The following is a 45,483-nucleotide window of genomic DNA, read 5'->3' on the forward strand; positions in this document are numbered from 1 at the left end:
CACTCCTAGTAAATTGTTAAGGTTATTATACTTTATAAACTCCCAATTCTCTGTGTCCATTATTTAGACTAACATCAGTTTTAGAACCTTTTATCTTACTCCGAGAATAGAATTATTATGTAATTGACTTGATAATTTTTAAATAATCTTTTTGATTGTCCATCTCATATAAAGTATTTTGTTTTAATTGAGAAATAGTGATATTTAAATTTTCAATTAAATCCAAAGGTATGTTATCCCAGTATAAGGAAGGTTTTTTAAGATTTTGGGATTGCAAGTAATTTGAAAAGTGTTGTTTTATTATTTTACAGTCTTTCATTTCCCAAAAGGAAACCCCAGATAAAGATGGGAGTTGTTCATCAGTGATTTTTATATCTATTACTTTTTGATTGATGTCTAGTATTGGACACCATTCATTTTCTTGATTGATTCGAATAATTGTAAAATATGTACTTTGTATAGGTTTAAGGTTTAAAAAGATATTTTCAAGAAAGACCGTATCTGCATCGATGATAAATGAATCCTCAAAATAAGGCAGGGCTAATTTGAAGCTATAAATACTATTGTATTCTTTATACATCTTATTGAAGATTAATTTTACTCCTGGAAATTTTTTTGTCAGATATTCAAATTGATTAGCTAAATGTCCAGTAACAATGTAAATCTCATTGATTTTTGCTTCAATTAAAAATTGAATAGTTCTTTCTAAATTAGGTACTTTATTTATTGGCAAAAGTGCTTTATGTTTTGTTTTTGTCCATTCTTCGAAACGAGATCCGAGTCCCGCTGCAAGTATAATTGCGTTCATATTTTCAAACCTCTTTTGAAAGATATAATTGTAAAAAATTCTTTTGGATTATTTGTTGTCAAGATAGACCCTGTAATAATAACCAAGGCTAATAAAAATTCTTTTACTCCTGCTTCAAATCCTAATAATAGACCGAATAAAACAGCCCACGCAGAGTAACTAATATTTAATCCCATAGCTTTAATAGGGCCAACTCGATTGATTGATGTATAGTAGAATAAATATGAAGCTGTGCCTATTAATGCAGTTAATGCAAATAAAACTATTGTAAAGTCTTGTAATACTAATTTTACTAAAGAAATACCCCCAATAATCGGGACTATTAACACGCCGTAAACTATTGCAGAAACTGTTTGTCTGATCTGTAAAGCAATAGAAGGTAACACGTCATTTTTCATACCATATGCAGAGATGACAGATTCAGATCCCCATCCTATAACGCATAATAATGCGAAAGTTAAACCGAAAATTAAATTTTGTGGTTCTTCTTGTGAAATTAATCCTAAAAAGATTGTTGCTATTATGGATAGAGAAAGTCCTATAATATTTTTATGAGTCACTTTTTCTTTTAAAAATAAAAAGCTAAAAAAAGATCCTATTGCTGGATACATAGAAGATATAATAGCCGTATAGGAAGGACCGATAAAATAAATGGACAACATAAATCCAGACATTCCTATAGGCCCCCCTAAAAGTGCAGCAATCATTACTACTTTCCCATCCCTACTTTTTAATGATTGTTTGAGCTGATGTGTTCGCTTAAAAAGCAAAGTATGCAACATCATCCATATACTAGAAAATGCATCGTGTAAAAAAGTTGAGATTAAAGGGGCTACTAAGAGATAATCTGCAAAAATCGAGCGAGATAGTATAACTCCTATGATTACAGTATTGATACCCCATAGAATTCCTCCCAAAAGACCAATCCATAATCCCCTTATCTCGTATGGTGTAATTTTCAACTGTAGTCCAACCCCTTTAATAGATTAGAACCTCTTTCATATCTGTTGTAACCATAATTTCCAAAAGAATCACCATGTAACTCCTTTATGATTGTCCAGAGACTCCAAAGGATATCTTGCACGGATTTGTAAAAGTTTAATTGGAAATATTCCTCTTCTAAAAGAGGACGCTGAAAATAGAATTTTAAAAATTTTTGTTCATCATCGCTTGTCAGTTCACTTTCTAAAATAAAAGCAGCCAAATCCCAAAAAGGATTATTATATCCAGAATATTCCCAGTCAATTAAAAAAATTTTTCCATCGCTCGATTTAATGAAATTTTCTGGAACTAGATCATTGTGGCAAGGACATAAGGAAAATGATTTTAGTTGCTGAATTTTATCATTTAATAATTCTATTTTTTCTTTTTTGTTGGAAAAATTAGGGTATTTTTTATCTATGTAATATTTATTTGTTTTCGTGATAATAACAGATTCATAATCTTGGATTATACTTATAAATGAAAAAGCATTATTCATTTTAATATCAGAAGAGTGTAATTTCTTTAAAATAGTAGCTATATTCTCAATATTATTTGTAATTCCAGCTGTTTGTTTCGACAAAGTCTGTGCATCTTTTACATATTTCGCAATTTTGACACCGTCATGAGCATTAAAGTAAAAAGTAGGTACATTAATTTCTAGAGCTTCTATCGCTTTAGAGTTGATTATTTCATTATGTCGATTTACTAGACTATTTGTTCCAGCTCCAGGTATTCTAATTTGCAATTCATTACCATCTATTAAAGTAATTTTATAATTTTTATTGGTCATACCTCCAGAGAATTCAATTTTCTTAATTTCTTCAGGTTGAGTTCCAATCGATTGACGTAAATAATTTGTAATAAACTGAATTGTTTTTTCGCTGACTTTTCGATAGATATTAGAATATATACCTTCGACCGCTTTATTATATTGTTCATTAGAATTTATATTAATCCATATTTTATTATCTACATTAATACAGGATATGGGCAAATTTTCACTACACTTTAAAATGAAATATCTATAGTTCGACCAATTGTAATTAGCGGATTCATATAATACCAACATTTCTCTGAACAAATTGATAGATATTTTAGAAATTCCAACCGCCACACTAGATGTTGATAAAGGGTTCTCTTCAGTACATTCAATAATAGTTTTCTCAATAGACCCATTTAAAGCAGTATAAGTAATACAATTTGGATTAGTTGAATCCAGAAGTGTTATAAGAATATTTTCATCAAAAAATAAATTACCTTCTATTAGAAGGAAATCTTTATTTAGATATTTTTTTAGTAGACTTAATGATTTCATCGTGCCAGTGGATGTATATATAGAATTGATTATAAAATTTACATTTTCATTTTCTAACTCTTCTATAATTAAATCCTTTTTATAACCCACAATGATAAAAATCTCATGAATATTTCTGTCTTTTAAAATATTTACTGTTCTTTTTATTAAGGTTTGATGGTCAACTTTTAATAAGCAAGGTGGTATGTCGAAAGCATTGGAATATCCTGAAGCTAAAATAACAGCAGTATTTATATTATTTATCATTTCTTAGAAAACCTTTCATTCAATATTAAAACTTGGTAAAATGTGTTTATGTATTAAAGAGATTATACTATATAAAAACTTTAAATACATGAGTTTATAGTAGGAGGAAAAAGTATTGTCAAGTAAAAATATAATTGAGATTGTAAAAAATTTGCACAATCGAATTGAAGATAGTATGAGGAAAGAAGAAAGAGCAGAAGTAAAAAATGCTTTAGATGAGTTATCAAAAATTGCAAAAACCGAGACTTATTACATCGTTAGCACAACATTATTATTCGAATCTGGGGACATTGAAGAAGCAGCTTTGAAAGTCAGAGAAGGATTACAGCAATTTTCATATTCCTATTCACTGCATTTTAATGCTGCTTTAATTCACTTCACTTTACAAAAATTCGATAATAGCTTTTATCATTTTGGAAGATGTTTAAGATTATCAGAGAATAAAGAAGAGATCGAGGCTGTACAAAATAATCTCAATGAAATGGTATATACATTAAAAAAACAACAAATTTATTCATCAGAACAATTACAAAAGTCCCTAAATAATATAGTTCAACTTTCTAAAGAGATTGATGAACGGGTCTATCCTTTAAATAAATTTGGAGAAAGCATAATTCGTCAGGTTCAAAATCGTGGTACTGAAAATGAAAATATGACGAATTTGTACAAATCATTATTTCTTGAAAATATTGATGATTTACATAGATGTTTCACAAAGACAGAATATTTTCAAGGAAATGAAGCAAAGCATTATCAATTTACTTTTATTAAGAAAACAACTTTACCTTTTTCTTTTTTAGAAAAAGATACTGAGTTAACAATTAAAATAAATAATACTACATATGATTTTACTAATTCTCTTTTAAAGTTTAATCAATATAACTACTTAACATTTGACCCAGGAGAAATTGAAATAACTGCTAATAAGCCTATATTTATTGGTAATCCGATTGCATTGAATGATGAGCCAAAAAAATATAAATTAGTAGCTCATGTTTTTATCGATGGTTTATCTGGTAAGTACTTAGAAGAAAACGATAAAGAAATGTTAATTCCAAATATTTTAAATACATTTAATAGTAAATATGAAAATACAAATTGCTATGCCTCCGCTGATTGGACTTTTCCAAGTAACGCAGGGCTTGTTACTGCAATGGATACTATTGCACATGGCCAATACCACTCAACATTTGGACATGATTTTTCAGAGAAGCAAGAATCACTAATTGAAAAGATTCGTAAATCAGGATATTTTACTGCTTCCTTTACTGGTGATTGGCGCGGCACACCACCCCACGGCTATGGAAAGAGTTTTGATCGAATTGTATTTAAAAACTCTATGGGTGGTTTTGGTGCAGGAGAAATCATGGAAGAGGTTATCGACCATTTAGAAACATTCAAAGAAAAAAATAACTATATTTGGTTAGTTCTACCTGATTTACATGATGTCGCAGATGAAATCTTTTTATCCATTAATAGTCAAGTAAATACTAATGTACTAAATAGATTATTTTCTAAGAAGGGAGATACCTCCGTACTTACAGATTATGACAAAAACAAAATTCTCCGTTATGGAGAAGAGTTGAAAAGAATCGATTTACATTTATCAGTTCTTTTCAATTATATCAAACATAACTATGATGAAGATGACGTTCTTCTAATTATTCACTCTGATCATGGGCAAGGATATTTTGAGCAAGAACCAAAGCATTTCCTAAACTACGGGAGAACCAAAGTACCATTTATGTTGTTAGGAGGGGGAATACAAGGAACTAGTGATAAATTAATGAGCAATCTTGATATCTACCCTACAATATTGGATTTATTAAATATCGAATATGATAAAGAAAAATTGCATGGTAAAACATTAGAGGATTTCGGTGGCAAACAACGTAAAGAAGTCATGACAGAATCTTATCATCCGAATCAAACTTATAAAGCCGTAATTTATACGAGGGATTTTCAATTTTATTTTGAAACAGAGGATAGTGTTGATAATTATGGAAGAGTCGATTTAGAACACTTTAAGACAGATTTAATTAAATTAAATGATAATTTAAATGATACTAATGTAGAAGAAATAATAGACTACTATACAAATTGGATTTTAAAGAAGAGAGCAATTCTTCAGAAATAGAAAATAGTATAAACTTCAATAGAATAAAACCGGAAGCTTAAATTTTTAATCACACGAAATAACATAATTGATTACTAATCCTAATCCTTCTATCAAAAAATAGGAATTCGTTATATCTCATTAGCATATACTAAAATTCATCTCTTTAAATAAAGGTTCTAAGTTTAATGTTTGGGTTCCCTAATCTTTATCGCCAAGTAAAAGAATGGGCACGTACGGGTTTAATCACCAATGATAAAAATCTTTCGAATTGGGTGATTCGTATTGCAGAAGAGTGGCTATTACCAATTTATGAAGAGATGAAAAATGTCCTTTCGGTCAAAACGCTGCTTCATATTGATGAAACTGTTGCCCAAGTATTGAATCGTTCTGACGGAAAGCGAGCGAAGTCGAACGGTGTTGGAGGAATATTTGGCCAATTTTGAGGGCACCATTATTTGTGATGGCTATTCTGCCTATGATAAGTTACCCAACATCACATTCGCCAACTGTTGGGCGCACGTTCGACGTTATTGGTTAAAAGTCGATAACAAGAACGGACGTATTGGTTTGGCCTACTGTAATCAGCTCTACGCTTTAGAGCAAAAATTCAAAAGGCTGCCGCCGAAGCAACGTCGAAAAATGAGTTGGCGCTACGCAAGACGGGTCATTCGGAAGTTCTTTAACTGGCTCGAAAAGTCTCAATTCTTTGGCAAAAACGCATTAACCACAGCAACAGAGTATACGTTGAACAGAAGAAATGAATTAAAAGCATTTTTGTATAATGGGCAAATCGAAATCGATAATAATCCAGCCGAAAATGCGATCCGTCCAACCGTGATTGGAAGGAAGAACCGGCTCTTTTCTGTCAGTGAGGCGGGTGCAAAAGCCAATGCAATCTACTTAAGTCTAGCGGAAACAGCAAAAGCGAATGGTGTAGATTTCTATAAATACCTCGTCAAGCTTTTGACGGATTTACCCAATCTCGCAATTCATCAACAACCAGAATTATTACAAGAATACATGCCTTGGTCCGAGTCGATTCAAGCTACATGTGCATAATAAAGCCAGCTATCTGAAAAAATCATCAGAAAGCTGGCCATTTGTCGTACGTGCCGTGAGGTGCGCATATTTTTTTGAATTCGGGCTTAAAATGTAATTTTGTTGCTAAATTTACTCAACAAAAAAAGAACTCAAATAAAAAGTCGAGCTGTGTTTGCCAGCTCAACTTTTTAAGTACAAATTTAATATTTCAAAAAATCTACTAATGATTAAATTTGATTTTGATTTCCATATTGTTGTTGACGTGTAATTTTAATTACTTCCTTCCAGGTATCACGGAATTCTGTCACTAAACCTTCTACTTCTTCAACAATTGTAGCATCATTTTTAATATTTGCCTCAGTTAATCGACGTAATATATATTCATATAATGGTAGCATTTGTTTTGATATATCGATATCCATATTTAAAGTAGACATTAATTCTGAAATTATTGCTTGTGAACGTTGAATGTTGTAATTTCGCTGCTCAATTTTTTTATTATTAATTGCTGATTTTGCTTTCGTTAAAAACTTTAAACAGCCATTATATAACATTAACGTAAGCTCTCCTGGTGAAGCCGTCGTCACACTATTTTGTTTGTAGATATCGTATGCTGTATTTGGTGTTGCCATGGAAACACTCCTTTATAAAAATAACTATTACTATTTTTTTCCGTCATAATAACGACCTTCTACAATTCGCAAACTTTCATATGGATCAATATATTGCAGTTCATGTTTTTTAGTATTTTGTAAGTCTTTTATATCTTCTTTGACAGCTTCCATAACCATTGATAATCGTTCCTGAATACCTTGATCTAATTCAAATAATGTTTGATGTGTTTTATTTTTTTCATCATATTGGAAGTTTAGTTGTTTTATTTGATCAACCAGTTTTCCACGTTCATCTAAATACTCATTGATTTTACTAATATATTGTGTACGCTCTTCGCCATTAGGAATATTAGTTAAATACTTAAAAAGCTGAGCAGACGTCTGCAAATAAATGTTTAAAATAGTATCCATAAATTATCCTTGCATAAACATGCTAGATTGTGAGTTCGCTTTCTGAATAGCAGTCTCCATTGCAGAAAATTGCTTGAAATAGCGCTCCTCAATTTTTTTCAGCTTTTCTTTCCAAGAATTAATACTATTTTCTACAGATTGGATTGTTTTACCTAATGAATAAGTACTGGCTCCCGCGCCTGCTTTACCTGCTTTTCCAGCAATTGAATCAATTCCTGTTGTCGCAATAGATCGTAACTGTGATACAAGCCCACCTTTATCAGCTGAACCATTTGTTCCAGCTGAGCGTGTGAATAAATCACAGACTACCTCTGGATTTGATTCAATTGCTTTAAGAAGCTTCTCTTCGTCAATTACTAGTTTACCACCGTCCGAATATGTTTGAGATGTAGTAATACCAATATTAAATAAAGTATTATATTTCTCATCTTTATTAGTTCTAATAGAATAAATTGCAGTACGCATATTTGAAATAACTGAGCTAATTGCACTATCACTTCGTAAAATACCTTGCTTCGCCTTTTCTTCCCACTTCTTTATCTCATCTTCTGACATTCCTGCTTTTTGAGCATCTGTTAAAGGCTGATAGTTATAATCTTTTTTCGCGGTGATTTGAGAATTCATACTCTCGATTAGACCATTATATAATTCTACAAATGATTTTACTTGATTTAAAACTGCATCCGGATCTGTAGATGATGAAATAGATACTGGTCCATCATTAAATGTTTTATTTAAAGTAATTGAATAACCTGATTCACTAAATGAATTAAATTGTGATGTTTTAGTAACACCGTTTACAGTGTATTCAGCATTTTGACCATTTGCAATTTCTCCTGTTGAGCTAGCAGAAAAGTGTATTGATGATAGTAACGCATTACCTGTATCAGATAACACCTGTAGTGATCCACCAACTGCTTTACCAGTTGATGCTGTACTTAGTGACAATTGACCATCGCTAAAAACAGCTGTTATACCTGCACCTGTAGCATTAATTCGTTTCACAAATTGATCAACTGAATCTGTTTCTTTATATTCAATAGTAGTTGCTTTCATAGAGCCATCTTTTTGAAGTACATTGAATGTTAAATTGCCTGAACCATTTAAATTAAGCCCTAAAGCTTTTAAAGTAGATTCATTATTAGCAGTGTAGCCACTAGTAGGAATAGCTGTTTGAGAAATAGCTGTACTTGCTAAAGTATCACCGACATTAGCATTAAAACCAATCTTTTGCAAAAAATCAACATTATCAGATGTTACTTCTACATCTTGGCCTAAAGAAAACGAACCATTTACATTTACTCCATTACTCTCATCATAAAAGCCATTCACAAACGTAGCATTTTCAATACCAACCGACTTTAATTTTGAAACAACCGAATTAATTGAATCACTCGGATTAAACACAAATGATTTGTCTTCACCGTTAATTTCAAATTTCACTGTATCACTTGAAGAAATCCCTAAGTCAGATAGTTTATGACTATTGTTTAAAGTATAAACTTTATTTAGACTCCCAGTTTTAGTTGCGCCTTTAGCTAATTGTGATACAGATGATATTTCTAATGACCCAACTGCTGAAGCACTTGCTGTAACTGACAGCTTACTTGAATCAGATACTGAAGCTGACTTTGATAAAAATGTAGTAGGCTTATATTTATCATATCCCTCTGTTCGAAATGCCTCTAATTTGGTATTAATACTACGATAGGAATCCCGTTGCCATACATATTTTTGCTTTTGTTGCTGCAACTTCTCCATTTTTGCACTTTCAGCTTTCATTAACTTTTCAACAATAGAATCAATATCCATTCCTGAAGCTAAACCTGTGAAGCGATTACCTGAAGTTGTTAAATAAGAAAATGAATTTGATTTAATAGATGCCATAATATTTACCTCCTATAATTAAATTTTCTCGTCTACAATCATACCTAGCAGCTTTTGCATTTCATAAAAAGCATCTAGTAGCTTTTTTGGTGGGATTTCCTTTATTACTTCATTTGTATCTTCATTGATTACTGTTACATAATAACGTTCCAAACCTTCATGATACATAAATTTTGAAGCGCTATGTGTTACTTCAAGCATTTCGTTCATTTTATCAACTACATCTCGAACTTTTGCTTTTGTTTCTTCACTATTATCAAGTTGCTGCTCTGGTTCAACAGTAGCTATAGATATTTTTCCACTATGATTGCTTTCTTCCTTCGCTATTTTGGGTACGCTAGTATCGCTTATAAGGGCTGAATCTATATCAATATTACCTGAAATACGCATATTTCCATCCTCCTTGAATTTAATACAAACACTGTTACTTTTAATATCGGATAAAAAAAAAGGAATTTCAGTTTTTCCATAAATCATCCACAAAAAAACGAAATTCCCAAATGTAAAATGTACTTTGAAAATTGATGTTATCAAACTTTATTTACTATTAAAAAACTACTACTTTTCAAATGTCGGTCTCTGATATCAGATTTTCGTCTAAAATATTCTACTACAAACAGTTTGAATTTAACTTAATTAATTTCTCCTTTTTGTACCACCTGATATGTAAATTTCAATTAATCACCTAATTAAAAAGTCACATATCTCAAAATCGAACATAGTATCAATATCAAAAGAATTCTCTTTTTTCATGACATATGCTTTTGTTTCTTTTGTTATAAAGGACTTTTCCTCTTTTAAGAACTTTATTTGTCCGACATAGATTGCTCCGTTCAAAGCATATACAATCGGTAAATCTTGACGTCTTGTAGCGGTTTGTTCATTATTAATTATTGGTTGCATTTTGCCATCTATTAAATTGTACATCCAGTATGGAGACTTATCCGGCTCTGTTACTGAAACGCAGAATTTCGCTTGTTGATGTAACATAAACTCTATACACCCATCGATATCCTCTACAGTTCTTAGTGGTGAAGTTGGTTGCAATAACATAACATAATCATAACCTGGGCATTGTTCAATAGCATGTAATATAGGGTCAATACCAGGCGTGTTATCCTGTGCTAATTCGATTGGGCGAACAAACGGTACATCGCACTCATACTCCTTAGCTACTTCAATTATTTCATCATCCTCTGAGGACAAAATTGTTCGAGTAATATACTTAGATTTTTTTGCCTCTTCTATTGTCCAGGCTATTAATGGCTTTCCATTGAGTTCTCGAATATTTTTACGTGGTACTCCCTTTGATCCCCCACGAGCAGGAATGACAGCTAAAATCTTAGGTTTCATATTAAGAGCTCCTTAAACTCATTATTAGCTTTGTTAAAATCCTCCATTCGACCGATATCTAACCAATATTCATGGATAGGGAATACAGATGTTTTCTTTTCTTTTTCGATTAATTGCTCAAAAAGTGTCGGCATATCATAAAATTCATCTGTCGGTATATAATCAAAAACATCTGGACTTAGCACATAAATACCCGCGTTAACAAAACTACGTTGAATGGGCTTCTCTTTAATCGTCACTAAATCTGTACCATCAGTTTCAATAACACCATATGGAATTTGATATTCATATTCCCTCACACACATTGTTGCAATTGATTCATGTTCCAAATGAAAATCCATTAGCTGATCAAAATTAATTTGTGTAAGTAAATCACCATTCATGACGAAAAACGGTTGTGTTGGCCGATTTTTTATTAATGAGAGAGCCCCTGCTGTACCCATTCGTTTATCTTCTTCAACATACTCAATCGTTACATCAAAAGCCTCACCATTTTGGAAATAATTTTGAATCACTTCTTTTTTGTAGTTTACTGAAAAGATGAAGTTCGTATATCCGTATTGCTTAAAACCATCAATAATTATTTCTAGAATCGTTCTATTTCCTACTCGTAACATAGGTTTTGGTGTATCGTTTGTAAGAGGACGAAGCCTTGTACCTAATCCACCAAGCATTAAAATAACTGTATTTTTATTCAATATTGATTCTAGCTTATCCATAAATAAAATATCGATAATTTTATTCGAATCATCTATTATTGGCAGTTGCTTTAGCATTTTCAATTTCATAAATCGCTTATAAATATACGGCTTTTGTCCACTTTTCGCGATAATTGGATTCGGATTCATAATTAAAGAAATTGGTACCTCAAGCCCTTCGCCCCGTAAGATACCACGGCGAATATCCCCATCCGTAACGGTACCAAGCAAACGTTGATTTTCATCGACAACCACTGCAAATTGTAAAGAGGAATCATCAATTATTTTCATCGTTTCAAGTAACGTTTGATTCTTTGTAACAATAATTTTTTGCCATTGCTTCATGGAATTACACTTCCTTTGCAGGTACGCCAAATGCCTTTACATTGTCTTCTATATTTTTTACTACTACTGCCCCTGCACCTATTAAACAGTTTGTTCCTATATTAATTCCTTGTATAATTGTTGTACCTGTTCCTATATGTGTCCCTTTTTGGATTTGAACATTACCTGATATTTTAGTACCCGGTGCAATATGTATTTGGGAACCTATTTGACAATCATGATCAATAATCGTACCCGTATTTATAATAGTATTATCGGCAATAATTGTATTGGTTTGAATAATTGCACCAGCCATTATTTGAATTCCATGTCCTAATTTTACTGAAGGAGCAAGAGTAGCTGAAGGGTGTACAATTGATTTAAAATGATAACCTTTATCACAAAAATCTTGAAATATCTTTTCACGTAATGGTGACGGTCGTGTCATTCCTACACCAAGAACTAACTCAACATCTGACGTTGAATAATTAAATATCACTTCATCTTTTCCTAAATAAGGTATTGAATTATTTTTCTCTATTGTAGGAGCAGTAAAGCCTAATATTTTCTCTTTTTGAGCTACTAACATTTCTGTTAATACTGATGCATGTCCACCGTTCCCAATGATTATAATTGGCTTACTCATCTATAAGTTCATCCTCATCATATGATTTTGAAGCAACTTTCCCTATGTAAGACCAATACTTTGAAGGCACAACACCATTTCCAGGTCTTTTTACAGTTAAATTGCTAGATGAAAACACTTCACCAAGACGAATTGTTTTTTTAGCAACTAAGCTTTTTCGTACTGGAATACGATTTTGTAGCTCTGTAAATGTTGGTTTTTTAATACCATCTCCCAGTGCTTGCTCTATTTCTCTTATGCCTGTAATCATTGCTTTTAGCTCATCAGGATTTAATGAGGCAATATGATCCGGTCCTTCTAATGTCTTATCCAAAGTAAAATGCTTTTCTATCACTGTTGCTCCCATACTAACGGCCGCAATCGGGATATGAATTCCCTCAGAGTGATCAGATAAACCCATCGGTAATCGGAAAATTTTATTCATTTCATTCATTGCACTTATATTGATTGAAGCGGCTGGAGCTGGGTATTGTGTTGTACAATGTAGAAGTGTTACGTATTGTTGTAATACCTGCTTTGCCTCTTCTGTACAGTAAAATTCTTGAACAGATTCTATTGTAACGGTTTCTAAGGGCTTTGCTAGACCATATGCGATAAATGCTAATGCCTCGTGAATTTCCTCAATCGTTGCCATACCTGTTGATAAAATAATCGGTTTACCCTTTGTAGCCATATAATGAATAAAAGGTGCATTAGTTAGCTCGCCAGAGGGGATTTTTACCGTTTCAATACTTAGTTTGTCTATTAAAAAATCGACACTTTCAAAATCGAAAGGCGTCGATAAAAATTCAATTTGCTCTGTTTGACAAAATATTTGTAACTCTACAAACTCCTCATATGTTAACTCTAGTTTTTTTAGCATTGCCAATTGAGAAGTAGCTTCACCTAAATTTTCGACTTGGTAATCTGCCTGCTTTGCTTGTTTTGTGACTAAGTTTTCTGCCTTAAAGGTTTGAAACTTGACTGCATTAGCCCCCGCCTCTTTCGCAACCTTTACAAGCTCCTTCGCCATTTTAAGTGAACCATTGTGATTAACTCCCGCTTCTGCGATGATATAGGAATTTTTCATAGGTCATAGAACTCCTTTTTTATAGAAAATGACGTTAACCCGTGTAAAAGGGTAATGATTTTTTCTGATACTTGACCATCTCCAAAAATACGGTCATATTCCTGGTTAAACTTTTTAGCTTTTTCAATAGTACGATAAATTTTTTCTGTATCAAGCACTGTATTAAACACAGAGTTTGGTTGTTCACGCCCCTCTTGTCTCATTCCACAATTAACTGTCGGTGTTGCTAAATAAGGAACTTCAATTAATCCACTTGATGAATTACCTATTACAACCTCTGCATGTTTTACTGCACTTAAATATTTTAACTGTCCTAATGAATCATATAATTTTGCATTGCGATATTGTAATGTGAATTGTTGGATTGCTTCATTAATCCCACGTCCACCATTATCCGCATTTGACTTCGTAAAAAGCAGGTTAACATTTGAATAATTTTCTAAAGCTTCCAATAATTCAAAAACGCCATCTGTTTCACCATTTGTTTCGGGATGATATGTAATTAAAAACATTGGCAATTGATTATCTAGTTGGAGTTGCTCAAATAATTTATCCTTCGTCATCAACTTCATATTCATAATATTTTCTATCCCGATAGCACCGACATTAAATACACGCCCTGGAGATTCGCCTAATTGTATAACACGTTTACGATGTGATTCAGTACTAGTAAAATGCCATGTAGCCATTTTAGTAATAGAGTGGCGAATTGCATCATCGTATGCACCAAAAGTGCATTCACCACCATGAATATGAGCGATTGGAATTTGCATAATAAGTGCAGCTTGAGCAGCAGCTAACATTTCAAAACGATCGCCTAAAAGAATAATTAAATCTGGCTGCAAACGGGAAAGTGCATCAGCAAAACCAATGGTAGCAAGCCCCATGGATTTTACTACGCCTGTAGCTGTGTCTGCTGATAATAATATCTCTACTTTTTCATTAATTGTAAATCCATCATACTCAATTTGTTTATAGGTACTACCGAACTCTGGTGATAAATGCATACCTGTTGTAAGTATCTGCAACTGAAATAACTCATCTTGTTGAATTTTTTTTAAAAGAGGAAATAACAACCCATACTCTGCCCGTGTTCCTGTAATAACACAAATCTTCCGTTTCACTCTTTATCCCTCGCTTATAGGTGTACTAGGAATATTAATAACATTTTTATTTAACAGTTCAGTTACTGATAAGTCCATCTTTGGACATTGTTGAAACATCACAAGTTCATGCATTGGTGTCCAAATAGGGCGACTCATAACACCCTGATTATTTAAAAAATCTAATACTTCATTACGATCATAACTCTCGTCTAAAATAATTGTTTGTAACCAGTAATTACTTCGTGTATTTACAGGCTCTTTAAATAACTGTACACCATCAATATTTGTTACTATATTTTCATAATATCCTGCTAAATTACGCTTTTGCTCAATAAATTCAGGCATTTTTTCGAGCTGAGCACATCCTAAAGCAGCGTTAATATTCGGCATACGATAATTAAAGCCAATTTCATCATGTATAAATTCCCAACGGTGAGGAACTTTCGCTGTAGTCGTTAAATGTTTTGCATAGTCAGCAAGTGCCTCATCATCTGTTAAAATAGCACCACCACCACCCGTAGTGATAATTTTATTACCATTAAAGCTTATTGCACTAACTTTCCCAAACGTTCCAGTATGCTTACCTTTGTAATAACTCCCTAATGACTCCGCTGCATCTTCCACAAGTACTAGCTTGTATTTTTCACATATGGCATCAAGCTCATCCATCAAGCAAGGATGACCAAATGTGTGCATTGGTACTAATGCTTTAATACGGCGATTCGTCTGCTTATTGTATAATTCACCTTGTCGCAGTTCTGCTACTTCTTCCAAATACGTTTCAAGTTTCGCTGGATTAACGCCTAATGTTTCTATATTTACATCCACGAAATGTGGGATTGCTTGTATATAAGAAATAGCATTTGCTGTAGCAATAAAAGTCAACGACGGCATAAGTACCTCGTCATTCGCTTCTACCCCTGCAACCTTTAAAGCAATATGGAGGGCAGCTGTGCCATTAACGACCGCCACAGCACGCTTCACACCAATAAATTTTGCTAAATCCTCTTCAAAGCGTGTAACATATGAGCCAACTGAAGATACCCAACCAGTTTTTACACAATCGGTTACATACTCCACTTCTTTTTCATTAAACGTTGGTTCATGTAAGGCTATGAAATCTTTGCCATATAACCGCTTAATACTTTCTACAAATTCCATCCATTGTTTATTCATATATTATAAACATCTGCCTTATATTGAGATAAATTATCAGGATTTGTGAACCATTCGATTGTTTCTTCTAATCCTTTTCGGAAACCATCTTTTCCGCCATAACGCGGCTCCCAACCAAGTAGCTCTTTTGCTTTTCTATTCTCTGCCCATAAACGCTCTACTTCACTTTTCTCCGGACGTAGGCGTTGCTCATCTGTTTCAATTGTTAAATTAGCGCCCATAATATCCGCAATCATTTCAGCCGTTTCACCAATTGACACCTCATAATTTGAGCCAATATTAATCACTTCACCAATTGACTTTTCTGAATTCATAACGGAAATAAAACCTTGTACAGTATCTTTTACATAGTTAAAGTCACGAGTTGGACTAACGGCACCTAGCTTAATCGTCGTTTGACCACTTGCAAGCTGACTAATAATTGTAGGAATGACTGCTCGAGCTGATTGTCGTGGTCCATAGGTATTAAACGGACGGATAATCGACACAGGCGTATCAAATGAACGATAAAATGATAATGCCATTTGATCTGCTCCTATTTTAGATGCGGAATAAGGTGACTGTCCCTGTAATGGATGATCTTCATCAATTGGTACATATAAAGCCGTACCATATACTTCACTTGTCGATGTATGTACTACTTTTTCTACTGCTAATTCTTTTGCAGCCTGCACAATATTCAATGTTCCAGTAACATTTGTATCTACATATGTTGCTGGTGAATGGTATGAATATGGGATTGCAATAAGTGCTGCTAAATTTAATACATGTGTACAGCCTTTCATTGCTTCTCTTACACCATGTGGATCACGAATATCTCCTGAAAAAACATCTAGTTGTGATTTAATCTCTGAAGTAGATTGGTCAAGCCATCCCCACGAATTAAATGAATTATAGTATACAAAAGCACGAACATTATAGCCTTGTCGAATAAGTTCTTCAGTTAGATGAGAACCGATAAAACCATCCGCACCAGTTACTAATATTTTTTTTTCCATAATTATTAATCAGCCCTTACATAATTAATTATCTTCTAGAATTTCATATGGTGTACAATTTTCAAAAAATGGTTTAATTTCATATTCAAAAATGTCCGAAACAACAATAAAATCTCTTTTTTCTAAACCGGTATTGATTTCCTCTAAAAAACCTTGAATTAAATCAAAATCTATATTACTATTATATTCATTTTTAATTAACAATAATTGAACTTCTTTCAACCATTCAAAACCTTCACTAAAATCTACAATTAGATTCAGTGCAACTTCATAATCTTCCTGTTGTAAATTCATCGCAATAGAATCACAACCAGCGGGAATTTTACTAATGTAATCATTAAAACTATTCATCACGTCTATTATTAATTCATTCATTTTTTTCACCTTCCACTTTTAAGTTTTCAATTAATATCTTCGAATAAGATATTGCGGTATCTGTAGCAGCCAACATCTTTTTATACATTTCTATATTTTGATTCTTCACTCTGTCATAAGCTTCTCCCTGTGTTTCATTTTTTTCAGGTTTATAATTTTTTAGAACATTCAGATTTATAGGATCTATACTTAAGCTTAATGCAGTTTCCTCAACTAATTTTTTATATTGACTGTCATTCATATCAAGCCTTTTCAAAATACTTTGAGCAAAATAAGTATTAGATTTATTCTTTCTAATTAAATAGAGATTCTCAGAAAGTATTTTTTTAATTTTATTGTATATTAAAATTTCTTCCAACATATTTTTAATGAGTTTTTCTTTTCTTTCTTCATAATTCTCATCTACCATTTGTTGATTAGTTTTTATAAAAATATCTTTCACGTTTTTTATCTGCTCACAAAATACTTTAAATGGAATATTATTATAACCTTTAATATTCACTCCACCTTCAGTACAGTTATATACCTCTTCATAAGAAAGCTTTTTAGTTAGTTGTTCAAATACCTCTTTCATATGATAAAAAGAATAATCAGTTATAACTTCCTCACCATAATAACCTTCAGTATAAAAAGCACCATTTCTAAGTAAATCTTTCGGATTAACTTTTTCATCTCTTATATTATTATCTGCATGCGTTTTATTATTTGTGTAAGCTAAGTCTTGACCTATAAGACAAATTGGTCCATTAGTGATATAGAGAGCTAAAGAAAATGCATAATGCGCAACAGAACCTCCTCCATCTAAAAAGACAACATCTTTGCCTATAACTTTTCTAAAATGGTCTTCTAATTTACTTTCAGCACTGCTAAAGGCGAAATACGCATCACCTAAAAAATGTTCCCTTATTGATGCATGGCTAGGCATTACATAAACAAATGCGGTATTCTTTAAATGCAGATGTTTATAATGATTATAATTTAGATCTGTACCGTCTATCGATATAGCAAAATCAGGACAAATTCCTTCTTTTAATAACGAATTTATTGTTGAACCTGATGAAATTAAAATAAATTTATTTCTATTTTGTTTTAATAAAGGTATTTGTTTAGAAAGTGATGGCCCTCCAGATGCCACAACAACCGGGAGGTTATGTATTTTGTTCAATTTACTTAACGAGCTATCCCTTAAGGTATGATGTAAATTCAAAATATAGTTTTTTTGCCAAAGTTCCGAAAATGCCATTACCGTATTTTCGTTAACTTTTGAAATTGCTACATGTTCTTTTATTTTTTCTAGAAAATCTTTATATTCTTCTGGACATATATAATCATAATTAGGTGAACATATAATATTTATTTTATCGGAAATTTCCACTTTTTCGTTTATAATTCTTTTAAATGATTCTAAATCATAACAAATTATCATTTTACTCAATTCTTTAATATCATTATTTAAGATGGGTTCATATACAATTAGTGTTTCATCATCATCTAACATCTCTATTAAACTCTTCACATTGTAACCTAAACCATATCCAAAAATAATATTTTGATATTCTGGTTTGAAATTTTTATCTGAAAAAGTACTTGCCTCTTTTAAAGGATTATATTTACTATGCAGTAGATATCCATTTACCTCCAATGTAGGAAGTCCAATTTTAGATAATACTTCTTTTATCGTAATATTATTATTCATTTTTGAATCTCACCTCCATATATATATCGACCCATTTTAAAATATCTAAAGAAAAACTCCGTTTACGTTGAGAGATTCTTTGAACTTGCCTTAAATTTTTTCTTTAATCTCTATACTTTCGGTGTAGGGGATGTTCTAAAGAGAACTTAACGATGACGTAACGAAAAGAAATGCTATTTTGGGCAACTATACATCGTTTCATTCACTTGTTTAAATTGCATACGCTTACAGTCGGATGTTCTTTCAAATTTTACGTTTATTGAGCCTAGGAAATAAAAAGCTTCGCACAGGCTTCATTATACTAGCCGACTCCAAAACAATCTCTTTCGCTTATGAATAAAATAAACCATATAGCGCATCACTTGTAATTGCAAAAGTTGATGACCTGGCACAGTGCACGATCATCAGCTCTGTCGCTAGAGTGTTATACTCGCAATAAATCCTTCTCCAGGAATAAACCAAATCTGTTCTTCAAAACGTGTTGCTAAAAATCACTCCGTTGGGTCATTTGATAACATCGGCATGCCAATCAATTTGTCCTTCTAATGCCAATAATAGATGACTTTTATCCTACATGTGTAAATAAAATTGACCTTTTTATTCTCTTGGCAAGATAACATATAGAGTAAAAAAATCCTCCGTTTCATTTACATGTTTTGAAGAGATTGTATGTATAAGTTCACTTTTTTCTATTGACTAGATAGTTTTTAACCGACATAAAAACTCGTCCTTCATTAAAGAAGAACGAGTTTTTCTTTTTAGTATAAGTTCAAACTATTATCGTAATAATTGAAGAACACCTTGTGGTTGTTGGTTAGCTTGAGCTAGCATAGACTGTGCAGCTTGCATTAAGATATTGTTCTTTGTGAAGTCCATCATCTCTTTAGCCATATCTGTATCACGGATACGAGATTCAGCAGCAGATAAGTTTTCAGAAGCTGCGCCTAAGTTGTTAATTGTGTGCTCTAAACGGTTTTGAACTGCTCCTAATTTAGAACGCTGTTTTGAAACTTTTTCAATTGCATCATCAACAGATTTAATATATTTGCTTGCTCCTGATTGAGTAGAAATACTTCCTGCATTTAAGCTAGTTGATAGTGAAGCTGTTGTCATATTACCAATAGATAAAGACATTGTTTGACCTTGGTTTGCACCAATTTGAAGTACTAAAGTTTTATTTGCACCTGATAAATTACCATTTAACAATTTTTTATTGTTAAACTCAGTAGTATCAGCAATACGTTTGATCTCTTCTTTTAATTGAGTAACTTCATCATTTAAGAATCCACGGTCTAAATCTTCGTTTGTACCGTTACGTGATTGTACTGATAATTCACGCATACGTTGTAAAATTGCGTGTGTTTCGTTCAATGCACCTTCAGCAGTTTGAATTAAAGAGATACCATCTTGAGAGTTTTTAGTCGCCATGTCAAGACCTTTGATTTGTGAGCGCATTTTTTCAGAAATCGCTAAACCAGCAGCGTCATCACCAGCACGGTTGATTTTGTAACCTGAAGATAATTTCTCAAGGTTTTTAGAAGCTTGAGCATTGTTGAAAGTAAGGTTACGGTGTGTGTTTAAAGCTGAAATGTTGTGTTGAATTCTCATTTGGAATTCCTCCTTGAATGTATGTTATTGTCATTCCACATCCGTGTGGAATATCGGATTAGGTAGTATGTATGTACTTCCTGCCCCTTACACTCTATATATCGTAATTAGTTGGAAATGTTTAATAGTTTTTTTAAAAATTTTTTATTTTTTATTTTTTATTTTTTATTTTTTATTTTTTGGCGAATTGTAGAATCAAGTTGAACACTTTAGAAAAATAAAAACATCGTACGCGAAATCGTGTATTATTGAGGCTCCAACACCAATCAATAAGAAGGGATTTCGAATACGATGCCAGAACAGCATAACATAAAAACACCGAATAAGAAACCGCGCCTTACACAGTTTCAACGTGGAGAACTTCAAGGCTACTTGAACGCTGGAATTACAAATAAGAGCGAGCTTGCTCGAAAACTCAAGGTTTCGCGTGGGACAATCTACAATGAACTTGCTCGTGGCACGACCACTCAAGTAAAGAAAATTAACGGAAAACATATCTACATGACGCAATATCTTGCGGAAACAGGTCAAGCTGTAACAGATCGAAACGTGGCTCGTTCTCGCAAACCGTTGAAGTTTGAGCGTGTGAAGGCATTCTTGGTGTTCGTTGATGGACTGTTATTGGATCGCACAAAGACCATGTCTCTAGATGCGATTGTTGGTCTTGCGAAGCTCAGAGGGTTGTTTTCCCCGGAGGAAATGGTCTCAACAAAGACGCTCTATCACTATATCGAGCTTGGTCTTCTAAAAACTCGAAACAGTGACCTTCTCTTAAAGGTACGTCGAAATACCAAGAGAACTAAGAAAACGCACCGCCCGAATAAGACGGTTCTCGGTAAAAGTATTGAAGAACGTCCGGATAGTGTTGAATCCCGTGAAGAATTCGGTCATTTTGAAATTGACTCCGTCGTAGGGCACAAGGATAAAGAAGATGATGTGCTATTAACCTTGATTGAACGTAAAACCCGTCGTGAATTCATCGTAAAAATGGACGGGAAAGACGCCGATTCAGTTAACTATGCACTCTCTTCAGTCCTCAAAGAATTTGGTGAATATGCATCTACTGTCTTCAAATCAATCACGGCAGATAATGGTTCTGAATTCGCTGGATTGTCAGAAATGTTTGGTGATAGGATAGATATCTATTTCACTCATCCATATTCTTCATGGGAGCGTGGAACGAATGAGAACCACAACGGAATCATCCGTCGTTTCATTCCTAAAGGACATGCGATTGAGGATTATAGCCGGACGCAGATTCATATGGTTGAGGAAGCTATGAACAACCAAGAAAAATGTTTGACTACAAGACACCAAATGAACTGTTTGAAGAGGAACTCCAGAAACTGGTCGCTTAAAGATTGCGGGGACACCCCGCACCCCTTGAGCCTCCCTCGAAACAGAAAAGTCTCCTGTTCATCAGTCAGCTGCAAATCCTAACCTGTGTTGGCTAGATCCGCAAGGGAAAGCTCCTTGCAGATCTAGCCAACACTGGTTGAACGGACTACGCCGACCGACGAACAGAAGACAAAGGAATCTCTGGGATGTTTTAAAAAAAGTGTTCAACTTGATATTGCAATTTACGTTTTTTATTTTTTATGTAATAGATTACTAGTTTAAAATTATAGCTAAAACTCATAGTCTTTATTTTTTCTTTAACCGTTCTAAGAAGCTTGTTGATGCTGATAAAGCTTCCTTATTTTGTGCTTGGATGGCTTCAAAAACTTCGGAGCGATGTACTTTTACTGTTTTTGGTGCGACAATACCAATTTTAATTTGCTCGCCTTCCACTGCTAATATTTTAATTTCTATTTGGTCACCTATCATAATAGATTCATCTTTTTTTCGTGAGAGCACTAGCATTATTTCGCACTTCCTTCCAATGTTTGCATTGGGTAGCGTAGTGGATATGACTTATTATCTTGGAGGACAATTTGTTTGCCTAATTTTTTATCTATATTAATAATTATAGGAGCTAGCAAATTAATAGTAGAATCCTGCAATGTTTCTTTCATTGTAACAATAGTATATGTAAGAACTTCTTCCTCTTTTTCAATTTGTAGTTGCTCACGATCCTCATTACTAATATCAAAGCTATAATCTTTTTTGAAAGCAAATGGATACGCTATCACAAAGCCAATTTCCATTTGATCAACTGATTGAAGTAATACTAATGGAAGGTTTGCGTCTATAGGTAGTAACACAAATTTTTTGTAATCTTCCATACCTAATAAGCCTTGCTCAAATGTTAGAATATCTTGTTTTTCAATTTCGATTTCACCTAAAAATTTAGTAGCTATTTTCATTCTTTCATACGCTCCTTTAAATGATGACGTCGATGTTAACATCTGGTCTTTGTACCATTGTACTAGTTACTTTACCAGGTGTGTAGTCGTGAATAGGTTTGTTCACCTTTACGTCAATAATTGGGGCTCTTTTCTCAATATTGATGTCTGTAGTACCTGGTGTATAGTCGATTTTAACAGAGCCTACTGAAGGTACGAATTTTATATTATAAGGTCCTGGTCGGTGAGGACCATGGTTTTGTTTAGCGATATTTTGCAAAGTTGCTCGTCCTTGTCCTTTACCGGAATTCTCCATCATTTGGCGGCCTTCTCTTGCTCTACGTTCTATCCCTTTAAGAGCTTCTTGTTTACCATTTTCAGCATAGTTTGCACTTGATTCTAGAGGGCCAATCATCCCTATATCTCGTCTTGCTTGAGAAGAATCGATTTGTAAAACACCTCTAGTTGTATGAATCTCCAAGATAGCTGCTGGTTGTTCAATAGATTGAGTAGCTCTCGGCTGTTCAATATGCTGTTGAGGCTTGGTAATTTCAAGTTCTATTTTTGCATCAGTTGTCTGAATTTGAATTTGCGGAAGCCGCATTTACAATTCTCCTTTCAAGAAAAGCGTCTGAACATATTGTCCAAACGCTCTGTTATTCATTATAAAGTTTGCCCCTGACGCTTCGCTTTCGGGGCAGAACCTTAGTAGATTTTATCGGATAAAATCTACTAAAGTTTGCTGAATGATCTTTGCTCCTACAGATAGAGCGGCTTGGTGTATAGATTCCTGTGTAACCATATCTGTAATCGTCTTAGCATAGTCTGTGTCTTCATTTTTAGATAGTTGTTTTGTTACATTAACTTCTTGAAGACTTAGTCGATTTTCCATCATCTCTACACGATTTTGACGAGCTCCAACATCTGCTCTTAAAGTCAATGTATTTTCATAAATACTATCTAAACCAGGAATTTTATTAGTACCATTTGTTATTTCTAAACCAAGTGCATCGCCAATCTTCTCACCTGTTGCACCACTTTGTAAAAGTGTTGTTACTTCAGTCATAAATCCATCAATTTTACCAAACAAATCAGTACCCGATGTATTAATATTCATTGAGATACCATCAAAAACGTTGATTTCAAACGGCTTCTGTCCTCCAGTAGTAATTGCTGGGTTTTGTGGCCCTGTTTTATCATTATAAAGCGGTTGGTTTGTATGAGTACCTGAAAAGATATAGTTCTCTCCTATTTTTGTATTGGCTATATCACGCAATTGATCCTTAATTTGTTGCATTTCTGCATTGATCTTTTGACGATCCTCAGTTGTATTTGTATCGTTAGCAGCTTGTACAACAAGCTCCTTTACACGTTTTAATGCAGAGCCTACTTGATCAAGCGATTCGTCTGTTGTATCTAGCCATGTATTTGCTTCACGAAGATTACGTTGGTATTGTTGGTTTTTATCAAGATCTATACGATAGCCCATTCCTTTTACTGCTACAACTGGATCATCGGATGGTCTTGTAATTACACTACCTGAGTCCAACATATTTTGATACTTAGACATTTTACTATAGCTTGTATTTAAATTGCGTAGCATATTACTCGACATCATTGATTGTGTAACGCGCATAAATTTATCTCCTCTCAGTTAAGTGGCTATTATAGCCCTACTCTTCCCATACCATTGATGATTTTATCTAATGTTTCATCTACCACTGTAATCATACGTGCATTGGCATTGTATGCTTGCTGGAATGTAATCATATTAGTCATCTCTTCATCTAAGGAAACGGAGTTCATTGAATCACGACGCTTAGAAATATCCAAATGACTTGTTTCAAAGTTAAATGCATGACGTTCAGCTTCCTGTCCCTTTACTGCTAAATCACCTACTAACGATTTATAATAGTTTTGGAATGTACCTTTCTTTAAGTTATCTTGAGCCTGCGATTGCAGCTCTGCTAACTTACGCATGTTTCCGTTATTACCATCCTCGCCTTTCGTATCAGATACAGCTACCTGCTTCGCATCAGTAATTACTACGTTAAATTCACGTGCAGTCATCCCTGAGAAAAAGTTCTGACCTGTAGTATCGTCTAAACCAAAACCTTTACGATGAATTTCATTAAATTTTGTTATAAATTCACTTGCTAGTTTATCTAAATTAGCAAGCATTTCTGGGTAAGTACCTTGTCCACCGCTATGTCCATACGCATCAATTAGTGCACGTAATGTACCTTTACCAGGTTCCATTTTACTGTAATCAATTGCGATTCCTGTCGCTGGATCCCCTGGTGGTTCGCCAATAGCAGAAATTTTAACTTCCTTAAAGTTAGCGTAGCTCCCTGTCGCTTGAACATCTACCTCACCATCAATGCGCTGATCGTTTGTATCCATCGTTGCAAGTGCAGCATATTGTCTACCATCCACTAATTTAATAGGAGTACCATCCGCTGATACATATGTAATCGTCATTGAACCTTCAGCTACATCTTTTGCTAAACCACCTGATTTTTGCAATGAAACAGTTACAGGAATATATTCATTTAACTGATCTACTAATACATCACGTGCATCATATAAATCATTTGGCACGTAACCACTCGGCTCAACTTCTTGAATTTGTTTATTAAGGGCCGCAATTTGTTTAAGAATTGAATTCACTTTATCCGTCGAAACATTAATTTCATTCCCGATATTACCTTGGATCTGTTTTAGCTGTCTATCCATAGAATTAAAAGACTCAGCAATTGCAATTCCTTTAGAAATTAACACCTGACGTGCAGCTGCATCTTTTGGATTGTCAATAACATCTTCCATAGATTTCCAAAAATCTGTGAATGATTGGTTAATACCGAACTGTGAAGGTTCTGACATGACATCTTCCATCTGCGAAATAGATTTTGCTGCTGAATCCCAATAACCCAATTTATTCGTTTCTTGACGATATTGTCGATCGGTAAATTGATCGCGGAGACGTTGAATCGAGCTTGTTTCTACCCCTGTTCCAAGATGCCCTGGATAGACAGGCTGATTTAAGCCTGGACTTGGAAAACCAGGAGTCGCTTGCATATTTACTCGTTGGCGAGTAAACCCTAATGTATTTGCATTGGAAATATTATGTCCAGTTGTGTATAAAGCTGTTTGTTGTGTAAATAAACCGCGTTTACTTGCTTCTAAGCCCATAAATGTTGAGCGCATTCTTTTTCCTCCCTTAGTAACCGCTTTTCAGCAATTAATTTCTTAAAAACTATGCTTGAGAATCGAAATATGATTTTTTTGCCATTGTATTGGTGCCACGAACCTCATTGCCTGAATAGTTGATTTGCTCAGGACGAGGTTGTAAAGCGTCCAATGTTAAGTTGACAAATTGTAGTGATTGGAACACTAGCTTTTGATTTAAATCGTTTTGGTTTTTTAAGTCATTGATGATTTGCAATAATCGATTGCGCACTGCTGAAAGCATGTCTTTTTCAGTCTGTTGTTCAGCAGCCTCGATGACATCAGCGACAGTTGTTTTGTCAGTTGAAGCAAATCCTTTTGCTTCAAGGTAGTCCGTTACCTGTTTCTGACGCTGTTGCTCGAGCTTATCGATGGCCGCTACATGCGCCTGCTCATCCTTGAGCATTTGGTCCAGTGCTTCGATATTCCCAACTGTAATAATTTCAGTTTTTTTAATGGCTAGTTCAAGTAAGCTTTTATGCATTCTTTCTAGCTTTGTTAATGTAGAACAGATCGCTTCTGTAGACATTTTGCTAAGCACCCTTTCTGATATTCCTTAGAAACGATAATATTTCAGCATATCTTCTGCAACTTTGCGAGCGTCCACTTTGTATTCACCAGAAGCGATATCTTTTTTTAGTTGTTGTACGCGTTCTGCACGCTCTGCGCTGTATGTTGAAACTCCTTGCATCTCCTGTGCAGTTTTTGAAATTTCGATTTTATCTGCGAAGGATGCTTTGTTAGTGCCTGATTTTACATTGCGCACCTGATTTTTATAGGCGTTCACTGCATTAATCCCATAAGATGTAATTTTCATTTAATAACCCCCTATCTAAAAAGCTTATCTTACTATTATTTCGGATTGTCTCACATAATGTTAAGTTTTCAAATATAAAAAAGTGTGCTAATTTTGTTTAAAATTAACACACTTTAGATCTATCAACTATGCCTCGACATAATTGTGTCCGGAATCAGCTTTGTGCTTAGGCCTGCAAATGTTTATTGCGCGAAAGCGTAGTGCTAACGTAGCGACAGCAACACGAGGTCCGACACGATGTCGGTCATTTCGGTAATGTCACAGGACGTGGCGTTCTTAGACTGAGTTCCTATTTCAGTGGGTGTTTGGACACTCGCTGAAATAAGTTAATGTTTTCGTTCTGCGTGATATGTTACACGATCACGTTCTGTCACACTCTCACGGAACTCCTTCGCCGCTTCAAATGTGCGTAAATCCGCCTTCAATTCATCTTGACATTTTGTACAAAGCTTGCCTGTTGTCGTTAGATGACCACAGTTATCACATGGATAGCCAAGATTAGGGAACATCGCAGTCTGCAAGCGCCCCTTGCGTACCCATTTATACAATAGCTCCTCTTCAGCTCCTGTTGCCTCAACAATACGCTCTACTGTCGCAGCACGGTTTTCACGTTTACGTAAAAAGCGATAAACGATTTGATATAGCTCCTCTTCAGATTGAGCACATTTATGACATACTTCTCTGACCCCTATATAGTTAAAAAACTCATTACATTTCGGACAATTACGAACCTCTGCCATCTATTCTTCCTCCTCTTGCATAATAACAGCTTGATACGAATCTTATATACTCGTAATCTATTATACACAATGCATTTGCATTTTCATCCATTAATTAGTGTGAAGATTTTTACATTTTTGGCGCCTGCGTTTAATAAAACCTCAGTAGCATGCCTTAAAGTAGTTCCTGTCGTTTTTATATCGTCAAAAAGAAGATATTCTTTATGCTCTACATGTGCTTTAGCCATCAGACGAAAAAGGGAAGCTGCTTGGATGCGCTGCTCTCTATTTTTGGAGCTTTGCGTTGCTGTCGTCGTCTTTTCTAAAAGTTGTATAAAAGGAATATTAGCAGCTTTTAATAGCTCCTCCATATGCGAGAAGGTACGTTCCCTTTGTTTGAGGGGATGCATAGGAATCGGAATGATGGCTGCTTTTTCAAGTTTAAATCGTGCATGTAGCTCCTGCCGAAATACTTTAGCAAGTGCGACATCCTGAAGAAATTTATATTGATGCAAATAATCTTTCATCGCATCGTTATATTGGTAAAGTGCTGTTGCTGTTGGGGAATGTTCAAATCGAGCCGAGCATCTATCACAGATTGTTGGTTGAAATTGTTTGGTTAAAAGTATTTTCCATGAAATTGCTGATTGCAAAGGCTGTGAGCATAATAAGCAAAGTGTTTCAATTTTATTCATTATGAAAATCCTTTCTTATTGTAATAAAGAATTTTGGTACGCGCATCATCCATTTCAGTCGTAATCCCATGATGAAAAAATACGACGTCTCCATCTGTAAAATTAGCATTTCGTCCAACTCGCCCAGCGATTTGTATTAGTGCACTGGAAGTGAAAATTGTTGATTCTGCCCCAATCACTGCGACCTGTACATTCTTTATCGTAATTCCTCTTTCTAAAATGGTCGTTGTCAGTAAACCTGGAACTTCTTCATGGCGCAGTTTAAGCACTTTTTCTTTCCGCTGAGGATCTTCAGCATGCACCGCCATAATGTTTGCATCTAATAACTGAAAAAGAGGCGTAGCTATTTTCATTAATTCTACTTTCGGGAAAAATAATAGAAAAGGCTCTTTGCGTGCAAGGCGCTCCTCTGTCCATTGTTTTAGCTTGCGTGGAATCTTTCCTCGTTTTAAGCTTTTTTCATAGCTCCATAGGGAATGAAATCGTGGAACTGGTAATGGACGGTTATGATAGCGCTTCGGGATAAATGAATAACTTTTATTTTGATATTGAGTAAGTAATTTTTGCGAAGGTGTTGCTGTGACCAACATTATTGGTGCGTTTTCTGTTTTCGCCTTTTGCACAGCACTTTGTAAAGTTTCGTCAAATGTATATGGAAATGCATCAGCTTCATCAACAATCATGATGTCAAACGCTCGTTCAAAACGATAAAGCTGATGGGTTGTAGCCAACACAAGCTGTGCGTAGCCCTCCTGCTTTGGTGATCCACCATATAGTGCATGGATCATCGTTTGCGGGAAAACGGTTTGAAAGCGTGGATATAACTCTAGCACTACATCTGTACGTGGCGTAGCAATACATACCCGTAAGCCCTGCTGTAACGCATAATGTACAGTCGGAAAAAGCAACTCTGTTTTCCCTGCCCCACATACTGCATGAATAAGATGCGAACGCTTTGCTTTAACACTTTCTAGCATTTCGTTTGCGGCCTGTTGTTGAAGAACTGTAAATTCCCCTGCCCATTTGAGTGAATGCTTTCTTGTTCTCATTGCACGAGGGCCTGTCCAGATCATCAATTGCGTACAGCTACTCACTCTACCCATATTCAGACAATGTCTACAATATATACATTGCTGCTGGCATTTTGAACAAGCAAACGTTGTAAATAGCTGAAGATTATCATTATGGCAACGATTGCATTTTAGATGTGGCTCTTTTTGAATCCCTTCTATTATATGGAAGTATTTGTGATTGATCGATTTCTCGATATCTCCCTTTGAAAATGTGGTGTGCTCCTTTAACCAAATACGTCCTTCATGAAAATCTCGTAATGCAGGTGGCAACAACCAACCTTTGTATTTCATTGCTTTGCTCCTTTCATGTGGGTGGTTTTTATCAGCGATTGTCGTAGGTTTAGCGGCGATTCTAGCACTTTTAGCGGCGATATTCACGGGTTTAGCGGCGATTCTGGCACTTTTAGCGGCGATATCCACGGGTTTAGCGGCGATTCTGGCACTTTTAGCGGCGATATTCACGAGTTTAGCGGCGATTCTGGCACTTTTAGCGGCGATATCCACAGGTTTAGCGGCGATTCTGGCACTTTTAGCGGCGATATCCACGGGTTTAGCGGCGATTCCCCCGCTTCACCCGGCAACACAGGTATTCCCAAAAATAAAAACAGCCTCTACAAATTTGCTGTAGAGACTGTCTCACTTAAGATTATTTTTTTGTCCATCCTAAACCTATTGAGCCTTCACCTAAGTGTGTGCCAATGACGGGGCCGAAATAGCTTAATTTAAAGTTAACGTTCGGGTAGGTTGCTGCTAGTTGTGCTAGCCATTCTTCTGCTTCAGCCTGGCAATTGGCGTGAATCACGACAGCTTCCAGTGCTTCATACTTTTGAACATCCTCAGCTAGTAGCTCCTCCGCACGCTTTAATGCTTTTTTACGCGTACGAATTTTTTCAAAAGGTACAATGACCTTGTCCACAAAATGCAGTACTGGCTTTACTTGTAATAAGCCGCCAATTAATGCAGCTGCTGAAGACAGACGTCCCCCACGTTGTAAGTGCCCTAAGTCGTCTACAATGAAGTAAGCACGACTTGTCTGCTTTATGTCCGCCAATGTAGCGAGAATTTCTTTTGCAGAAAAGCCCTGAGCCGCCATTTCAGCTGCTCGTAGAACGTAAAAACCCTGTACCGCACAGGATATTTCACTATCAAAAGCGTACATATCAATGCCTTCCACCATCTCGCCTGCTTGAATTGCACCTTGATATGTTCCACTGATTCCACTTGATAAATGAATGGATATTACTTCATCATACTCTTTTGCCAGCTCTTCAAAGAGAGCGGCAATTTCTCCAATTGGGGGCTGCGTTGTTTTTGGGAATTCTTTTGCCCCGCGTACTTTATCATAAAATTCAGATGCCGTGATATCTACTTCTTCTGCAAATAATTGCCCTGAGATATTTACACTTAACGGAATCATATGAATGTTTAAGCGAGCTCGTTCCTCAGCCGGAATATATGCAGTACTATCTGTTACGATTGCTGTCCTCATCCATGTCCACTCTCCTATTCTACATAGTTTACAATAAAAAGAAATGAATGTGAAATGAATTACGCCATTGCGTAAACCCGTCGGAATGTTGAATAGTGGTAAGTACGCTTCACTCTTTCATCATTCTAGACATCTACTAAATTGTTAAACTTAGTATCCATTTCACATTCATTTTCTATGTATACTACTCTTTGCAAAATTAAATTTGCAAGAGGGTGATCTTCATTCCATTAATCTTTCTTTTAGTAAATAAAGGCTCATCACCATAACGTGGGTTTGATTTCCGTTCCAGCTAGGCAAGTCCAATGAACTGTTATCACAGGATGCATTTAACCTGCGTTCGCTCTAATGTTTTATCTTTGAAGCTAATCCCAGAAAACGCCTAACCTCAATTCTTAGTGATGAGCCTGAATGAAGATATCCTCATATTATTTGCCAGTACTTGATTTCGTGTCATCCATATAAAAGACGCTAGTGACCTTCCAGCGTCCATCTTCTTTGACGAATACTGTAACTTGTTGTCCTGCACTTTCATGCTTCACATTTGTTTTAGTTTGTACTAAATGCACTGTTATATTTGAATGGACCTGTGCTTCATTTGCGTTATATTTTATAATTGTAGTATGTTTAGCATCTCGTTTAACGTCTGACTGTTTAAATACTTCTGAGATGTATTTTTTTTCTTCTTCATAATTGAAACCTTTTGGATTCTTCGAGATTGTTTGCATATAACGATCAATTTCTTTTGAATTGAAAGCTGCAATATATTCATTAAAGGCTGCTATTATTGCTTTTTCTTCATCAGCAGGGATATTTTCTGCCTTTGTTATTTTCCCACCATTCATTTCAAACCCTACGGTTCCATCATCAATGATTTTTTGTCTTTCTTCTGCACTCATTTCATCTTTTTTATTACCACAGGCAGTTAACATTAATGCCGTTAACATTAATAAGGTAAGAACTGCTAGAAAACTTTTCTTTAACATCAAAAAACCTCCCGCGCATATTGTAGCATATAAATCCCGTTGTAGGAATTTTGTTGTGCATTTTCAACATTTAGGTGTTACATCTTCCTTATGACGCCCATGATTTTAAAATGTTGCACTATTTAAGAGATCACTATGTATAAATTATTTCACTTTATGAAGGGAATGTGACGGTGTGAACAAGTATTGGGGTTGGATTCTTCTGATGGATGACACTACAATTTCGCCACAAAAGCAAGCGGTTTATTTTTACTAAAAAAACTGCTTTAAAAACTACTAAATAATATAGTAGCCTTTAAAAACAGCTTTAAATTCAATGTTTGTATGCTATTAGCGTACTTCAACCCAGCCATTTTTGATGGCTGTAACAACGGCTTGTGTACGGTCGTTTACATTCATTTTTTGTAAAATGCTTGAAACGTGGTTTTTAACTGTTTTTTCAGAAATGAACAGTGTCTCACCAATTGTACGGTTAGATTGTCCATCTGTTAATAATTGTAATACTTCACATTCGCGTTTTGTTAGTAAATGGAATGGGCGACGAATTTCTGTTTGATGGAAGTTACCTTTATTTTCATGCTCAGAAAGACGACGGAATTCCGCTACTAAATTTTTAGTTACTTTTGGATGTAGGTATGATCCACCATTCGCAACTACTTTAATCGCTTCAACAATTTCGTCAGCATCCATCTCTTTTAGCATATAGCCAAGTGATCCAGATTTTAGCGCGTGTGTTACGTATGTTTCATCATCATGAATAGATAGCATAATCACCTTCGCATCTGGAAATTCACTAACCAACTCTGCTGTTGCCTCTACTCCATTTTTCCCTGGCATATTAATGTCCATTAGTACAACATCTGGTTGATTTTCAGCATATAAAGAAACCACATCTGTTCCATCATCACCTTCTGCTACTACATCAAACGTATCTTCAAAATCTAAAATACGTTTTACTCCTTCGCGGAATAGCTGGTGATCGTCTACAATAATAATCTTCGTCATTTGTCTTTACCCCCTAAATTTCTCCAACAATCGTTTTACTTACTTTTAACGGAATTTTAAATAAAACCGTCGTACCTCGATTTATCTCACTTGTAATTGAGATTGTCCCATTCAAAATTTCGATACGTTCTTTCATACCTAAAATCCCAAAGGAATGGTCTTTTACTACCTGTGAATCGAAACCTATGCCATCGTCCTTGACAACGATATTTACGGCACTTTTCAGCCACTCCAGTTTTACCCAAATATCCTTGCATTTCCCGTGCTTCATGGCATTTGTCACACATTCTTGCACTAATCGGAAAATAGATATTTCATAGTTTGATGGTATACGCTTTTCGGTGCTTCTCGATTGGAAATGAACTTCAACACCAGGATTATATTCAGTCACTGTCGATAAGTATTTTTTTAATGTCGGAACAATTCCCAAATCATCAAGAGCCATTGGTCTTAAATCATAGATTATACGTCGCACCTCTGATAATGCATTACGCACCGTTTTCTTTAAATCAGCAATTTCAGCCAAAGCATATTCAATGCCCTTTTCACGATACGTTCTCTCTATTAAATCAGTGCGCATGAGTACATTTGCCAGCATCTGAGCAGGTCCATCATGAATTTCCCTAGATAGACGTTTGCGCTCCTCTTCTTGTGCTGCAATAATACGTATACCAAAATCTTGTTTCATTTTTGCTTGTTCAAGTGCTAAACCAACATTTTTTAAATCTGAAGTTAAGTAATTCAAAACGACATTTACTTGATTGACAATATGATCTGCACGTTCAATCGTATCGAGTAATGCTCTTAATCTTCTCTCTAAATCATCTCTTTTATCACGTAGCTGCTTTTCTTGTGTTCTAATAACAGAGAGCTTCACTTGAAAATCTTGTGCAGTTTCATATGCTTCTCTAACTTGTTCTTCGGTATAATTATCAAAAGCTTTACTCACTAACACAAGTCTCTGCTTAGCAAGCTGTGTACTTTTTTCTAAAGCATCGCCTTCATCAATAACAATTGAAACTTGTTTTCGAACAATTTCTAGCTCTATTTTCATATCTTCGAAGCTTATTCGGCTTTGTTCACTTATAATAAAGATATCATCTTTTGAGCTCATGATTGTTTCTAACATTCGATTAAATATGTCATCAAGCGACTTTAAATCGAAGGTATCATTTGAAAACATAGTATACTCCCCAGTCTAATGTCTTATGATTACTTACTATTTCAATAGACCAATTACATAGTCTATACCTATTATAGCATTCCCATGTTGAAATTTAATGCTTTTTCTTTATGAAAATTATAGAATAGAACTCTACTTTAAAGGAGATTGATACTGATGAGAGAAAACTATTTAACAGTAAAAGGATATGGAGAAAGCGAAATTGTTATTTCAAAATCTCGCTTCCTTACTTATATAGAACGTACAGAAACGGAAGAGGATGCAATTTCTTTTATTGAACGCATAAAAAAAATGCATCATAATGCGACTCATAATTGTTCAGCCTATATTATTGGCGAGCATGATCATATTCAAAAAGCCAATGATGACGGGGAACCTAGTGGCACAGCTGGCGTCCCTATGTTAGAAGTCTTAAAAAAACAAGGGTTAAAGGATACGGTCGTTGTCGTCACACGCTACTTTGGTGGCATTAAGCTTGGCGGTGGCGGTCTTATTCGTGCGTACGGAAAAGCGACAACAGAAGGTTTACTGGCTGCCCAAGTAGTCGAACGCAAGCTTCATCATTTGATGAAAATTGCTATTGATTATACATGGCTTGGCAAAGTAGAAAATGAAATTCGAGGGTCTTCATATACATTAGAAGAAATTCGCTACTTAGAAGGCGTCGAAATCATTGTCTCTGTGTTAAAAGAGGAGGAAGAACAGTTCCGAAACTGGGTAACGGAAATGACAAACGGACAAGCAAACATTACTTTTGAGAATGCTCAATTTATCGAATTCGTTGTAAAATAAATAGTTTTAATTGTCGAAAACTAAATATCCATAGTATAATTTTAATATTGAGCTATTTTATCATTTACACATATTCTAAAAGTACTTGAATAAAGTTTAGTTTAATCGCATTATTATTCCCAAAATTCAGAGGAGAATATATCAAATATGAAAAATAGAACTAAAAATAAAAGCAAAAAGAGGTCTTCTAAAGCTTCACTAATTATAAAAGTTGGCCTTCTTTTAGTTGCTAGTTTACTAATTTGCGCGACTGCTTATGGTGTTTATATCGCGAAGCAAGCAGAGCATGCAGCGGACTCAGCACATGAAGAATTAAAAGGTCGAGACATTTCTTCACTTCGTGATGAAAAAGTAGAACCAGTACACGATAATGTTTCAGTCCTATTTGTCGGTGTTGATGATAGTGAAAATCGCGGGCAAGGCTCTGAGCACTCACGTTCTGATGCCCTTATTCTAGCAACATTGAACAATAAAACAAAAACGGTTAAAATGCTAAGTATCCCTCGAGATTCTTATGTTTATATTCCTTCAATGGGACGTAATGATAAAATTACTCATGCACATGCCCATGGTGGAACACTTTCAACAATTGATACAGTAGAAAAACTATTAGATGTGCCGATTGACTATTATGTGCGTATGAACTTTAATGCGTTTATTGACGTTGTTGATGCATTAGGTGGGATCGAAGCTGACGTGCCGTATTCGTTACACGAAAAGGATGAATTTGATCGCAATTCCATCAACTTAAAGCCTGGTTTACAGCATTTAAACGGCAGTCAGGCACTTGCACTTGCAAGAACACGTAAACAAGACAATGATATTGAACGCGGCAAACGTCAACAAGAGATTTTATCAGCGATCATGGAAAAGGCTTCTTCTGTAAGCTCCATTTCAAAATACGATGATGTCATTAAAGCACTCGGTGATAACATGAAGACAAATATGACATTTAGTGAAATGAAGTCATTCTTATCTTATTTATCACAAGGGATGCCACGCATTGATTCTTTAACATTAGATGGTACAGATGATATGTCTACTGGTGTTTACTACTATAAATTAAATCAAGAATCGGTTGATGAAATATCTAAAACACTAAAAAACCATCTTGACTATAATAAAACATCTAGTAACTTAACGAATAAAAATACTGATAAAGCTAACGCTGTTGGCAATGATGCAACAGAAAACAAAAACGCTCAGTAACTATAAAAGCCTTTCCACTTTTAAATACATTTGTGGAAAGGCTTTTTGTATGGCATGCTTTTGTGATGTTTCCTTAGCGAGAAAATTATAGGCTGAGGCACACAAATAACCCTGACTTTTAACCATGTTACCTGAGCAGTTCTATGGTCTACCTAGAGTGGATTTTCTCTTTACCCGGGAAGTTCTAAGGTCCACCTGAGCAGTTCTCCACACTACCCGAGTTTTTTTCACGTAGACCCGAGCTTCTTTATGTTACCTGAACATGTCCACTTCCCTCTATACTGCCATAGTAAACTACATGGAGCGAGACACACAAAAAAGCAACCGCCCATAAAAATGGATGATTGCTTAAATGTTTTATTTATTAAATATCCGTACAAAATTCAATAGTGGTTTATAGTTTTTACCCGCGAGTCCGATGACTTCAACCAAAATTTCAATGGCTGTTAAAATAACAGCTACGAGTAAAATCGCACCCCATACTTTTGCCATAGAGAAAATAACTGCGGCTAAGCCAAACATTATTGCAATTCCATAAATAATGAGCACTGTTTGTCGATGTGTAAAGCCCATATCCAGTAAACGGTGATGTAAGTGTGATTTATCTGGATCAGACCATTTTTTCTTCATACGTACACGACGAATAATCGCAAAGAATGTATCAGAAATTGGTACACCTAGTATAATAATCGGGATAATAAATGAAACGACCGCAACATTTTTAAATCCAAGCAATGCGAGTACTGATATCATGAAGCCAAGGAATAGGGCTCCCGTATCGCCCATAAAGATTTTCGCTGGGTGGAAATTGTAAAATAAAAAGCCAACTGTGGCTGCTGCTAAAATGGCTGCGATTGCTAGCACGAACATATTGTGCATAATAATTGCCATGACAGCTAAAGTAATCAGGGCAATCGTTGAAACGCCTGCCGCTAGACCATCTAAGCCATCGATTAAATTAATGGCATTGGTAATCCCAACAATCCAAAGAATTGTTAAAGGGATACTTAGTAATCCAAAATTTAATTCACCTACAAATGGTAAATTAACTACATCAATTTGAATGCCACCTACAAAAATAACGATAAGTGCCGCAACAAGCTGACCAGCTAATTTGGCCTTTGCGGAAATTTCACGCATATCATCTATGACACCTGTTGCTACGATAATGCAAGCACCAATAATAATTGCCAGTAAAAAATTACTCCCATTTTCATTGATTATCAAAATCGGCTTAAATATAGCCACAGCTATTAAAAAAGAAAGGAAGATCGCCAATCCTCCAAGTCTTGGCATAATTCGGGCATGTACTTTTCGATAGTTCGGTGCGTCGACAGCACCTATTCTGAACGCTAATCGTTTCACTAGTGGAGTTAACAATATTGAAGCAACAAATGCTGCTATTATAGACACGTAGAGCATGTCTCTCCTCCTCAAAAAATAATCTACATTTAAATTCTAATTGATTATAGCACGAACAGACGCCAAAATATACTTTTTCTATTTATTTTCCACCATTTCACAAATATTATTCCTCTTTTTTAAATTGGAAGAATGCTGCATGTCAAATGTAGTCACCATTCGTAAAATTTGATAAAATAATGTAGTGTCTAGCATTTAGACAATTTAAAAGGAGCGTAAATTTCATGTTCTCAATTTTTAAACGCAACAATGAGCAAACTAGTGCTCGTCAATTAAAACACTACTATAAAATAGTAGATCAGATTAATAGTCTTGAAGAAAAATACGTCAATAAGTCAGATGAAGAATTAAAAGAAATGACTTTTATTTTCAAGGATCGTTTAGAACAAGGTGAACCAATTACATCGATCATCCCAGACGCATTTGCTGTTGTACGCGAAGCCTCAAAACGTGTATTAGGTATGCGTCATTTTGATGTACAGCTTATCGGTGGTCTTGTTTTAACTGAAGGTAATATTGCTGAGATGCCTACAGGTGAAGGTAAAACGCTTGTCGCTTCCCTTCCTTCCTATGTACGCGCTTTAGAAGGTAAAGGTGTTCACGTCATTACAGTTAATGACTACCTAGCTAAGCGTGACTACGAGCTTGTCGGTCAAATTCATCGTTTCCTTGGTTTAACAGTTGGTTTAAATATACCGATGATGGAGCCGGGTGCAAAAAAAGAAGCCTACAACGCAGATATTACATATGGTGTAGGTACTGAGTTCGGATTTGACTACTTACGCGACAACATGGCTCATAGCTTAGCTGATAAAGTACAGCGCCCTTATCACTTCGCCATTATCGATGAAGTCGATAGTGTCCTTATTGATGAGGCAAAAACACCGCTTATTATCGCTGGGAAAATGCCTGCGAATGATGAGCTACATCGCATTGCCTCTATGCTAGCTAAACGTTTTAAAGAAGAAGAAGATTACGATTTTGATGATGAAACAAAAGCTACTTCTTTAACAGATAAAGGCATTGAAAAGGTTGAGGCTGCCTTCAATGTTGATAATCTATATGATCTTGAACACCAAACACTTTACCATTACGTTATCCAAGCAGTTCGTGCACATGTGATGTTCAAGCGCGACGTTGATTACATCGTAAAAGATGACAAAATCGAGCTTGTTGATATGTTCACAGGTCGTATTTTAGAAGGTCGTTCGCTATCTGATGGCTTACATCAAGCGATTGAAGCAAAAGAATGCGTAACAATTACTGAAGAAAATAAAGCGCAGGCACAGATCACAATTCAGAACTATTTCCGTATGTATCCGAAGCTTTCTGGGATGACGGGTACGGCGAAAACACAAGAAAAAGAAATTCGCGAAGTGTACGGCATGGAAGTTATTCAAATTCCAACAAACCGCCCACGTCAACGTGTCGATCAGCCTGATATTATTTTCAACAAACAGGAAGATAAATATAAGTATGTTGCAGCTGAAGCTAAACGTCGTCACGAAAAGGGACAACCTGTCTTAATTGGGACAACGTCAATATTGCAATCTGAAACAGTGGCCGAACACTTAAAGAAAGCAGGCTTAAAATTCCAATTGCTGAACGCTAAAACAGTTGAGCAAGAGGTTGAGTTGATTTCACAAGCTGGTCAGAAAGGTCGTATTACTGTAGCGACAAATATGGCTGGTCGCGGTACAGATATCGAGTTAGGCGAAGAAGTTCATGCACTTGGAGGCCTATATGTCATCGGTACCGAAAAGCATGAAAGCCGCCGTGTAGATAATCAACTGCGTGGTCGTTCAGGTCGCCAAGGTGACATAGGTGAAAGTCGCTTCATTCTCTCTATTGAAGATGATATGTTCCGCCGTTATGCAAAAGAAGAGGTTGAAAAATTCTCAGAGAAAATAGTTGTCGATGAAAAAGGCATTATCCAAACTAAAGAAGTTCAAGAACTTATTAACCGTACACAACGTATTGTTGAAGGCTCTCAATACGGTATGCGTGAATATAACCTAAAATTAGACGATGTTATCAATGATCAACGTACAGTTATTTATGGTCTACGTGATAAAATTTTAACTGGTGAAGATTTAATAGAACAATTAAAGCAAATGTTCTATGAAACTGTAGATTTTGCAGTACGTGATGCAGCTTCTGAAGAATTACCTTCAGTTGAATGGAATTATGATGATATGGAAAGAACCTTAAATAGTCTCTTCCTTTCACCTGTTACAATTGATAGAGAAGTAGGCAAAGTAATCCCTATTTTAGATTCACTTCAAGAACCTGTTGATGAGTTAACAGTAAAGATGGAGAAATTTTCACAAAATGAACAAGTAATGACGATAATACCTCAAGTTATGCTGAGTTACTTAGATAGTGGTTGGGTGAAACACTTAGAGGATATGGCACACTTAAAAGAAGGTATTGGGTTACGTCATTATCAACAAGAAGATCCTATGCGAATTTATAAGCGTGAAGGCTTGGAATTGTTCGCTAATAATTTCCAAGAATTACGTCGTTCTATCATTATAGAAATTACAGGCTTCATGAAAATGATTGAAGCACAATTGGAGGTACAATAATGGGCTTATTCTCATTCTTTAAAAAATCAGACAAAGTTGTTCAAGAAAACACAATTGACTCTAAAGACTTATTAGGAAGTGCTACTACGGACAATGGCGATAATCGCGATGTCGTGACTAAGCTATCATTCCATCCAGATTGGGATGTTCCACAGGAGCAAAAGTACATTTTTAATTTCCTTGCTAATGAGCTAGAACCATTGAAGCCAAATCAATTATCACTTTCTTCTATTAGTATTGAAGAAGATCCGCGTTCTAAAAAATGGCAAGTACGTGCATTTTTCCGCTCATCATTACCTCAAGACATTGAGCTAGGTGAAATTGAGCTGTTCATTATGGATAAAAATGACGAGCTTGTAGCATCTAAAAAATTCGACTTTGCAGCACTTGGCACAATTCCAGCAGAAAGTGCTCGTCCATGGGTATTTGACTTTGAAAAATCAACAATAAAAGTCGATGAAGTACCAGAAGATGGCTGGAAAATTGCATTCAACCTTGTTTCCCTTCGTGGTCACCAATTAGAATTAGACCCATCATGGGAAGAACAACTGCCTGCAGCACAAAAAGAAGAGCTTGAAAAAATCGTAAAAACTTTACCTAAGTTAGGCGAAACAGAAGTAAACTTCACTGGCCTACAAGCGAAACTTGCTGATAACGGTAATTTTAATGTGTCCATCTTCATTCGTAACGGACATAATAAAGCTATTAATCTAGAACAATTACCATTAGAAATCATTGATGCAACAGGCAAACAAATTGCTAAAGGCTCATTTAAAATGGATCCAATATTAACTGTACAACCAAACTCAACAAAGCCATGGACATTTATCTTCCCAGCAGAGCTTGTTGACGCAAAAGATGCTGATCTTTCTCGTTGGACAGCACGTGTAACACAATAAAGTGTTTAAAAACCCTTCTTTATATTAAAAGAAGGGTTTTTTCATTTGTTCATTTTCTTATGGAACGATGGTCGGTGTTTTATCAGCGATGTTTGGTGTCTTATCAGCGATTCTGACACTTTTATCAGCGATAGTCGGTGTCTTATCAGCGATTCTGACACTTTTATCAGCGATGTTCGGTGGTTTATCAGCGATTCTGATACTTTTATCAGCGATGTTCGGTGTCTTATCAGCGATTCCGACACTTTTATCAGCGATGTTCGGTGTCTTATCAGCGATTCTGACACTTTTATCAGCGATGGTCGCCGCCTTTATCAGCGATGCCACATTTTTTATCAGCGAAACTGTTCGCCTTCAACCGAGAATTTTTATCTAGCCTCATAAAAAAAGCGATCTCTGCGTATATGCAAAAATCGCTTTTACTTTATTTAATAGCATCGAATCGTTTATAAGCTACTAATCTGGTAGACCAGTAAGAGTATGTAACGTCCGAAACTTCAACACCATCTGCACCTGCATGGATAAATTTACTGTTGCCTATATAAATACCCATATGAGATATTCCATCTTTGTACGTATTTTCAAAAAATACTAAATCCCCTGCTATCGGATTTTTAACTTGTGTTGTATTACCGTTGAAATATCCTTCGCTACTGTCTCTGCCAATTTTTAAACCACCTTGATTAAATGCATGGTAAATAAGGCCACTGCAATCTAGACCTTCAGATGTGTTGCCACCGTAGAGATATGGTGTTCCTACTAATGAATTAGCTACTTCTACTGTTTTCTTATAAACAGCTTGTCCATTAGCCGTAGGATCTTTAGATGTTACTGACGATGTTCCCGCATCTGAAGATCCGTTATTATGTACTGTTTCAGTCTCGGGTGTTGAGGCTACTGGAGATAATTTTAACACCTGTCCAACGTAAATACTATCTGTCGTAAGTCCATTCCAGTCTTTAATGTCCTTTATTGTCACATTATATTGCTTAGCGATTTTGGATAATGAATCGCCTTTAATTACTGTATGTGAAACAGTTGTGGGCTTTGATGGTGTTGTCGGTTTTGTTGTTGATGGATTTGAAGGCTTTACCGCATCATTAGTAGCTTGTTTTGAAACTTCAAGCTTTTGCGCGACGTAAATCATATCATTCGTTAAATTGTTCCAACTTTTTATGTCTTGTACTGTTATTTTATTGCTTTGAGCGATTTTAGTTAAAGTATCTCCTTTTTGTACGGTGTATGTAGCTGCTTCTGCGGTCTGTAGCGCTAAAAATGAAGTAGCTATAGTGCTTAAAGCAAAGATTCTCAACTTTTTTGTCTTTTTCATACCAAATTGCCTCCGTTCGTGCTAAAATATTTCCTTGTGTGTCTATCATACTAGATATTTTAAAAATCAGATATCGGAAAAACTGACTATTTTTCAAACAATTTATGAATCTTACTGATTCCGACAAATTCTTACAAATTTTTAAAGAATATTAATTGCAAGATTAGTATTCATATGATAACATACACTTCTGTATTTAAAATTTTTAGAAAGTTTTATCTTTTCAAACTTAAAGGAGTTTTAATTTTTATGAAAAACATCTTGCTTTTCATCAAGGAAAATTTGGCAGTAGGTTTACTATTATTTGCCTTATTTTTAGGTGCTGGAAATATTATCTTCCCCCCATTATTAGGTCAACAAGCTGGTGAACATATAACAACAGCCATGATTGGTTTCTTAATAACAGGTGTCGGATTACCACTATTAGCAATCGTTGCTATTGCGAAAGCAGGTGGCGATCTACAATTACTTGCTAATCGTGTCAGCCCTACCTTTGGTGTTATTTTTACATCAATCGTTTATTTAGCGATTGGACCATTTTTTGCAGTGCCGCGTACAGGCTCTGTATCCTATGAAATTGGGATTGCCCCATTACTCCCAGAGGCAGCAACTCATCATTGGGCACCACTTTTCATTACTTCTGTAGTATTTTTTGCCTTTATACTATTCTTAGCGATTAACCCTTCAAAGCTTGTCGATCGCGTTGGGAAAATTTTAACGCCTGCTCTATTGGCCGTTATTTTACTACTGGCGATTAAAAGCTTTATTTCCCCAATGGGTGAACCAGGGACAGCTATAGGAAAATACACTAAGTCACCGTTGACTGAAGGCTTTGTTCAAGGCTACTTAACAATGGATGTACTAAGTGCACTCGTTTTCGGAATCGTTATTTTGCAAGCATTGCGCGACATGGGTATGTCGGATACTAAAAAGCAAGTCAAAACGACAATTTTCGCGGGAATTGTTGCCGCTCTTGGCTTATCATTTGTCTATATCTCACTTGGACAAATTGGTAACACTAGTATTGATGCAATTGGTACTTTTGATAATGGTGGTACTATTATTGCGAAGTCAGCTGAAGTTCTTTTTGGTAAACTTGGAAGTATCATATTAGCTGTCACAATTTTACTAGCTTGTATATCTACTGCTGTAGGTTTACTGACTGCCAATGCTCAATATTTCCATAAACTATTTCCTAAAGTTTCGTATAAAACGTTTTTAGTAATTTTCACAATTTTCAGTGCAGCGATTACAAACGTAGGTCTTGAAACAATTATTAGTGCATCACTACCTGTATTATTAATCATCTATCCGCTAGCGATGGTGTTAATGGTTCTGTCGCTTTTCGATAACTTCTTTAAAGGTGGAAAGATTGTTTACATTTTAGCTTTAATTCCTACATTCTTTGTTAGTCTGAATGATGGTTTAAAGGAAATGAAGATTACAATTGCACCATATGTGAACATTTTAAAAGCTTTACCATTATACGAGCAAAGTCTGGCATGGCTTGTACCTGCAATAATCGGTGCGCTTATCGGCTTTATCATTCATAAGCTAATAAAAAAATAAAAGTTCTTCATCTAACTTGAATCTGCATGCTTTTTGCGAATAAGCCTCAAGCTTCTTTTAGACAACGACTGTCTATGAATCTTGCATAAACTTACTTTCACGCAAAAGACTAGCAGATTCATTTTTTTGTAGTAAATCCCCTCCTTTTCCTATTCACGCTTATATGGAAATTCATGTATAATAAAGATAATTAGAAAAGAGGTGTCCCATGAAAAAAATATTGTGGTCTTTCGTATTCGTTCTAAGCTTTTTCATCTTTCCATTTACAAACGCTTCTGCTGCAAGCAATGAACAACAGCTTGTAAAGGAAATCAAGGCAATTATTGAGGAAAAATATGTTGGAACCATCCATGGAGATTTGCAAAAAGCTAAAACAATTCCTGAAATCATTGATATGCTAGACCCTTATTCCACATATTTTACGAAAAAGGAACTAGAGGATTATATGAATAGCATCGATCTATCAACATTTGGGATTGGTGTAATCATCGAAGAACATGCAGATGGCATTCATATTTTACAAGTGTTTGAGGATAGCGGTGCATCTAATGCCGGTGTAGTTGCTGGAGACATTATTATTGCCATTAACGGGCAATCCGTAGTAGGAAGCTCTACACAAGAAGCCTCCTCCTTATTAATTGGTGATGAAGATACTAAAATAGAAGTGACCCTCAAACATGCAGATGGTAAAACTTCTACTACAACCATTACACGAAAAAAATTCACATTACCAAATGTAGAATCTACCTTACTGTTTGGGGATGTTGGATATATTGCTATGTCATCCTTCACAGAAGACGGTGCAAAGCTTGTCAAGGATGCACTTATTCAATTAAAACAGCGTGGTGCAACCTCTTTTATATTTGATTTACAAAACAATGGTGGCGGCTATGTGTCAACAGCTGAGGAGATTGCAGGGCTATTCCCGAACACAAAAATTGCGTATTTACTACAAGAAGCACATGCCACTTATAAAATACGTGCAGTCAATCAAAACGAAAAATTCCCAGCTGATACACGTATTCTCGTAAATCGCTATAGTGCTAGTGCCTCTGAAATGTTATCAGCAACATTACAAGATCAGCAATCTGCTATTTTATATGGAGAAACTACGTATGGAAAAGGCTGTATGCAAGGCTTTTTTGAATTGCAAGATGGTAGCTATTTAAAGCTTACTATTGGTAATTTTACAGGTCCTTCAGGGAAAACGATTAATGAAGTTGGGGTAAAACCGAACGTCCAAACAAAAACTGCTCCTATTTTCCAGGCACATTATGATGCAATTAAAGCACAATATACCAATTATAAAGAGCTTGCAAGCTTAAAAAATGTACCAACGTCTAAAACATTTACCGTGAAATTCTCACAAGCACTCACTCCGGAGATTGCTAAAGGCAGTGTACAGCTTGTCGCTTTAGGCGGTAACGAAGTACCAATTACTGCAAAAGTCGATGGTAGTTCATTACTTGTTACTCCATCAAAACCGTTAAACAGTGGGCGAGAGTACATGCTACTTGTTCATCCATCTATTCAAAAAGAATCAGACAATAAGCTTCAAAAAGGCGCTTATCTTCATATTACAGTTAAGAAATAACAAATTCCTCTCACCTTTAAGTAGTGGTGAGAGGAATTTTTTTAATTTATAACAGGCGTGTTGATTAGGAAAAAATAAGTTTATTATTGAGCGATAAAAGGATTTTTTCGTTACCACTTTGCCAAT

The 45,483-nt window shown here is 35.2% G+C and carries 44 protein-coding genes and 1 pseudogene; 12 read left to right on the plus strand and 33 right to left on the minus strand.

Going from position 1 to position 45,483, the window contains the following annotated elements:
• Positions 1 to 115: 115 nt before the first annotated feature.
• Genes AMS59_RS13830 through AMS59_RS13840 form a run of 3 tightly spaced genes read right to left on the minus strand, consistent with a single transcriptional unit; the run spans position 116 to position 3,353 of the window.
• Positions 116 to 808 (minus strand): NTP transferase domain-containing protein, encoded by a 693-nt coding sequence (locus tag AMS59_RS13830; protein ID WP_053484334.1) that lies wholly within the window; start codon positions 806 to 808, stop codon positions 116 to 118.
• On the minus strand, positions 805 to 1,770 hold the full coding sequence (locus AMS59_RS13835) for a DMT family transporter (RefSeq protein WP_053484335.1): 966 nt from the start codon (positions 1,768 to 1,770) through the stop codon (positions 805 to 807). The genes AMS59_RS13830 and AMS59_RS13835 overlap by 4 nt, the downstream gene beginning before the upstream one ends.
• Positions 1,767 to 3,353: a phosphotransferase gene (locus AMS59_RS13840; RefSeq protein WP_053484336.1), complete on the minus strand. Its 1,587-nt coding sequence runs from the start codon at positions 3,351 to 3,353 to the stop codon at positions 1,767 to 1,769. Before AMS59_RS13840 ends, AMS59_RS13835 begins: the two co-directional genes overlap by 4 nt.
• A gap of 115 nt (positions 3,354 to 3,468) precedes the next feature.
• Between AMS59_RS13840 and AMS59_RS13845 the strand changes: the two genes are divergently transcribed.
• The 3 genes and pseudogenes from AMS59_RS13845 (at position 3,469) to AMS59_RS26360 (ending at position 6,531) form a co-directional block, all read left to right on the plus strand.
• Positions 3,469 to 5,490: a sulfatase-like hydrolase/transferase gene (locus AMS59_RS13845; RefSeq protein ID WP_053484337.1), complete on the plus strand. Its 2,022-nt coding sequence runs from the start codon at positions 3,469 to 3,471 to the stop codon at positions 5,488 to 5,490.
• 167 nt (positions 5,491 to 5,657) lie between these two features.
• Positions 5,658 to 6,384, plus strand: a pseudogene (locus AMS59_RS26355) (IS66 family transposase); the annotation flags it as partial.
• The gene (locus AMS59_RS26360; RefSeq protein WP_234007814.1) at positions 6,367 to 6,531 is read left to right on the plus strand and encodes a transposase domain-containing protein; all 165 of its coding nucleotides are present in this window, start codon (positions 6,367 to 6,369) and stop codon (positions 6,529 to 6,531) included. The pseudogene AMS59_RS26355 and the gene AMS59_RS26360, both read left to right, overlap by 18 nt.
• A 209-nt stretch (positions 6,532 to 6,740) precedes the next feature.
• Here AMS59_RS26360 and fliS read toward each other — a convergent pair whose 3' ends face one another.
• The 14 genes from fliS to AMS59_RS13925 all read right to left on the minus strand — a co-directional run bounded on the left by fliS (position 6,741) and on the right by AMS59_RS13925 (position 20,474).
• Positions 6,741 to 7,145, minus strand: a complete 405-nt coding sequence (gene fliS / locus AMS59_RS13860) for a flagellar export chaperone FliS (protein WP_053484340.1) — start codon at positions 7,143 to 7,145, stop codon at positions 6,741 to 6,743.
• A gap of 30 nt (positions 7,146 to 7,175) precedes the next feature.
• Positions 7,176 to 7,538, minus strand: coding sequence for a flagellar protein FliT (locus tag AMS59_RS13865; protein WP_053484341.1), 363 nt, complete (start codon positions 7,536 to 7,538; stop codon positions 7,176 to 7,178).
• A gap of 3 nt (positions 7,539 to 7,541) precedes the next feature.
• Positions 7,542 to 9,425, minus strand: coding sequence for a flagellar filament capping protein FliD (gene fliD, locus AMS59_RS13870; RefSeq protein WP_053484342.1), 1,884 nt, complete (start codon positions 9,423 to 9,425; stop codon positions 7,542 to 7,544).
• Between the two features lie 18 nt (positions 9,426 to 9,443).
• Complete coding sequence (locus AMS59_RS13875; protein WP_053484343.1) at positions 9,444 to 9,815, minus strand: flagellar protein FlaG; 372 nt, start codon at positions 9,813 to 9,815, stop codon at positions 9,444 to 9,446.
• 291 nt (positions 9,816 to 10,106) lie between these two features.
• Positions 10,107 to 10,778, minus strand: coding sequence for a cytidylyltransferase domain-containing protein (locus tag AMS59_RS13880; RefSeq protein ID WP_053484344.1), 672 nt, complete (start codon positions 10,776 to 10,778; stop codon positions 10,107 to 10,109).
• The gene (locus AMS59_RS13885) at positions 10,775 to 11,821 is read right to left on the minus strand and encodes a nucleotidyltransferase family protein (protein ID WP_053484345.1); all 1,047 of its coding nucleotides are present in this window, start codon (positions 11,819 to 11,821) and stop codon (positions 10,775 to 10,777) included. Before AMS59_RS13885 ends, AMS59_RS13880 begins: the two co-directional genes overlap by 4 nt.
• A gap of 4 nt (positions 11,822 to 11,825) precedes the next feature.
• Positions 11,826 to 12,446, minus strand: coding sequence for an acetyltransferase (locus AMS59_RS13890; protein ID WP_053484346.1), 621 nt, complete (start codon positions 12,444 to 12,446; stop codon positions 11,826 to 11,828).
• Positions 12,439 to 13,515 (minus strand): N-acetylneuraminate synthase, encoded by a 1,077-nt coding sequence (neuB, locus tag AMS59_RS13895; protein WP_053484347.1) that lies wholly within the window; start codon positions 13,513 to 13,515, stop codon positions 12,439 to 12,441. Before neuB ends, AMS59_RS13890 begins: the two co-directional genes overlap by 8 nt.
• Positions 13,512 to 14,639: a UDP-N-acetylglucosamine 2-epimerase gene (gene neuC, locus AMS59_RS13900; protein WP_053484348.1), complete on the minus strand. Its 1,128-nt coding sequence runs from the start codon at positions 14,637 to 14,639 to the stop codon at positions 13,512 to 13,514. Before neuC ends, neuB begins: the two co-directional genes overlap by 4 nt.
• A 3-nt stretch (positions 14,640 to 14,642) precedes the next feature.
• A complete protein-coding gene (locus tag AMS59_RS13905) occupies positions 14,643 to 15,797 on the minus strand; it encodes a LegC family aminotransferase (protein ID WP_053484349.1) in 1,155 nt (384 codons plus the stop codon).
• Positions 15,794 to 16,795 (minus strand): NAD-dependent 4,6-dehydratase LegB, encoded by a 1,002-nt coding sequence (locus tag AMS59_RS13910; RefSeq protein WP_053484350.1) that lies wholly within the window; start codon positions 16,793 to 16,795, stop codon positions 15,794 to 15,796. Before AMS59_RS13910 ends, AMS59_RS13905 begins: the two co-directional genes overlap by 4 nt.
• 24 nt (positions 16,796 to 16,819) lie before the next feature.
• Positions 16,820 to 17,170, minus strand: coding sequence for a hypothetical protein (locus tag AMS59_RS13915; protein WP_053484351.1), 351 nt, complete (start codon positions 17,168 to 17,170; stop codon positions 16,820 to 16,822).
• Entirely contained in the window at positions 17,163 to 18,866 is a 1,704-nt protein-coding gene (locus AMS59_RS13920) for a motility associated factor glycosyltransferase family protein (protein ID WP_053484352.1), read from the minus strand. Before AMS59_RS13920 ends, AMS59_RS13915 begins: the two co-directional genes overlap by 8 nt.
• Before the next feature lie 777 nt (positions 18,867 to 19,643).
• Positions 19,644 to 20,474 carry a flagellin gene (locus AMS59_RS13925; protein WP_053484353.1) on the minus strand — a complete coding sequence of 277 codons (831 nt, stop codon included), beginning with the start codon at positions 20,472 to 20,474 and terminating at the stop codon, positions 19,644 to 19,646.
• A gap of 291 nt (positions 20,475 to 20,765) precedes the next feature.
• On the opposite strand from AMS59_RS13925, the gene AMS59_RS13930 reads away from it, so the two are divergent.
• Positions 20,766 to 21,914: an IS30 family transposase gene (locus tag AMS59_RS13930; protein WP_199777758.1), complete on the plus strand. Its 1,149-nt coding sequence runs from the start codon at positions 20,766 to 20,768 to the stop codon at positions 21,912 to 21,914.
• 204 nt (positions 21,915 to 22,118) lie between these two features.
• On the opposite strand, the gene csrA is transcribed toward AMS59_RS13930, so the two are convergent.
• From csrA to AMS59_RS13980, 10 genes are all read right to left on the minus strand, one after another.
• Entirely contained in the window at positions 22,119 to 22,337 is a 219-nt protein-coding gene (gene csrA, locus AMS59_RS13935) for a carbon storage regulator CsrA (protein WP_053484354.1), read from the minus strand.
• A complete protein-coding gene (gene fliW, locus AMS59_RS13940; RefSeq protein WP_053484355.1) occupies positions 22,337 to 22,780 on the minus strand; it encodes a flagellar assembly protein FliW in 444 nt (147 codons plus the stop codon). Before fliW ends, csrA begins: the two co-directional genes overlap by 1 nt.
• A gap of 16 nt (positions 22,781 to 22,796) precedes the next feature.
• The gene (locus AMS59_RS13945) at positions 22,797 to 23,363 is read right to left on the minus strand and encodes a DUF6470 family protein (protein ID WP_053484356.1); all 567 of its coding nucleotides are present in this window, start codon (positions 23,361 to 23,363) and stop codon (positions 22,797 to 22,799) included.
• A gap of 111 nt (positions 23,364 to 23,474) precedes the next feature.
• Complete coding sequence (flgL, locus tag AMS59_RS13950) at positions 23,475 to 24,395, minus strand: flagellar hook-associated protein FlgL (protein WP_053484357.1); 921 nt, start codon at positions 24,393 to 24,395, stop codon at positions 23,475 to 23,477.
• 29 nt (positions 24,396 to 24,424) lie between these two features.
• Positions 24,425 to 25,966, minus strand: coding sequence for a flagellar hook-associated protein FlgK (gene flgK, locus AMS59_RS13955; protein WP_053484358.1), 1,542 nt, complete (start codon positions 25,964 to 25,966; stop codon positions 24,425 to 24,427).
• Between the two features lie 49 nt (positions 25,967 to 26,015).
• Entirely contained in the window at positions 26,016 to 26,516 is a 501-nt protein-coding gene (locus AMS59_RS13960) for a flagellar protein FlgN (RefSeq protein ID WP_053484359.1), read from the minus strand.
• 27 nt (positions 26,517 to 26,543) lie between these two features.
• Entirely contained in the window at positions 26,544 to 26,804 is a 261-nt protein-coding gene (gene flgM / locus AMS59_RS13965) for a flagellar biosynthesis anti-sigma factor FlgM (protein WP_053484360.1), read from the minus strand.
• Between the two features lie 326 nt (positions 26,805 to 27,130).
• Complete coding sequence (locus AMS59_RS13970; RefSeq protein WP_053484361.1) at positions 27,131 to 27,544, minus strand: TIGR03826 family flagellar region protein; 414 nt, start codon at positions 27,542 to 27,544, stop codon at positions 27,131 to 27,133.
• 83 nt (positions 27,545 to 27,627) lie between these two features.
• Complete coding sequence (locus AMS59_RS13975; RefSeq protein WP_053484362.1) at positions 27,628 to 28,218, minus strand: ComF family protein; 591 nt, start codon at positions 28,216 to 28,218, stop codon at positions 27,628 to 27,630.
• Positions 28,218 to 29,582, minus strand: coding sequence for a DEAD/DEAH box helicase (locus AMS59_RS13980; protein WP_053484363.1), 1,365 nt, complete (start codon positions 29,580 to 29,582; stop codon positions 28,218 to 28,220). The genes AMS59_RS13975 and AMS59_RS13980 overlap by 1 nt, the downstream gene beginning before the upstream one ends.
• Between AMS59_RS13980 and AMS59_RS13985 the strand changes: the two genes are divergently transcribed.
• On the plus strand, positions 29,572 to 29,919 hold the full coding sequence (locus AMS59_RS13985) for a hypothetical protein (protein WP_234007795.1): 348 nt from the start codon (positions 29,572 to 29,574) through the stop codon (positions 29,917 to 29,919). The genes AMS59_RS13980 and AMS59_RS13985 overlap by 11 nt on opposite strands.
• A gap of 18 nt (positions 29,920 to 29,937) precedes the next feature.
• Here the strand turns inward: AMS59_RS13985 and AMS59_RS13990 are convergent, their stop codons facing one another.
• The 4 genes from AMS59_RS13990 to AMS59_RS14005 form a co-directional block, all read right to left on the minus strand.
• Complete coding sequence (locus AMS59_RS13990; protein ID WP_053484365.1) at positions 29,938 to 30,780, minus strand: DegV family protein; 843 nt, start codon at positions 30,778 to 30,780, stop codon at positions 29,938 to 29,940.
• 428 nt (positions 30,781 to 31,208) lie between these two features.
• Positions 31,209 to 31,766, minus strand: coding sequence for a nuclear transport factor 2 family protein (locus AMS59_RS13995; RefSeq protein WP_053484366.1), 558 nt, complete (start codon positions 31,764 to 31,766; stop codon positions 31,209 to 31,211).
• A 330-nt stretch (positions 31,767 to 32,096) separates the two neighbouring features.
• Positions 32,097 to 32,771, minus strand: a complete 675-nt coding sequence (locus AMS59_RS14000; RefSeq protein WP_053484367.1) for a response regulator transcription factor — start codon at positions 32,769 to 32,771, stop codon at positions 32,097 to 32,099.
• Between the two features lie 13 nt (positions 32,772 to 32,784).
• Positions 32,785 to 33,954 carry a sensor histidine kinase gene (locus tag AMS59_RS14005; RefSeq protein ID WP_053484368.1) on the minus strand — a complete coding sequence of 390 codons (1,170 nt, stop codon included), beginning with the start codon at positions 33,952 to 33,954 and terminating at the stop codon, positions 32,785 to 32,787.
• Between the two features lie 156 nt (positions 33,955 to 34,110).
• On the opposite strand from AMS59_RS14005, the gene AMS59_RS14010 reads away from it, so the two are divergent.
• Both AMS59_RS14010 and AMS59_RS14015 read left to right on the plus strand, forming a co-directional pair.
• Entirely contained in the window at positions 34,111 to 34,746 is a 636-nt protein-coding gene (locus AMS59_RS14010) for a YigZ family protein (protein ID WP_053484369.1), read from the plus strand.
• Positions 34,747 to 34,893: 147 nt separating this feature from the next.
• Positions 34,894 to 35,955, plus strand: a complete 1,062-nt coding sequence (locus tag AMS59_RS14015; RefSeq protein ID WP_053484370.1) for an LCP family protein — start codon at positions 34,894 to 34,896, stop codon at positions 35,953 to 35,955.
• Positions 35,956 to 36,312: 357 nt separating this feature from the next.
• Here AMS59_RS14015 and AMS59_RS14020 read toward each other — a convergent pair whose 3' ends face one another.
• Positions 36,313 to 37,377 carry a glycosyltransferase family 4 protein gene (locus AMS59_RS14020; RefSeq protein WP_053484371.1) on the minus strand — a complete coding sequence of 355 codons (1,065 nt, stop codon included), beginning with the start codon at positions 37,375 to 37,377 and terminating at the stop codon, positions 36,313 to 36,315.
• Between the two features lie 224 nt (positions 37,378 to 37,601).
• On the opposite strand from AMS59_RS14020, the gene secA2 reads away from it, so the two are divergent.
• The 3 genes from secA2 (at position 37,602) to AMS59_RS14035 (ending at position 41,240) form a co-directional block, all read left to right on the plus strand.
• Entirely contained in the window at positions 37,602 to 39,965 is a 2,364-nt protein-coding gene (gene secA2 / locus AMS59_RS14025; protein ID WP_053484372.1) for an accessory Sec system translocase SecA2, read from the plus strand.
• Positions 39,965 to 40,864: an accessory Sec system S-layer assembly protein gene (locus AMS59_RS14030; protein WP_053484373.1), complete on the plus strand. Its 900-nt coding sequence runs from the start codon at positions 39,965 to 39,967 to the stop codon at positions 40,862 to 40,864. The genes secA2 and AMS59_RS14030 overlap by 1 nt, the downstream gene beginning before the upstream one ends.
• Before the next feature lie 67 nt (positions 40,865 to 40,931).
• Positions 40,932 to 41,240, plus strand: coding sequence for a hypothetical protein (locus AMS59_RS14035; RefSeq protein WP_053484374.1), 309 nt, complete (start codon positions 40,932 to 40,934; stop codon positions 41,238 to 41,240).
• A 48-nt stretch (positions 41,241 to 41,288) separates the two neighbouring features.
• On the opposite strand, the gene AMS59_RS14040 is transcribed toward AMS59_RS14035, so the two are convergent.
• On the minus strand, positions 41,289 to 42,194 hold the full coding sequence (locus AMS59_RS14040; protein WP_053484375.1) for a LysM peptidoglycan-binding domain-containing protein: 906 nt from the start codon (positions 42,192 to 42,194) through the stop codon (positions 41,289 to 41,291).
• A 249-nt stretch (positions 42,195 to 42,443) separates the two neighbouring features.
• Here AMS59_RS14040 and brnQ point away from each other — a divergent pair, with 249 nt between their 5' ends.
• Together brnQ and AMS59_RS14050 are read left to right on the plus strand one after the other, a co-directional pair.
• The gene (brnQ, locus tag AMS59_RS14045) at positions 42,444 to 43,763 is read left to right on the plus strand and encodes a branched-chain amino acid transport system II carrier protein (protein WP_053484376.1); all 1,320 of its coding nucleotides are present in this window, start codon (positions 42,444 to 42,446) and stop codon (positions 43,761 to 43,763) included.
• 208 nt (positions 43,764 to 43,971) lie between these two features.
• Positions 43,972 to 45,357: a S41 family peptidase gene (locus AMS59_RS14050; RefSeq protein WP_053484377.1), complete on the plus strand. Its 1,386-nt coding sequence runs from the start codon at positions 43,972 to 43,974 to the stop codon at positions 45,355 to 45,357.
• The last annotated feature ends 126 nt before the right edge of the window (positions 45,358 to 45,483 follow it).

It is taken from the genome of Lysinibacillus sp. FJAT-14745 (genome assembly GCF_001275675.1).
Classification (GTDB): domain Bacteria; phylum Bacillota; class Bacilli; order Bacillales_A; family Planococcaceae; genus Lysinibacillus.

Coding starts and splice junctions, on each gene's coding strand:
- AMS59_RS13830 (WP_053484334.1), bottom strand. CDS start 808: ATGAACGCAATTATACTTGCAGCGGGACTCGGATCTCGTTTCGAAGAA.
- flgL (WP_053484357.1), bottom strand. CDS start 24,395: ATGCGCGTTACACAATCAATGATGTCGAGTAATATGCTACGCAATTTA.
- AMS59_RS13970 (WP_053484361.1), bottom strand. CDS start 27,544: ATGGCAGAGGTTCGTAATTGTCCGAAATGTAATGAGTTTTTTAACTAT.
- fliD (WP_053484342.1), bottom strand. CDS start 9,425: ATGGCATCTATTAAATCAAATTCATTTTCTTATTTAACAACTTCAGGT.
- AMS59_RS14035 (WP_053484374.1), top strand. CDS start 40,932: ATGGTCGGTGTTTTATCAGCGATGTTTGGTGTCTTATCAGCGATTCTG.
- flgM (WP_053484360.1), bottom strand. CDS start 26,804: ATGAAAATTACATCTTATGGGATTAATGCAGTGAACGCCTATAAAAAT.
- AMS59_RS14040 (WP_053484375.1), bottom strand. CDS start 42,194: ATGAAAAAGACAAAAAAGTTGAGAATCTTTGCTTTAAGCACTATAGCT.
- AMS59_RS13995 (WP_053484366.1), bottom strand. CDS start 31,766: ATGTTAAAGAAAAGTTTTCTAGCAGTTCTTACCTTATTAATGTTAACG.
- AMS59_RS13905 (WP_053484349.1), bottom strand. CDS start 15,797: ATGAATAAACAATGGATGGAATTTGTAGAAAGTATTAAGCGGTTATAT.
- AMS59_RS13910 (WP_053484350.1), bottom strand. CDS start 16,795: ATGGAAAAAAAAATATTAGTAACTGGTGCGGATGGTTTTATCGGTTCT.
- AMS59_RS13840 (WP_053484336.1), bottom strand. CDS start 3,353: ATGATAAATAATATAAATACTGCTGTTATTTTAGCTTCAGGATATTCC.
- AMS59_RS14015 (WP_053484370.1), top strand. CDS start 34,894: ATGAAAAATAGAACTAAAAATAAAAGCAAAAAGAGGTCTTCTAAAGCT.
- AMS59_RS13920 (WP_053484352.1), bottom strand. CDS start 18,866: ATGAATAATAATATTACGATAAAAGAAGTATTATCTAAAATTGGACTT.
- AMS59_RS13890 (WP_053484346.1), bottom strand. CDS start 12,446: ATGAGTAAGCCAATTATAATCATTGGGAACGGTGGACATGCATCAGTA.
- AMS59_RS13930 (WP_199777758.1), top strand. CDS start 20,766: ATGCCAGAACAGCATAACATAAAAACACCGAATAAGAAACCGCGCCTT.
- fliS (WP_053484340.1), bottom strand. CDS start 7,145: ATGGCAACACCAAATACAGCATACGATATCTACAAACAAAATAGTGTG.
- brnQ (WP_053484376.1), top strand. CDS start 42,444: ATGAAAAACATCTTGCTTTTCATCAAGGAAAATTTGGCAGTAGGTTTA.
- AMS59_RS14020 (WP_053484371.1), bottom strand. CDS start 37,377: ATGCTCTACGTGTCTATAATAGCAGCATTTGTTGCTTCAATATTGTTA.
- AMS59_RS14010 (WP_053484369.1), top strand. CDS start 34,111: ATGAGAGAAAACTATTTAACAGTAAAAGGATATGGAGAAAGCGAAATT.
- AMS59_RS14030 (WP_053484373.1), top strand. CDS start 39,965: ATGGGCTTATTCTCATTCTTTAAAAAATCAGACAAAGTTGTTCAAGAA.
- AMS59_RS13990 (WP_053484365.1), bottom strand. CDS start 30,780: ATGAGGACAGCAATCGTAACAGATAGTACTGCATATATTCCGGCTGAG.
- AMS59_RS13915 (WP_053484351.1), bottom strand. CDS start 17,170: ATGAATGAATTAATAATAGACGTGATGAATAGTTTTAATGATTACATT.
- fliW (WP_053484355.1), bottom strand. CDS start 22,780: ATGAAAATAGCTACTAAATTTTTAGGTGAAATCGAAATTGAAAAACAA.
- AMS59_RS13875 (WP_053484343.1), bottom strand. CDS start 9,815: ATGCGTATTTCAGGTAATATTGATATAGATTCAGCCCTTATAAGCGAT.
- AMS59_RS13960 (WP_053484359.1), bottom strand. CDS start 26,516: ATGTCTACAGAAGCGATCTGTTCTACATTAACAAAGCTAGAAAGAATG.
- AMS59_RS13925 (WP_053484353.1), bottom strand. CDS start 20,474: ATGAGAATTCAACACAACATTTCAGCTTTAAACACACACCGTAACCTT.
- AMS59_RS13980 (WP_053484363.1), bottom strand. CDS start 29,582: ATGAAATACAAAGGTTGGTTGTTGCCACCTGCATTACGAGATTTTCAT.
- AMS59_RS14050 (WP_053484377.1), top strand. CDS start 43,972: ATGAAAAAAATATTGTGGTCTTTCGTATTCGTTCTAAGCTTTTTCATC.
- AMS59_RS13885 (WP_053484345.1), bottom strand. CDS start 11,821: ATGAAGCAATGGCAAAAAATTATTGTTACAAAGAATCAAACGTTACTT.
- flgK (WP_053484358.1), bottom strand. CDS start 25,966: ATGCGCTCAACATTTATGGGCTTAGAAGCAAGTAAACGCGGTTTATTT.
- AMS59_RS14000 (WP_053484367.1), bottom strand. CDS start 32,771: ATGACGAAGATTATTATTGTAGACGATCACCAGCTATTCCGCGAAGGA.
- csrA (WP_053484354.1), bottom strand. CDS start 22,337: ATGCTAGTGCTCTCACGAAAAAAAGATGAATCTATTATGATAGGTGAC.
- AMS59_RS13945 (WP_053484356.1), bottom strand. CDS start 23,363: ATGCGGCTTCCGCAAATTCAAATTCAGACAACTGATGCAAAAATAGAA.
- neuB (WP_053484347.1), bottom strand. CDS start 13,515: ATGAAAAATTCCTATATCATCGCAGAAGCGGGAGTTAATCACAATGGT.
- secA2 (WP_053484372.1), top strand. CDS start 37,602: ATGTTCTCAATTTTTAAACGCAACAATGAGCAAACTAGTGCTCGTCAA.
- AMS59_RS13880 (WP_053484344.1), bottom strand. CDS start 10,778: ATGAAACCTAAGATTTTAGCTGTCATTCCTGCTCGTGGGGGATCAAAG.
- AMS59_RS14005 (WP_053484368.1), bottom strand. CDS start 33,954: ATGTTTTCAAATGATACCTTCGATTTAAAGTCGCTTGATGACATATTT.
- AMS59_RS13975 (WP_053484362.1), bottom strand. CDS start 28,218: ATGAATAAAATTGAAACACTTTGCTTATTATGCTCACAGCCTTTGCAA.
- AMS59_RS13865 (WP_053484341.1), bottom strand. CDS start 7,538: ATGGATACTATTTTAAACATTTATTTGCAGACGTCTGCTCAGCTTTTT.